Source organism: Amycolatopsis sp. NPDC004378 (genome assembly GCF_053602455.1).
Map to the genome: position 1 here is coordinate 217,642 of NZ_JBSGDR010000011.1, position 55,877 is coordinate 273,518.

Sequence of the window (55,877 nt, forward strand, 5' to 3'; positions counted from 1 at the left end):
GGACAAGCTGCCGGGCTCGGCCTACGACCGCGACGGCGCGGGCGGCGGCTATGGCGGCCGCGAGCGGGCGGTCCCGGCCGCCGGCTCGGACGGCGTCCCGGTGCTGCCGTTCGTGCTCGGCGGCGCGCTCGTGCTGGTCGCGGGGGCGGTCGTGGCGCCACGGCTGCGCCGGCAGTAGGACGGCGGGGGCCGCCGGCGCGTCCGGCGGCCCCTTGGCAGGTGATCATGATCGGGGCACAATGCGCCATGCCCGAACCTTGCCCCGCGCAGCCGGAACCGGCGCGGCTGAGCGGCTCGGACCTCGCGCTGGTCGAGGCACTGCAGCGCGATCCCCGGGCGCCGTGGACGCGGATCGCCGCCGCCGTCGGCACCGACGCGACCACGGCCGCCCGCCGCTGGGACCGGCTGCAGGCCGCCGGGCTGGCCTGGCTCACCGCGTACGCCACGGCCCCGACGACCACGGTCGGCTACGTCGACCTCGCGTGCCGCCCGGACGCGCTGGCCGACCTGACGCGGGAGCTGTGCGGCTGGCCGTCGGTGTTCAGCGTCGAGCGCACGACCAGCCGGTTCTCGCTGTTCCTGAGCCTGGCCGCCCGTGACCTCGACGCCCTGGACGGGCTGGTCACCGGCCGGCTCGGCGCCCTGCCGGGGGTGCGCGAGGTCCGGTTCGCCGTCGCGACGCGGGTCTACCGCGAGGGCAGTGGCTGGCTGGTGAACGCGCTGGCCCCCGAGCAGCGCGCGGTGCTGGACGAGACGGCCGTGCAGGCCCGGCTGGTCGTCCCGCAGCAGTGGAACGACCGGGACCTGCGCGCGCTGGTCGAGTCCCTCGGCGAGGACGGGCGGCGCAGCTACGCCGAACTGGCCCGAGACTGCCGGATGAGCGAGTCGGCGGTGCGGCGCACGCTCGCGCGGATGCTGCGCAACCACGAGCTGGACTTCCGCTGCGACCTCGCGCACGTCCCGGCGGGCTGGCCGGTGATCGCGGGCTACCGCCTCGACGTCGCCGCCGGGGACCTGGACCGCGCGGGCACGGCGATCGCGCACCTGCCCGAGACCCGCCTTGCGGCCGCGGTCGTGGGGGAGGGCAACCTCGTGGTGTCGGCGTGGCTGCGGGAACCGGCCGGCTGCACGGGCTACGAGACGCGGCTGGCGGCCGTCGCGCCCGGCGCGCGGGTGCTCGACCGCGCGATCACGGTGCGGATGCCGAAGCGGATGGGCCGGCTGCTCAGCCCGCACGGCCTCGGCGGCACCCACCAGGCGATCATCCCCGCGCGCTGAGCCGGTCCCGATCGGCGGCTGGGTAGGGTCGTGGGGTGAGCGAGTCGAACTGGGCGGGCAACCACACCTACGCGGCGGACGCGGTGATCACCCCGCGGACCCTCGACGAGGTGCGCGCCGCCGTGGTCGCCGCCCCGCACGTCAAGGCGCTGGGCAGCCGGCACTGCTTCACCGACATCGCGGACGCGCCCGGCGGCGTCCTGCTGGACCTGAGCGCCCTGGACGTCCCGGTCGAGATCGGCGACGGCACCGTGACGGTGAGCGGGTCCGCGCGCTACGGCGACTTCGCCGCCCAGCTGCACGAAGCCGGGTTCGCGCTGCCGAACCTGGCTTCGCTGCCGCACATCACGGTGGCCGGCAGCGTCGCGACCGGCACCCACGGTTCCGGCCGGCGGCAGCCCGGGCTCGCCTCGGCCGTCTCGGCGGTGGAGCTGGTCACCGCGAACGGCGAGCTGCGGACGTTCACGCGCGCGCACGACGAATTCCCGGGGCTGGTCGTCGGTCTCGGCGCCTTCGGCGTCGTCACGCGCTTGACGCTCGACCTCGTGCCCACCTTCGACGTCCGCCAAGACGTCTTCGACGGCCTGCCGTGGGAGGCCGCGTTCGAGCACTTCGACGAGATCGAAAACGCCGGCTACAGCGTCAGCATGTTCACGAACTGGGTCAACGCCACGATCGACCAGGTCTGGATCAAGAGCCGGGTCTACGCCTTCACCGAACGGAGCGAGGTGTTCGGCGCGGTGCCGGCCGACGGGCCGCGGCACCCGGCCCACGCCGCCGGGATCGCGGCCGGCAACTGCACACCGCAGCAGGGCGTTCCGGGTCCGTGGCACGAGCGGCTGCCGCACTTCGCGCTCGCCTTCACCCCGAGCGTCGGCGACGAGCTGCAGTCGGAGTACTTCGTGCCGTACCGGGACGCGGTCGCCGCGCTGAAGGCGGTCCGGGAGATCGGCGACGTCCTCGCGCCGGTGCTGCTGGTGTCGGAGATCCGCGCGATCGCGGGCGACCGGTTGTGGCTGAGCCCGTGCCACGGTGGCGACCGCGTCGCGCTGCACTTCACCTGGCAGCCGCGGCAGGCCGAGGTCGAAGCCGTGCTGCCCGTTCTCGAGGAACGGCTGGCCCCGTTCGGCGCCCGCCCGCACTGGGGCAAGCTCTTCCACACGGCGGCGGGGCACTACCCGCGACAGGACGATTTCGGTGCGCTGGCGGGGAAACTCGACCCGGCGGGCAAGTTCCGGAACCCGTTCCTCACGCGCCACGTCTTCAGCGCGCGCTGAAGGTCCGGGCCTCCTCGGCCGCCGCCTCGCGCTCGCGGTGCGCGGCCACCGCGTCCCCGCTGTCGCCGCGGCGGTCCAGTGCTTCGGCGTGGCGACGGCGGGAGAACACCACGGCCGGCCAGTGGGCCAGGGCCAGGTTGTGCTGCACCGCCGCTCGCAGGTGGGCCACCGCCCGGTCGAGGTCGCCCGTGGTCAGGGCCGCCGTGCCCAGCGGGTAGTGGACCGAGCCGAAGCAGGCGATCGCGAGGCTCGCCATCGCCGGCAGGTGGCCGAACGGGCGCAGCAGCTCCGAGACCCGCGCCGCCGTCTCCGTGTCGTCCAGCAGGTAAGCGGTTTCCGCGGCGCCGCACAGGGAAATCAGCCACGTGCTCGACCGCGGCAGCGCGCCCAGGTCGCCGCCGCACAGGCGGGCCAGCGCGCCCGCCGCGGTCCGGCGGTCGCCGGCGGAGGCCGCCGCCACGGCCAGCGCCGCGTAGTACGAGTTGTCGATCGCGCTGAGCGTGGGGGAGTGCATCAGCCCGTCCAGCACCGGCACCAGGTCGCCGAGCCGGCCCTGGAACCAGCGGATCGCCACCAGCTGCGCGCCGTACCAGCCGAGCGCGTCCAGGTCGCCCGCCGCCTGCCCGAGCTCCGCGCACGCCTGCGCGCCCTCCTCGGCCTCGCGGAAGCGGCCCGCGCGGATCGCGAGCATGACCTTCACCGCGTCGGCGACGAACCCGGCCGCGAGGTGTTTTCGTTCCGCCAGCAGGTCTTCGAGTTCGCCGAGCCGCCGTTCCGCGTGCGGGTCGCCGGCCAGGAAGAGGTCGACGGTTTCCCACACCACGCCCATCACGAGGTCCGTCCGCCGCCCGGACCTGCCGCTGACCCCGACCAGTTCGGTCGCGAGCGAGTGCCGCAGCGCCGTGTGGTCCGGGCCGAGCAGGCAGTGGTGGGCCAGGCTCAGCGCTTCGGCGTGCGCGACCGGGTCGTCTTCGGCGCGGGTCCGGGCGACCACGGCGAGGATCCGGCCGGACTTCCCGTCCTGGTAGTCCTCTTCGCCCGCGAGCCGGGCCTGGAGGCGGCGGGCGAGCGGGGCCGCCGGATCCAGCCGGTCCAGGGCGAGCCGCAGCCGGGTGAGCAGCGACGCCGACGCGGCGGCCGTCCGGTGTTCGTGCACCCACACCCCGCCGAGACCGAGTGCCGCGCGGGCCATCGCGTCGACGTCCCCGGCCTGCTCGGCGCGGCGGTAGGCGGTTTCGAAGTGCTCCCGGCTGGTCCGCAGGTCGCCGTCCTCGAGCAGGGCGTGCTCCCCGGCGGCGAGGGCGTCGTCCGGGACGGTCGCCACGATCCCGGGCCGGACCGCGAGCAGCCCCGGGTCGTGGGCGAGGACCTGCCGGTGCACCTGGGTCAGCACGGGTGACGGTTCCACCCCGGACGCGGTGATCAGCCCGTGCCGGGCCCGGCGGAACGCCTCCAGCGCGTCACCCTGGCGCCCGGCGCGGTAGAGCGCCGTCATCAGCTGCGCCCACAGGCGTTCGTGCCCGGGGAACGCCGCGGTCAGCGACTCCAGCTCCGCGATCAGCCCGATGTCCTCGCCGGTCGCGAGATCGGCGTCGATCCGGTCCTGGACGGCGTTGTGGCGCAACCGTTCCAGCCGCATCCCTTCGGCACGCAGGGCTTCGACGCCGTCGAACTCCTCGTACGCGCTGCCGCGCCACAACGCCAGCGCGGCGGACAGGTGCCGGCGCGCGGCACCGGGCTCACCCGCCGCGAGCGCCCGCCGCCCCTCGACGGCGAGCTGCTCGAACCGCGCCGCGTCGAGTGCTTCCGGGGCCAGGTGCAGCACGTACCCCGGCGAGCGGGTCAGGATCAGCCGCGGGTCCACGGTGCCGCGCAGCCGCGAGAGGTACGTCCGCACGGTCCGGTCCGCGTGCTCGGGCGGCTGCTCGCCCCACAGCGCGCGGCCGAGCGCGCGAACGCTCACGACGCGGCCGGCTTCCGCGGCGAGCACCGCGAGGAGGGCGCGCAGGCGGGGCCCGCCGACGTCCCGCGGTGCTCCGCCGATCCGGACCTCGAACGGTCCCAGCACTCCGAGGTCCACTCCGTCGGTGGTGTTCCCGGCCATCCCCGCCCCTTCGCCGCGGACGCGTCCGCGCTCTGGCGTACAAGAGCCGGCCGGGGGCCGCGAGATACGTCGACAGGACGGAAAAGTGGCGTCGACGAAGTGTCGACGGTCTGTCGACGGGAGCTGCCAGGCTCGGCAGCCGCGGACCGGAGGAGTCCGCAGCCATCGGTTGTTCGGGAGGACATCCATGAAACGCACGATTCGGGGCCTGGCCGGGGTTTTCGCCGTCGCGGGGGCGGGTGCCGCGGTGCTCGCGGCCGCACCGGCGGCGGACGCCGCGGCACCGGCCGCGGTGTCGGTGAAAAGTGCTACTTGGGGCCAGCTGCACAAGGGCGACTGCGAGCAGGACAACGGCACCATGGTGATCCGGTCGGACGGCACGGGGGACTGGAGCGCGACGACGCTGACGTTCCAGACGCACTCCGGTGACGTCTGGCACGCGGACTTCGACTTCAAGACCACTGCCGGCACGAAGCTGTTCCACGAGGGCACGTTCGACAGCCCGGTGATGAACGACGGGAACCCGCCGCCGCGGTACTTCTGGACCCGGCACTTCACCTACGACCCGTCGCTGTTCGGCGCGGTCGACATCTTCAAGACGATCCAGACGTACAACTGCTGACCGGAGGGCGCCGCCCCGGGCTCACGCTTCGGCGGGGCCCAGGGCGGTGCCCGCGGCCGTCGTGCCGGGTTCCTTCAGTTCGACGAAGAACGAGTGCGTCGGCGTGGTCCCGACGTTCTCGCCCGAGTGTTCCTGCGCCGCCACCCAGCGCACCGCGCCGGCGGGCAGGTCGACGCGGACCTCATCTCCGCTGGCGGAGATGCGGCGGCTGAACGCGCTCAGCGTGACCATGACAGTGTCGGGGTGCCGGTGCGGCGCGGTCCGGTCGCCGGGGCCGTCCCGGTACTCGAGGACCCGCACCCGCTCGTTCTCCAGGACCACCCGGTACAGCTCGGGGTTGGTTTCGGCCGGATCTCCGGTCATGGCCGCCCACGACCTGCTCACGCGGGGGTGAGTCGCCGACGGTCGAGGACGCCGCGGCGGCGGCCGTGCTGGCGGGGTCGGCGCAGGCGATCCTGCGCGCGGCGGTGGAGCCGGCTAGCTGATCGGCACCGTCGCGACGCAGGACGCCGTGCCGTTGTCGAACTTCATGGACGCCGTTCCGCGGGCGGTGGCCGGGATCGCCAGGCCGTCGGGCAGGGTCTGGCTGTGCTCACCGTTCGTCGCCGGGCTGACGCGGCTGTAGATCGTGTGCGTCGTGATGCCGTCGAAGTAGGAGATCCGCAGCAGCTGGGTGCCGACGTCGCCGATGTACGGGCCCGCCGTCGTGATCGCGCTCAGCGGCCGGTGGTAGCCGCCGGAGGTTTCGTACCGCAGCGTGAACGTCCCGGCGAAGCCGCCGGAGTGGCAGGTGCTCGTCACCTGCTTGACCGTCGCCGCCTGGGCCGGGGCCGCCAGGACCGTGGCCAGCATCGCGACGAGCCCCGCCCGCACCGCAGTCTTCATCCGTTCCTCCGTCTCGGTTCCCGCCATCCTGCCGGGTCCCGCTTCCGTTCCGCTTCCCTCAGCCGGCGGTCCGCACGAGCAGGACCGGGCACGCCGCTTGGTGCAGGAGGGCCTGGCCGGTCGAGCCCAGCAGCAGCCCGGGGAAACCGCCGCGGCCGCGGTCGCCGAGGACGACCAGCTGGGCCGCGCCGCTGCGCTCGATGAGCTCGCGCCGCGGGTGGGCGTGGACGACGACCTGCTCGAGCGCGACGTCGCCGGTCTCCTGGTCGAGCAGCCGCTCGCCGAGCAGCCGCTGCCCGGCTTCGGTGACGCAGCGCGGGTCCTGCCGCGGCGGCGGGGTGTCGGCCCAGGCGTGCAGCACGACGAGCGAAGCGTGGCGCGCGCGGGCTTCGGCGAGCGCGGCGGCGAGGACCCGGGCGCCGGCTTCGCTGCCGTCGATGCCGGTGACGACCGGGCGCTCGGCGGCCCCGGGCTCGTCCCAGCTGTCCCCGCGCACGACGGCGGTGTCGCAGTGCGCGTGCGTCCCGACGGCGGCGGCCACGGACCCGGCCAGCAGGCTGGTGAGCCTGCCGTGCCCGGCCGACCCGACGACCAGCAGCGCGGCCGACCGGGACGCCTCGATCAGCGTCTGCGCGGCCCGGTCGGGGTCGAGCCGGGTCGACGCCCCGGGAACCCCTTGCGCGGCCGCGAGTTCCGCGGCCGTGCGCAGGGCTCGCCGGCCCCGCGCGCGGAGGGCGTCGACCATCTCGTCGGGTGGCGGCACGACGCCGCCGGCGAGCAGCGCCGGGATGTCGAGCGCGTGCACGATTTCGAGCGGTGCGCCCCGCAGCCCGGCGGTGCGCGCGGCCCAGCGGACGGCGTCGAGCGACTCGGCCGACCCGTCCACCCCGGTGACGATCGGCGCGGCGGTCATGCGACGACTCTAGGCCCGCCCGAGGGTCCGGCGCGCCGACCAGCCGAGCAGGGCCAGCTCCAGGACGGCGAACCCGGCCAGGACCACCGAACCGGACGCCACGAGCATCGCGAGACCGATCAGCAGCACGGGCACCACCAGACCCGCGTAGGCGGCCAGGAACAAGGCGGCCAGGACCTCGCCGCGGGTGAGGTCGTCCGCGAGGGCGGCCACCGTGCCGACCGCGGCGCGGAAACCGAGCCCGAAGCCGGCTCCGGCCAGCACGCTCGCGCCGAAGAACAGCGGCAGCGAACCCGTGAACGCCGACACCGCCAGCAGCACCAGGCCCGTGCCCATCAGCGTGTACCCGGACCGCAGCTGGGGGCGGGTGCCGAGTCGCGCGAACGCCACCTGGGCGAGCGCGGCGCTGCCGAGCATGGTGAACGGTGCGAGCCCGGCGAGCAGCCGCGACGGCTCGTGCAGCTCGTGCGCCAGCAGCGTCGGGGCGAGCGCCATGAACAGGCCGCTGAGCGCGAACGCGGCGAACACGCCGATCGCGGCGCCGGTGAACTCGGACCGGGCGGCCGCCGGCAGGGACAGCCGCTGCGGCCGGTACGCGGGCCGCTCTTCGCGGCGTTCGACGGTCTCCGGCACCAGGCTCACGGCGATCGCCTCGAGCAGCAGCACCACCAGGAACACCGCGAACGGAGTGCTCAGCGGGCGCCCGGCGAACTGCGCGAACACCGCACCCACGAGCGGGCCCAGCGCGAGACCGCCCGCGTTGACGACCGTCGCGACGAGGCCCGGGCGCGGCTGCGGGCGCAGCTCGGACAGGTGCGCGGTGGCCGTCGCGGTGATCGCGCCGATCCCGGCGCCGCTGACCAGCCGCGCGACGATCAGGCCGGGAACCTCCGGCCAGAGCAGGAACACCGCGGCGGACAACGCCTCGGCCAGCAGCCCCGCGACGAGCACGCGGCGGCGGCCCAGCCAGTCGCTGACGTGCCCCGCGAGGTACAGGCTCAGCATCACCCCGACCGCGTACGCGGCGAAGACGACCGTGACGAGGAACGCCGGAAACCCGTCCCGCTGCTGGTAAAGCGCGTAGAGCGGGGTCGGGACGGTGGAGAACGCGAGCGCTGTCGCGAACGCGACCGCGACGACGCGGAACCCGAGGCCGTGGCTCACGCGGAGCCGGGCCGGGGACAGGGTGACGGACATCGGGACCTTCCGGGGTTTCCAGGGATCTTCCGCACTCCACGATGTCCCCGCCGACTCAGCAAGTCCAACGAAAAGTCCTGGTCCTAGTTATCGCTAAGATCGATGAATGGAGACGCGCCGGCTCGAGTACTTCGTCGCCGTGGCCGAGGAGCTCAGCTTCACCCGGGCCGCCCAGCGGCTGTTCGCGGTGCAGTCGACGGTGTCCGCCGCCGTCCGGGCGCTGGAGACCGAGCTGGGGACCCGGCTGTTCGACCGGTCCACCCGCCGGGTCGCGCTTTCGGCGGCCGGCGAGGCGTTCCTGCCCGAGGCGAAGAGCGCGATCGAGGCACTGGAACGCGCCCGGGCGACCGTCCAGGAGGCGGCCGAGGGCCTGCGCGGCAGCCTGCGGATCGGCACGCTGACGTCGATCGGCGGCATCGACCTGCCCGAGCTGCTCGGGGCGTTCCACCGCCGCCACCCCCGCGTGGACATCCACGTCACGGTGTCGATCACCGGCTCGACCGGGCTCGCCGAAGAGGTCCGGCAAGGCCGCCTCGACCTCGCCGTGGTGGGCCTGCCCGAGACCGATCTCGCCGGGCTGGCCGTCCTGCGGGTCGAGACGAGGCCGTTCGTCGTGCTGCTGCCGCGGACCCATCCGCTGGCGGCGCGGAAGGCCGTGCGGCTCGCGGACCTCGCCGGCGAGTCGTTCATCGACACGCCGCGCGGGTTCGGCAACCGCGTCGCGATGGACCGCGCCTACGACGCGCTCGGGTCGCCCCGCCGGGTCACCGTCGAGGTCGCGGACCTGCGCACGGTGCCGGGCTACGTGCGCGCCGGGCTGGGCGTCGCGGTCGTCCCGGACACGCCGTCGCCGGACGAGCCGGACGTCGTCGTGCTGCCGCTCGCGGGATCCGGGCTGGACTGGCCGCTCAACGTCGTCACGTCGGGGGCGAAGCCGCCGAGCCGGGCCCTGCGGACACTGCTCGACCTCGTCGGCGCGTCCCGCCATATTTGAACGTGTTCAACTCCTTCGGTACGGTGGCCTGGGGCGGACCGTGAAGGGGGACTTCATGAAGGTCGTCATCCCCGGGGGCACCGGGCACCTCGGGCGGGTGCTGAGCCGCCGGCTGGCCGGACGCGGCGACGAGGTCGTCGTGCTCACCCGGCGGGACGTCGCACCGGAGCCGGGCGTCCGGCACGTCCGCTGGGACGGGCGCGCGGCCGGGCCGTGGACGGGCGAACTCGACGGCTGCGACGTCGTGCTCAACCTGGCCGGCCGGTCGGTGAACTGCCGCTACACCCGCGCGAACCTGCGTGAGATGTGGAACTCGCGGGTGGACTCGGCGCGCGTCGTCGGCGGCGCGATCGAGCGGGCCGCGCGGCCGCCGCGCGTCTGGCTGCAGATGAGCACGGCCACGATCTACGCGCACCGCCACGACGCGGCGAACGACGAGACCACCGGCGTCCTCGGCGGCGGCGAACCGGGCGTGCCCGGGTACTGGGCCTTCAGCGTCGACCTTGCCCGGGCGTGGGAGCGCGAGCAGGAGAAGGCGGACACCCCGCGCACCCGCAAGGTCGCGCTGCGGACGGCGATGGTGATGAGCCGGGAGCCCGGCGGCGCGTTCGAGATGCTGCTGCGGCTGACCCGGCTGGGCCTCGGCGGCCCGGTCGCGGGCGGCGGCCAGTACCTGTCGTGGATCCACGAAGCCGACCTGGTCCGCGCGCTCGACTTCCTCGTCGCGCGCGACGACCTGAGCGGGCCGGTGAACCTGGCGGCCCCGGAACCGGTGCCGTACCGGGACTTCCTGCGTGCGCTGCGGGCGGCCGCGGGGGTCCCGTTCGGGCTCCCGGCGACGAAGTGGATGGCGCGGATCGGGGCGTTCGCGCTGCGCAGCGACACCGAGCTGCTGCTGAAGAGCCGTCGCGTGGTCCCGGGACGGCTGCTGGAGGCGGGGTTCGTCTTCGCGCACCCCGAATGGCCGGCGGCGGCGCGGGACCTGCTGGGCAGTCCACAGAGGACGGTCAGCTGAGGCCGGCGTTGTCCCGCAGCCGCCGTAGCATCAGCGCGAGGTGCAGCCGGAACCGGCCCGCGGGGGAGTCGACCTCGAACCCGAGGACGGCTTCGGCGCGGGCCAGGCGGGCCGGCATCGTGCTGTGGTGGCGGTGCAGGACCGCCGCGGCCTTGCGGGCCGAGCCGGTCGCGCACAACGCGTCGAGCGCGGAAAGCGTGTCGTCGCCGTGGACTTCGGCCGCCAGCCGGTCGAGGGCCCGGACGTCGGCCAGCTCGGCGAAGTCCGCTTCGGCGAGCTTGCCGGCGAGCGGGGCGAGGCTCCCGAGCCGGTCCCACCAGACGACCGGCTCGGCCGCCGAGGTGAAGCGCAACGCCGTCCGGGCCGCGGCCCACGAGCGGGCGACGTCGAGGGCGGGCACCTCCGGGCCGATGCCCGCCCGGCCGCCGTCCGGCAGCGGCCCGGGTGCCGCGCCGGTCAGCACGGCGCGCACGCCGCCCAGCTGGGCCGACCGCCCGGCGAGCCCGTCGACACCGGTGCCCGCGAGCACGCGCAGCCGGGCCGCCGGGCCGATGCCGAGCAGGTGCAACGCCCGCGACCGCTCGGCCGTGCCGACGTCTTCGGAGAGCACCAGCTCGATCAGCGCGGGGTCGCCGAGCTCCGGCCGGGGCACGCCGGTGTGCTCCAGCAGGATCGCGGCGGCGATCGCGAACCGCTCCAGCAGCATGTCGTCGAGCGGGATCGGCGCGCCGTCCCGCGCCACCCACACCTCGACGCCGCCTTCGAGCGCACGCGTGGCGGCTCCGGGCGGCGGCGTCCCCGGCGTCGTGACGTCTCCGCTCGCGTCCGCGCGCAGCGACAGGCCCTGACCGGGGGCGTGCACGCCGACCGGGCAGCCGGCGAGCTCGGCCGTGCTGCGCACCAGCGCGTCCAGGCCGGCGCGGCCGGTGATCAGGCGGTCGAAGAACCCGATCACCCGCACGGCGTTTTCGGCGTCGGCGTCGAGCCCGGACAGCCGCAGCAGCAGCCCCTTCATGCCGTCACGATAGGCGCGCTCGCCGCCGGATGGCGAGGTCCGGCGCGGGAACACCCGCCGCGTGGCGGTGGCCCGGGCCGGGTCGAGCGGCCGAAGATCGGGGCATGACCTACGCGATCGATCCCGAGCTGCTGCCCTGGCTGGACATGCTGCCGTCCGTGACGCTGACCGACTACGACGCCCTGCTCGCCGCGCGCTCCTCGATGGGGGAGCTGGGCGACCTCTTGCCGGCGTACGAGCCGGTGAACCCGGTCGACGTCCGGGACACCGCGGTGCCCGGCCCGTCCGACGCCCCGGACGTCCCGGTGCGCGTGTACGGCCCCGCGAACCGCACCGGCGCGGTGCCCGGCCTGCTCTACATCCACGGCGGCGGGTTCGTCCTCGGCGACCTGGCCATGTTCCACGCCCAGCTGTTGCGCCTGGTCGACGAGCTCGGGATCGTGATCGTGTCGGTGGACTACCGGCTGGCGCCCGAGCACCCGTTCCCGGCGCCGGTCGAGGACTGCTACGCGGCCCTCAAGTGGGTCGAGGCCAAGGCGCCGGAGCTGGGCATCGACCCGGCCCGGCTGGCCGTCGGCGGCGAAAGCGCGGGCGGCGGGCTCTCGGCGGCGGTGGCGCTGCTGGCCCGCGACTGCGGCGGCCCGGCGCTCTGCTTCCAGTACCTCGGCATCCCGGAGCTGGACGACCGCCTGGACACCGCGTCCATGCGCGCGTACACGGACACGCCGCTGTGGAACCGGCCCAACGCGATCTACAGCTGGACCAGCTACCTCGGCGCCGAGCCGGGCGGCGAGGACGTTTCGCCCTACGCGGCCCCGGCCCGGGCCGCCGACCTGGCCGGGCTGCCGCCCGCGTTCGTGACGACGTGCCAGTTCGACCCGTTGCGGGACGAGGGAATCCGGTACGCGCAGCGCCTGGCCCACGCCGGCGTCGCGACCGAGCTGCGGCACTACCCGGGCACGTTCCACGGCTCGGGGATGGTGGAGACGGCGGCGATCTCCCGGCGGATGCTGGCCGACGAGATCGAGGCGCTGCGCCGCGGGCTGCGGATCACCGCGGCCGGCTAGTTCCCCGGCGGGACGGCGAGCACCGCCCACACCACCTTGCCGCCCGACTGCGTGTGCGTGCAGCCGCACTTCCGCGCCAGCCGGACGACGACGTCGAGGCCGTTCGCCGGGCTGTCGGGCCGCCGCGGGCGGGGCAGCCGGACGGGCCGGGGGTCGTCGTCGGCGACCGCGACCGTGAGGTTGCCGTCCCACAGCTCCAGCCGCAGCCGGGCCGGCGAGGTGGTGCGCTCGGCGGCGCTCGCGACGAGCTTCCCGGCCACGGCGACCGCGTCTGCGCCGAGCTCGCCGATCCGCCAGTTGTCGCAGGTGTCGGCGACGAACCGCTCGGCCGCGAGAACGCTCAGGCCGGACGGCGGCAGCCACAGCTCGGTGCGGTGCCGGGGCGCCGGGGTGCCGAGGTTGTCGAGTGCTTCGGCCACGCTCGGGTACAGCCGGAGGAACGGCCGGGCCGGCGTGGTCCGGAACAGGGCTTCGTGCGCCGGCCCGGGGACCACGGCCAGGGGCACCGTCGACCACTGCGAGATGCGCATCCAGGCGGCGACGAAGACGCTGACGAGGTAGTCGTCCGTGATCTCCAGGGCGTCGAGGTCGACGACGACCGCCGGTGGCTGGTCCGCCGCGCACTTCAGGAGGAAGTCCCGCAGCTGCGGGTAGGTGCGGGTGGTCAGCTTCCCGGACGGGTGGACGACCGACGCCCGGGGCAGTGCGGACAGTTCGCAAGTCAGCAGGTTGTCCGTGGTCACGGATCCGCTCGACCTCTCGTGGTGGGTTCAGGCAGGCAGGCCGACCGTAAACCGCCGGTGTCTTGATCGCCATCGGGGTTGGCGACGGTTCACTCGATTCGGCTATTCAGTCGATCTGTTCGCGGGGAAAGGTAAACGTTTGGTGAGCAGAAGTCCCTCGATAGGCGGAGAAAATGACCGTCAAGATTTCCCGGATTTTCTCTCGGAAACGCGGGGTTGGGTAATTTCCCACGACGGGGGTGCTCGGCCGCGGAGACGCTCTGCGCGATCATGGCGGTCCCCGTGAAAGGAGCCACCGTGGCCACCACTACCGGACTGCTGCACCCCGGGGCGATGGGCGCCGCGGTCGGCGCCGTCCTCACCGCCGCCGGCACCCCGACCTCCTGGGTCTGCGCCGGTCGCGGGCCCGCGACGCGACGCCGGGCGGAAGCCGCCGGGCTCGCCGAGGTCCCCGACGTCGCCGGGCTGGCCGGGTGCGACGTGATCCTGAGCGTCTGCCCGCCGGCGGCCGCGCTCGACGTCGCCCGGAGCGTCGCCGCGACCGGGTTCGCCGGCGTCTACCTCGACGCGAACGCCATCAGCCCCCGGCACGCCGGGGAGGTCGAGCGGATCCTGGCCGCGGCGACCGTCGTCGACGGCGGGATCGTCGGGCCGCCGCCGCGCTCGGCCGGGACCACCCGGCTGTACCTGTCCGGGCCCACGGCCGCCGTCGCGCATGTCGAGAGTCTCTTCGCGGCCGGCAACCTGACGCCGGTCGTGCTGGACGGTCCCGTCGGCCAGGCGTCGGCGCTCAAGCTCGCCTTCGCTTCCTACAACAAGCTGACCTTCGCGCTCGCCGCGCAGTCCCACGCGCTCGCGGAACGCCACGGCGTCGGCGGCGAGCTGCGGGAGCTCGCCGCCGACGTGCTGCCGGGCACGCCGTTCGGCGCACCCGGCGGGATCGTCTCCGCCGGGCAGCGCGCGTGGCGGTGGGAAGGCGAGATGGCGGAGATCGCCGAAGCCTGCGCCGACGCCGGGCTGTCCCCGGCCCTGCTCGTCGCCGTGCGAGAGCTGTTCGGGCGCTGGCGCGCGTACCGCGACGACGACGGCGTCGGGCTCGGCGAACTCCTTCAGGCGCTGGTCACCCCGCCGGAGTGACGTCGATCAGCACCTTCCCGGTCACGCTTTCTTCCGACGCGATGTGGGCCTTCGCGGTGTCTTCGAGGGCGAAGCGGTGGACCGGCACCCCGCGGTCTTCGCCCAGCCGCAGCGCGCCGTCGGCCATCGCCGCGGTGATGTCCTCCGCACCGGCGCGGAGCTTGTCGTCCCCGACGGTGTAGAGGACGAGGAACTGGTACCGCGCGTTGAGCCACAGGTTCGCGCCGAAGTCGAGGTTGACGGTCCCGGTGCCGCGGTCGTCGCCGTAGAGCGCGACCGTGCCGCGCGGGCGCAGGACCTCGGGGTGCAGTGCGGCGTTGACCCCGGCCGCGACCTCGACGATCACGTCGACGCCGTCCGGGGCGACCTCGCGGATCCGGGTGGCGAGCTCCGGGTCGGGATAGCGCAGCACGTGCTGGGCGCCGGCCGCCCGGGCGAGGGCCGCCTTTTCGTCGCTGCTGACGGTCGCGATCACCGTGGCACCGGCCCAGCGGCCCAGCTGGATGGTGGCGTTGCCGACCGCGCCCGCGCCGCCGCTGACCAGCACGGTCTTGCCCGCCAGCGCGCCGGCGGCGAGCCGGCCGGGCCCGTCTTCGGCGACGGTGAGGGCCCGGTGCGCGGTCAGGCCCGGGACGCCGAACCCGGCGCCGTCGTCGAACCCGACGGCGCCGGGCAGGCGGACCAGCTTCCCGGCCGGCAGCACGGTGAACTCCTGCGCGGTGCCGGCCGCGGGCGCGTGGGTGCCGGCGAGGACCAGCCACACGCGGTCGCCGGGGGAGAAGCCGGTGACGTCCGGGCCCACGGCGTCGACGACACCCGCGCCGTCCTGGTTGGGCACGGTGTCGGGCGCCTCGGTGCCGGCCGCGACGCCGCGGCCGCGCCGCGCTTTCCAGTCGGTGGGGTTGACCGCGGACACGACGACGCGGACGCGGACTTCGCCGGGTCCGGGGTCCGCGGCGGCCCGCTCGGACAGGGTCAGCACCTCGGGGCCGCCGTGGCGGCGGTAGACGACTGCTTTCATGTCCGGTGCAATCCCGCGTCACCCCCGGGTTATTCCCGCCACCGGAAATGAGCAGAGGGTAAATCCGCAGCGTGTGCGGGTCGCATATTCGGATGTGGGGGAAACGGCGGAAAACGCGCGCCGCGCGGGTGATCCCCCGGCCGGGCGATTTTCCGTGTTGCCCGAGCGAAAACGGCCGCCGTCGCAGAAACTGGGCGCGTGGGAGAGGAAAAGCGCGGCCAGGGGGACGAGCCGAGGCGCGACGACGGGGAACCGACACCGATCTTCGACGCGGTGTTCAGTGCGGCGCGCGCCCGGTCGAATACGCAGAATCCGCCGAAGGAGCCGGACAAATCAGGGCGGTGAATCGTTTTGGGCGCCCCGGGCGGGCGTGGCGCGGCCTGGCCGTGACGTATGCGCTGGTCTCGGTGGTCCAGGCGTACCTCGCGGCCACGATGGACGTGCTGTGGGCGGCGGCTCTGGCGGTGGTGTTCCTGGCGGCGGCGGTCGCGTGCGGGTTCGCGGCCTGGGGCCTGCACCGCTGACGTGTGGCACTTTGTTCGACGTTCGCGTGGAACCTGTAGCATCTCGGGTGCACGTGCATCTGCGGGTGAGGAGTGGAACGTGGCCGGGGTCGTGAACAGCATGATCGCCGCCGAGTACGCGGCGGGAGCCACGATCTCGGAGCTGGCCGAGCGCTGGGGCATCGACCCGCGCCAGGTCGTCGAGCGCATCTCCGCCGCCACCCGCTCCTGACACCCGCCACCGCTGTGGTGAGCGGGCCGGTCAGATCGCGCGTTCGCCCTTGCCGAGCACCACGATCCCGCCCTCGCTGACGTGGTAGTGCCCGCGGTCGCGGGCCAGGTCGACGCCGATGTGCGCCCCCGGCGGCACGACGACGTTCTTGTCCAGGATGGCCCGCCGCACGACCGCGCCGCGGCCGACCCGGGCGCCGTCCAGCAGCACCGAGCCCTGGACCACCGCGCCCTGCTCGACGAGCACGTCCGGCGACAGCACCGAGTCGACCACCTGCGCGCCCGAGATGATGCAGCCGTTGCTGACGATCGACTGGTTCGCCGAGCCGCCCTCGACGAACTTCGCCGCCGCGCGCTGGCCCGGGTGGGCCAGGATCGGCCACTTGCGGTTGTAGAGGTTGAAGATCGGGTGCGTCGAGATGAGGTCGGTGTGCGCGTCGTAGTAGCTGTCGATCGTCCCGACGTCGCGCCAGTAGCCGTGGTCGCGTTCGGTCTCGCCGGGCACGACGTTGCCGTTGAAGTCGTAGACCGCGGCCTTGCCCGACTTGACGAGGGCCGGGATGATGTCCCGGCCCATGTCGTGGTGGGACGCGGCGTTCTCGGCGTCGGCGTGCAGCGCCTCCAGCATCACCTTGGTGGTGAAGATGTAGTTGCCCATCGACACGTACGACTCTTCGGGGGAGTCCGGCAGGCCCGGCGGGTCGTCGGGCTTCTCCATGAACGCGTCGATCATCAGGCCGTCGGTGGTCCGGATGACGCCGAACGAGCTCGCCTCGGCCCGCGGCACCCGGATCCCCGCGACCGTGACGCCGGCGCCGGAGGCGACGTGCGCCTCCAGCATCTGGCGCGGGTCCATCCGGTAGATGTTGTCGGCGCCGAACACCGCGATGTACTCGGGGTCCTCGTCGTAGACCAGGTTGAGGCTCTGGTGGATCGCGTCGGCGCTGCCCTGGTACCAGCGCGGGCCCAGCCGCTGCTGCGCCGGCACCGGCGTGACGTACTCGCCGGTCAGCGACGACAGCCGCCAGGTGGTCGAGATGTGCCGGTCGAGCGAGTGCGACTTGTACTGCGTCAGCACGCACAGCCGCCGGAACCCGCCGTGCACCATGTTCGACAGCACGAAGTCGACCAGCCGGTGCACGCCGCCGAACGGCACCGCGGGCTTGGCCCGGTCGGCGGTGAGCGGCATCAGGCGCTTGCCCTCGCCGCCCGCGAGCACGATGCCCAGGACGTCGGCTCCACTGTTCACGAAGACCTCCCGCACGCTTCGTAGAGGGCGACCGTCCGCTCGGCGATCGCCTTCCAGCCGAACTCGCCGACCGCGCGCTCGCGGCCGGCCCTACCCATCGCGGCGGCCCGGTCCGGGTCGCCCACCAGCTCGTTCAGCGCCGCGCCCAGTGCCGCTTCGTACCCCGCGGGATCCGCTTCGTCGTAGTGCACCAGCAGGCCGGTCCGGCCGTCGTCGACGACTTCGGGGATCCCGCCGACGTCGCTGGCGACCACGGCCGTGCCGCACGCCGCGGCCTCCAGGTTGACGATCCCGAGCGGCTCGTAGACCGACGGGCAGGCGAACACCGCGGCGTGGGTGAGCAGCTGGACGACCTCGCCGCGCGGCAGCATCTCCGGGATCCAGCGGACGCCGGTGCGCGTCTTCTCGAGGTCGGCGACCAGCCCGCGGAACTCCGCGTCGAGCTCGGGGGTGTCGGCGCCGCCCGCGCACAGCACCAGCTGGGTGCCGGGGTCGAGCGCCGCGCCGGCCCGCACCAGGTGCGGCACGCCCTTCTGGCGCGTGATCCGGCCGACGAACAGCACGTACGGCCGGTCGGGGTCGATGCCGTGCTTCGCCAGCGCTTCGGTGCCGGGGTCGGGGCGGTAGAGCGTGGTGTCGATGCCGTTGTGGATCACGTGAACGCGCTCGGGCGGCACGGCCGGGTAGGCGTCGAGCACGTCCCGGCGCATGCCGCCGCTGACGGCGACGATCGCGTCCGCACTTTCGTAGGCCTCGCGTTCGATCCACGACGAGACGCGGTAGCCGCCGCCGAGCTGTTCGGCCTTCCACGGCCGCAGCGGTTCCAGCGAGTGCGCGGTGACGACGTGCGGGATGCCGTGCGTCATCTTCGCCAGGTGCCCGGCCAGGTTCGCGTACCAGGTGTGGCTGTGCGCGAGGTCGTGGCCTTCGAGCGCGTTCGCCATGGACACGGCGATGTCCATGGTCGTGAACGCGGGCTGCCGGTAACCGTGCGGATCGGTGTGCCCGGTGGCGCCGGGGCGGTCCGCGCCCCAGCAGTGCACGTCGAGATCGACCAGCGGCCGCAACTCCCGGGCGAGGAACTCCACGTGAACCCCGGCCCCGCCGTAGACCTCCGGCGGGTACTCCCGGGTGAGCAGGCCGACCTTCATGACCGAACCCTATGGCCTTTCCGGCCCGTGGCGCAGTCTGGCGTCCAGGGGAACTTCGGCGAGTTTCCGGGTGATTGCTCACATGAGCGCGAAGATCAGGCCCCGTTGCCCCGGACGAGGTAGAGCCGCTGGGTTCCCGCCCACGGGGACGTCAGCGTCCAGTGGGCGAGAGCTCCGGGCGGCGGGTCGCCGTGGACCAGTGCGAAGTCGGTGACGATCGGGCGTTCGCCGTAGTCGAAGAACCGGAAGTTCTCGTCGACGAGCTTGCGCCCGAGCAGCCCCAGCTGCTCCTTCCGCGCGGCGATCGCCGGGCCGACCGCGCCGCGGTCGTCGAAGAGGTCGACGATCGCGCAGCCGCAGCGGTAGGCCAGCACACCGATCTCGCCGCCGCTGCGCACGGTGCCGCCACCGACCAGCGCACCCAGCTGCTGGCCCATGCGTTCGTAGGCCGCGGTCGCGTCGTGGTTGGACATCAGCGGCGCGAACCGCCGCGGCAGGCCGTCCGAAACGTAGGTGACGACGCTGAGCGCGAGCACCCCGGCGACCGCCGCCGTGGCCCCGACGCGCACCGGCACCCGCACCACGGCCGCCGTCGCGGCGGCGAGGAAGACGGTCAGCACGACCAGGCTCGGGCCGTAGTACCAGTGGTACGGCGGGACGTGCAGCCGCGTGTAGGCCAGGTAGTGGGCGATCCCGGCGGGCACGAGCGGGGCGAACGGCCGCACCCGCGCCCACAGCGGGCCTCGCCGGAGGGCGTCCGCCGCGCAGAGCGCGAACGCGAGCAGGGCGAGCCCGGCCGGGAGGAAGGCCGCGAGGGTCGCCCACGGGAAGTTCTTCGCGTACAGCCCCGGCCCGTTTCCGAAGTCCCATTCGCCCCACGACTTCTGGAGCGTTTTGATGATCACCGTGTCCGGCACCGCCGAGCCGAGCACCACCCAGCTGAAGGCGAACCAGGGGAGCGCGACGGCCGCGGCCGCCAGGACCGACTGCCAGGCCTTCTCCCAGAACCGGGCCCGCAGCACGAAGATCACCAGGGCGATCACGACCAGGTCGAGCCGGACGAGGGCGAGCAGGCCGGTCAGGACGCCGACGGCGACCGGCCGCCGTTCCCCGGCGTACACCAGCAGCCAGGCGACGCCGGCCGCGCCGAGCTCGACCTCGAGCCCGATCGACGACAACAGCAGCGGGTTCACCGTGAGCAGCGCGACGGCGGCCGGCGCGAACCACGCCGGGAGCCCCGCCCGGTCGCCGGCCCGGCGCAGCGCGAGCACCAGCGCGACCTGGCAGAGGACGAACAGCGCCCCGGCGGCCAGTACCGCGTCGCGCAGGACCAGCGTCAGAGCCGCGAGCAGCAGCACGTTCAGCGGCGAGGTCGCGGTGTTCGACGTCTCCTCCGGGATGAGGCCCCAGTGCGCGTGGAAGGCGAGGTTGCGGGCGTAGGACAGCGTGATGAAGGTGTCGTCGACCAGGTGCGGGCGGACCAGCGCGAAGACGAGGGCGGACAGCGCGGCCACGACGCCGGGCAGCACCCAGAGCCGTGCCGGGGCGGTGAGTTCCCGCTGTTCGGTGGCCGTCACGGTTCGCGGACCAGGGTGAAGTGGCCGACGCCTTTCGCCGCCGAGTACACCTCCCAGCTGTCCGGGCCGGTCGCCGGGCCCGCGCCGTAGAGCAGCCGGTAGTCGGGCTTGCGCGGGGTGATCGAGCGGTCCAGCCAGTGGTAGTTCACCCGCAACGCGAGGCTCGTCAGCGGGCCCGCCGCCGCGATCCGCTGCCGGACCAGCTCCTTCGCGTGGCCGCGGTCGGAGAACTCGTCGATGATGGCGCACTCGCAGTAGTACGCGAGGGTGCCGATCTCACCCGGGCTGGCGACGCTCGCGCCGTCGAGCCGCGCGCCGAGCGCCTTGCCCACGCGCGCGTAGTCCTGCGCACTGGCCCAGTTCCCGAAGATCACCGGCGACGGCCACGGCACGCCCTGCGCGACGTCGATCGCCGCCGCGCCCAGCACCAGCAGCCCGGTGAGGCCGAGGGACAGCAGCGGCGGACCGGGGCGCAGGGCCGGCCGCCGGCGCGTCTGGGCGTACCAGGTGCCGAAGGCGGCGACGGCGAACGTGCCCGTCGCGGTCACCGGAGCCACGTAGTACCAGTGGAACGGGCCGACGTCGAGGAACGAGTACACGACGAAGTAGAGGACGCCGCCGGCGCCCAGGGCCGCGACCGGGCCGAGCGCGGGGAACTCCGGCCACCGCACGGCGAACCGCGCCGCGGCCCACGCGCCGAGCGCGACCACGCCCAGGACCGCCGGAACGAACGTGACCAGCACGGTGACCGGCTGCCCGAGGTAGTACATGACCGGCCCGGTGGTGTAGGTCCACGGCGCGAACACCCCCACCTGCGTCTGCTTGATCGCGAGCGTGTCCGGCACGAACGAGCCGAAGACGACCCAGCTCACGACGAACCACGGCGCGGCGGTCAGCACGGCGACGCCGGCGGCGGGCAACAGCCGGCGCCGGATCGCGGGCGCCATCACCACGACGAACACGACGAGGTCGAGCCGGGTGAGAACGGCCAGCCCGGCGGCGACGCCGAACGGGAGGGGCCGTCCTTCGAGCGCGAAGACCGTGAGCACCAGCAGGACGGCCGGGATCAGGAGGACTTCGAGACCGATGGCGGACAGCACGAACGGGTTGAGCAGCACGAGCGCTACGCCGAGCACCCCGGCCGCGGGCGGCAGCGCGAGCTTCCGGCCGATGCGCTGCCACGCCCAGCCGAGCACGCCGCCGCAGAGGACGGTCAGGATCCCGAGCGCGACGACGGGGTGCGGGCCGCCCGCCACCCGCGTGCAGAAGGTCAGCGCGCCGAGGAGCAGGACGTTCAGCGGCGACGTGGCGGAGTTCGCGGGCGCGCCGGGGATGAGGCCCCATTCGCCGTGCACCGCGAGGTTCTTCGCGTAGGCGAGGGTGATGTAGGCGTCGTCGGTGAGGCTTTCGCGTACCAGCAGGAAAGCGGCGGCGCCGAGCACGGCCCCGAGCACCGGCAGCGCCGTTGCCCTGGTTTTCGATTCCGCCGGCACCTGATCACCTCGCGGGAGCGCCCGCTGCACAGCCACCATAGCCCGGGAAGGTAACGACGGTTCATTACCGCGGTGCTACGGCGCGGTTATGTCCGTTCGTAACCCGCCGTGTGCGTCCACTATGGACGACATCAGGTCCGCCGGCGCCGCACGAGGAGCAGGAGGGCCGTGCCGCCGGTCAGCAGGAGCGCGCCGAGGCCGAGGACCGGGCCGACGTCGGTGCCGGTGTCCGGCAGGCCGCCGGTGCCGCCCGGGGTGGTCGGCGCGGGGCCGGGAGCCGGTGTCGACGTGGTCGTGGAGGACGCCGTCGAGGTCGACGTGGTCGTGCTCGCCGGAGTGGTCGTGGCGCCGGTGGTGGTTCCGGTGGTCGAGGTGGGGCTGGTCGGCGCGGTCGTGGAGGTGGTCGGGGTCGTGGTGGCGGTCGGGCCGGTGCTCGTGGTCGGCGTAGTGCTCGTGGTCGGCGTGGTGGTCGTCGTGGTCGGGGTGGTCGTGGGCGGCTCGGGCCTCTCCCGGCACGAGGGCAGCTCGCCGACGAACGGGTACGCGTGGAATTCCTGGCCGCTGCCCTGGCCGGCGCTCGAGCCGTGGACCAGGCTGCCCGCGGTGAAGAAGCGGCCGTTGGTGCCCGGCAGCGTCACGGTCGTCGTGCCGGCCGCGTTGCCCGCGAGCACGCTGCCCTGGAACATGCCGCTGCCGATGAGGTGGACCGCCGTCGCGTCGGGGAAGTTCCACAGCAGCCGGGGGCGCAGGCGGTTGAGCGGGTCGCGGTCGTCGAGGGTGCCGCTGTAGGTGTTGATCGTCCGGGTCGCGCCGGTGAGGTTGACCAGCACCGTCGCGCCGTCGGGGATGCCGGTGAACGCGATGCCCTGCGTGCTGCCGCCGGGTCCGGCGATGTCCTGGTCGAGGGTGAAGACCTGCAGGGCCGACTTGCCGTCGCCGGTGAAGAGCGTCTGGTAGCCCTGGTTGCGCACGGTCCCGGTCGCCGGTCGCGGCGCGCCGTCGGTCCGGGCGTAGCACTGGCTCGCGGCGGTGAGCTGCGCGCGCAGGTCCGCGTACGGCCGCATCGCCGCCGGGTCGTGGACGAGCTTGCCGATGACGGTGCCGGTGACCGTCCCGACGTGGCGGACCACGCCGCCGGCCGAGTCGCCGACGGCGTCGAGGCGCTGGCCGTCGGCGACCGCCAGGTCCCCGCCGACGGTCAGGAAGTCGGCGCCGTCCGGGGGCGGCACGCGGGAGCCGACCCCGGCGACGCCGACGTTGTAGATCGAGGACCCGGACGTCTTCCGCAGCGTGAAGTCCCCGCCGACGACCACCCGGCCCTCGGCTTCGGCGGCGCTGCCGGTGACGCGCATGCCGCCGCCGACGAAGACGTTGATGCCGTTGTCGCGCCCGGCGAACGAGCCGTTGCCGACCGGTGGGTAGGGGTCCGGGCACGTCCCGGGCACGCACGGCCCCAGGCCGCCGGGCAGCGGATCGGCGTGCGCGGACCGCACGACGGGCACCGAAAGGACCACGAGCCCGCAGGCCGCCAGCGCCGCCAGCGCGGCATGGGTCACGCGCACGGGACCTCCCCTGTCCACTGTGGACTCTCCGGGCGGGACGATAGCGGCAGGTCAGGCCCGGCGCTCGGTGATCCACTCGATCGTGCGGGGCACCTGCGGGGGACCGACCTGGGCCGATGAAATCCGGGTGAACGTCATCTTCCTCCCCGGGCGGGATGCGCCCGCGCGGCGCGCTTCCTAGGCTGGACGTCGTGAGGGGGAGGGTGGTGAGCGCGGTCCGGGCCCGCCTGGAGGCGAGCCTCGGGCAGGCCGGGATCGCGCTCCCGTGGTGGGTTCCGGTGGGCGTCACCGCCTTCGGCACGATCCTGTCCGTGGCCGCCGTCGCGCAGCGCGGTGCCCTGGTGCCACCCCAGCCGATCGCGCTCGCCGGGCTCCTCGCGGTCGTGACGGCGGTCGTCTGGGCGGTCACCGGCGCCATCGTGCCGCCGTGGCTCAAGGCCCTCACCGTGCTCGCGGCCGTCGCGATCCTGCTGTCCGACCCGGCCGTCCCCGACTTCGCGCCGGTCGTGCTCGTCGTCCTCGCGGCCGAGACGGCGTCGATCGCCCGGCCGGTGGTCGCGTTCTCGGTCGCCGCGGCGAGCGTCGCCACGCTGGCCGTGGCCGCCGCGTGGGTCGGGCTGGTCGGGTTCCCCGTCTACGTCGCGGCGGTGCTGCTGGGCACCGGCGGCGGGTTCATGATGCGCTGGTACGTGCGGGCGCTGGACGCCGAGCGCGCCGCGCGGGACGCCGTCCGCGACCAGGCCGTCCTCGCCGAACGCCAGCGCATCGCCCGCGAGGTGCACGACGTCGTCGCCCATTCGCTGAGCATCACGCTGCTGCACCTGACCGGCACCCGGCACGCCCTGCAGCAGGACCGCGACGTCGAGGAGGCCCTCGAAGGGCTCGCGGAGGCCGAACGCGTCGGACGGACCGCGATGGCCGACATCCGCCGGACCGTCGGGCTGCTCGCCGAATCGCCGTCCGGCACCCGCCCGCTGCCGGACGTCCGCGACATCGCCGCGCTGGTCGACCGCACGCGCGCCGCCGGGCTTGAGGTCCACTACGAACAGGCCGGCGACCTCGCCGCGGTGCCGGACCTGGCCGGGCTCGGCCTCTACCGCATCGCCCAGGAGTCGCTGGCCAACATCGCCAAGCACGGCGCCGGCGCGCCGGCCCGGATGCGGCTCGACGTCGGCCTGGCCGGGGCCCGCCTGGTCGTCCGCAACCGGCTCCCCGCCGGCGGGCCGGCCGGCCCGGGCGGCTCGGGCCTCAAGGGGATGTCCGCGCGGGCGGGCCAGCTGGGGGCCGAGCTGAGCGCGGGTCCGGACGGGACGGACTGGGTGGTGGCCGTCAGCCTGCCCGCGGGGGCCGCGCCGTGACGGCCGGCGAAGTCAAGGACCTGCTCGTCGACGACCAGGAGCTGGTGCGGTCCGGGCTGCGGCGGATCCTGCGCCCGCGCGACGGGTTCGTCATCGCGGGGGAGTGCGGCGACGGCTCGGAAGTCCCCGCCGCACTGGCCGCCGCCGACGTCGACGTCGTCGTGATGGACCTGCGGATGAAGCACGTCGACGGGATCGAGGCGACCCGGCGGATCGGCGGCCGGACGCCCGTGCTGGCCCTGACCACCTTCGACGACGACGAGCTGCTCGCCGGCGTCCTGCGCGCGGGCGCGGTCGGCTACATCCTCAAGGACTCGCCCGCCGAGGACCTCATCCGCGCCGTGCGCGCGGTCGCCGCGGGCGACGCCTGGCTCGACGCGGCGGTGACCGCGCGCGTCCTCACGACCTTCCGCCGCGCGCCCGCCGACGAACCCGCCGGCCCGCCGCCGGGCCTGCTGACCCCGCGCGAGCTGGACGTCCTGCGGGCGGCCGGGCGCGGGGCTGACGAACGCCGAGATCGCCGCGTCCCTGATCGTCTCCGAGCTGACCGTGAAGAGCCACCTGAGCCGGATCTTCGCCAAGCTGGGCCTGCGCGACCGGGCCGCGGCCGTCGTGTACGCGTTCGACCACGGCATCGTCACCCCGCGGACGTCCATTGTGGACGACGCGCCGGTGCCGCCGGTCGTCGTGGAGCCGGCTCGGGGGCCGGGGCTGCGGTTCTCGGTGCTGGGCCCGTTGCGGGCGTGGCGCGGCGGCACGCCGCTGGACCTCGGCCCGGTGCGCCAGCAGGCACTGCTGGCGGCGCTGGTGCTGCGCTGCGGCGTCACGGTGAGCCAGACCGAGCTGCTCGACGGCGTCTGGGGGCTGGAGCCGCCGGGCACCGGCGGCCGGGTGCTGCCGGTGTACGTGCACCGGCTGCGGAAGTGCCTGCGCGGGCCCGGCGAACGGACCCCGGACTCGGTGATCGGCCACGCGCGCGGCGGTTACCGGTTCGACGGCGACGGCGTCCGGCTCGACACGGCCCGGCTGACGGAACTGGACGCGGACGCCGGTGCCGCCGAGGCGGCCGGAGACCTCGCGGCGGCCGTCACGTCGTGTTCCGCGGCGCTCGGGCTGTTCCACGGCGAGCCGCTGTCCGGGCTGCCGGGGCCGTTCGCGGAGGGCCAGCGGCTGCGGCTGACCGAGCGCCGGGGCGCGTTGTGGACCCGCAAAGCGCGGTTGCAGCTGCGGCTGGGCCGGTACGCCGAAACGGCGGACGAGCTGTCGGCCGTCCTCGCCCTGGAACCGCTGCGTGAGCCCTGGGCGGCGCTGCTGATGCGGGCGTTGCAGGCGACCGGCCGCCGCGCGGAGGCGATCGCCGTCTACGGCCGGACCCGCGACCGGCTGGCGGCGGAGCTGGGTGTCGAGCCGGGAGAAGAACTGCGGCGCACGCATCGGGCCGTGCTGGACGACGAGCTCCCGCCGGGCTAGGACGCGATGCGGGTCCCGGCGACGGCCGCCCGGGCGGCGGCGAGGTCGGTGTGCAGCGGCAGCACGGTGGCCAGCCCGAGCAGCGTCAGTGGCCGGAGCACGGCCACCTCGGCCGCCGCGATGGCGTACGGAATTTCCTGGTCCAGGGCGTCGCGGTGAGCCTCGACGAGGACGCTGAAGACCGTCGAGTCGCAGAACGTCGTCGCGGTGAGGTCGGCGACGACCGCCTTCGCGCCGACGCGGAACGGCGTCAGCAGCGCGTCGCGGAGCCGAGGCGTCGTGGCCAGGTCGAGGTCGCCGGTGCAGCGGACGGTCACGAGCCCGTCGTCGGTCGTCGTGGCGAAGCTCGGCGGGGTGCGGTGCTCGGTCATCGGAATGCCTCCAGATCAGTCCTCGACACCAGTGGTACCCACGACGCCCCGGGCTGACTCCTTCGGCCGGGTGGTTGTGTGCGGCATCCGGGGGACAACGATGCACAACCGTTGCGATCGGGGTTAGGTTAGCCGGGAACGTCGCCGGCCGTGGCGGGACGCCACACCCCGCGGCCGTCCGGATCCGGCTGACGCGGGCCGGATCCCGGCGCCGGGCGGCGCCGAGGGGACGCGGCAGGCCGACGCCCCGCCGCCGCGTCCCCCGTGCCGCCCGGCGCTTCCCTCTCACCCGGTGATCACCGGGTGGACGCGCGATCATCGTGTCGTGGCCCGTCGGGCGGCGTGGCCGTCGCTAGGCTGCGACCAGTCCGCGACGCGAAAGGAAGCGGTGGAACCGACGAACCCCGACGTGCCGCCCGGGGCGGGTGCCTGGGCGCCGGGCAAGGTCGCCGAGCTGCTCGGCGTCTCGCCGGTGACCCTGCGCAGCTGGAGCGCGCGGTACGGGATCGGGCCGTCGGGCGGGGGTGCCGGGCGCCACCGCCGCTACTCCGACGCCGACGTCCGGCGCCTGCAGAACATGCAACGGCTCGTCGCCCGCGGGATGCCCGTGCGGGAAGCCGCCGCCGCGGCGTTCGAGGGTGCGCCGTCCGGAGCGCCCGCGGTGCCCGCCGCCCGCCGCGTCCGCGAGCTCGCCGACGCCGCCGAGGAGCTGCGGTCCGCGTCGGTCGCCGGGCTGCTCGACGAAACCCTCGCCACGCTCGGCCCGGCCGCCACCTGGACCGACGTCCTGGCCCCGGTCCTGCGCGGCCTGGGCGACCGGTGGCAGAGCGGCGATTTCTGCTTCGCCTCGGAATGGACGTTGTCGACCGAGATCTCGCTGGCGTTCGAGCGGTTCAGCCGCCGCTTCCCGGCGGCGGTGCCGGGCCGCCCGGTGCTGCTGGCGTGCTGTCCCGCCGAGCGGCACTCGCTGCCGATGGAGGCGTTGCGCGCGACGCTCGCCGAAGCCGGCGTCCCGGTGGTCTACCTCGGCCAGCTCGTCCCGGCCGAGACGGTCGCGGACCTGGCGGCCCGCCTCGACCCGGTGCTGGTGCTGCTGTGGTCCCTCGCCGCGCCGACGGCCGACGACCTGCTCGCAACCCGAGTCCGCGACCTCGGCCGCGCGGTCGGCACGGCGGGACCGGGCTGGGCCCACCTGGGCGACCGCGGCTTCCCGCGCGCGAACGACCTGGCCACGGCGGTCGAGCTGGCGGTCGGGCACGCGGAGGGGTGAGCCCGGGCGTTGCGGCCGCCCGCAGGCTTTCGGGCGCGCGGTGGTTTGGGCCGGGTGGTCGCCTGTTGGTGGTGGGGCGCGCGGCGGGTTCGAGGGCGGGCGTTCCGGTCTCCCGCTGGCGTTCGGGCGCGCGGAAGGTCGCGGCCGGGCACTTCGGTCGCGCCCGCGGACGGTCAGTCCAGGTTCTCGAGCGCCCGGGTCAGCTCCGGCACCAGCGCGTCCCCCAGCCGCTCGAACTCGCCCCTGAACAGCAGGCCCGCCGGCTTCGCCCAGCCGTGGAACACGATCGTCGCGCGGTAGCGGACCGTCGTTCCGTCCGGGCCCGCCGTCAGGCCGAAGTCGTCCGTCGAGGTCGCCGTCTTGTTCTCGCCGACGAAGGTCACGCGGCTCGCCGCGCGCCGGGTCAGGCGGTAGTCCAGTTCCGTGCGGCGGCCGCGGAACTCCGAGACGTTGTGCCACTCCGCACCGACGACGATCGGGCCGTCGCCGGTGCGGGTGCACGAGACCGTGCCCGGGTCCCACTCCTCCGTGTGCGCGAAGTCCGCGAGGTACGCCGCGACGCGCTCGACGGGCGTGCGCACGGTGATGGTGCGTTCGACCTGGACCATCGGACCTCCCGGACCGGTTCGCTGCAGAGTCGATGCAAACTTAACCAGCACCGGTGAGTGGTGCACGCCGGAACCGGCGGCAGACATCGATGTCATTATTCCGAATTCTTGTCCTCCTTGTCTTCTTGACGCTCCCGGCGCGCACGGCGGAAGCTTCCTGGCAACGTTGTCATCCCTCCAGCGGCGCCCCTCGGCCGTCGCGTCGAGAACGGAGTCCGCATGGCGGAGGAGTACGGCATCACCGCGGATGTCGAGCCCGCGGAGGTGGCCGCCGTTTCGCGCCGGCACGTCCTGGCCGCCGGGAGCGGGCTGCTGGCCGGGTTCGGCCTCGCCGCCCTCCTGCCCGGCGTCGCCTCCGCGGCTCCCGCCGCCGCCGACGCGCAGGCGCCGAAGACCGACCTCGCCCTGTTCCGGCCCGTGCAGGTGTCCTCGACCGACTACGCCGCGACCCCGGCCGAGTTCGCCGTCGACGGCCTCGCCCAGGTCGGCGTCAAGGGCTCCGGCTGGCGCGCGGCGCCGGGCGACGGCCAGTGGATCGTGGTCGACCTGCAGGGGCAGTGCCGGATCGACTCGGTCGTGCTGACCTTCGAGGCCCAGCCCGGCGATCCCGCGTTCGACGCCACCGCGTCGCGCAGTCACACCAGCGGCGCCGAAATCCTGTCCAGCTACGCGACGGCGTTCGACCTCGACGTCTCGGGCGACGGCAAGGCCTGGCGCACCGTGCACCACACCGACACGGGCACCGGCGGCGTCGTGACGATCCCGCTGCCGGCCGTCACGGCACGCTGGGTCCGTTTCACCGCATCGCGCCGTTCCACGACCAACCCGCTGGGCCTCAACGGGTTCCAGGTCTTCGGCACCGGCCCGCAGAACCGGCCGGCGGTGCACGGCTGGACCAGCTTCCCGGTGCGCCCGCACGACGACCCGCCCGCGCTCGCCGTCGCACCCGACGGCACGGTGCCGCTCGAGTCCGGCTGGGTCCTCACCATGGACGACTGGGCGCCGTCCGGGGACGGCCAGGCGCTGTCGGCATCCACTGTGGACACCCGCGGCTGGCTGCCGGCGACCGTCCCGGGCACGGTCCTGGCGTCGCTGGTCGAGCAGGGGCAGCTGCCGGACCCGGTGTCCGGCATGAACCAGCTCCACGTCCCGGAAGCGCTGTCGCGCCACGCCTGGTGGTACCGCCGCCGCTTCTCGCTCCCGCGCGGCCTCGACACCTCGGCGGGCCGGCACGTCTGGCTCGAGTTCGACGGCGTCAACCACGAAGCGCAGATCTGGCTCAACGGCGCGGAGATCGGCACGCAGAGCCACCCGTTCGGCCGCGGCGCCTACGACGTCACGGCCGCCCTGCGCCGCACCGGCGACCAGGCGCTCGCCGTGAAGATCTCGCCGATGCCGCGGCCCGGCAGCCCCGGCGACAAGGGCTCGAACGGCAGCTCGTGGGTCGACGCGGGCAGCACGATGTTCGACAACTCGCCGACCTACCTCGCGGTGTCGGGCTGGGACTGGATGCCCGCGGTCCGCGACCGCGCGTCGGGCATCTGGGACCACGTGCGCCTGCGCTCGACCGGCGCCGCCGTGCTCGGCGACGTCCGGGTCGACACGACGGTCCCCGACGCGAACACGGCTGTGGTGACGCTGACCGTCCCGGTCCGCAACGCCGCCGCGACGGCCCAGCGCGTCAAGGTCACCGCCGCGTTCGGGCCGGTCACCGTCACCAGCACGGTCACCGTCCCGGCCGGCCAGAGCACCGACGTCGTGTTCCCGGCGCAGCAGGTGAAGAACCCGAAGCTGTGGTGGCCCAACGGCTACGGCGACCCGAACCTGTACGACCTGACCCTCACCGCGGCGATCGGTGCCGCGACGAGCGACCGCCGGACCGTCAAGATCGGCCTGCGCCAGGTCACCTACCAGTACGACCAGCCGATCGTCATCTCCGACGGCCGCGCCACCCAGACCGTGGACCTCGCGCCGCAGACCGCCCGGTACGTCCGGATGCAGGGGCTGAAGCGCGCCACCGGCTGGGGTTTCTCGCTCTGGACGATGTCCGTGGTGGACAGCAGGAACGCCGGCACCGACCTCGCGCAGGGAAAGCCGGGGACCTCGTCGTCGGTGGCCGACGGCAACCCGCCGGAGCGCGCGTTCGACGGCGACCCGAACACGCGCTGGACGTCGAGCTACGACGACAACCAGTGGCTGCAGGTCGACCTCGGTGCCGCGACGGCGTTCGACCGCGTGGTCCTGACCTGGGAGACCGCCTACGCGGCGACGTTCAAGATCCAGGTCTCGGCCGACGGCGGCACCTGGACCGACGCCGCTTCGGTCGACAACAGCGCGAAGCCGCTGACGTTCCTCGTCAACGGCGTCAAGATCTTCGCCCGCGGCGGCAGCTGGGGCTGGGACGAGCTGCTGCGCCGGATGCCGGCCGAGCGGGCCGACGCCGTCGTCGCGATGCACCGCGACATGAACTTCACGCTGATCCGCAACTGGGTCGGCTCGTCCTACCGGCCGGAGCTGTTCGACGCCTGCGACAAGTACGGCATCCTGCTGTGGAACGAGTTCTGGGACGGCTGGTCGACCGACCCGGCCAACCACGACATCTTCCTCGCGCAGGCGAAGGACACCGTGCTGCGCTACCGCCACCACGCGTGCGCGACGGTCTGGTTCGGCTGCAACGAGGGCACCCCGCCGGCGGTGATCGACACCGCGCTGCGCGACCTCGTCCACACGAACACCGACCTGCTCTACCAGGGCAACTCGGCGGGCGGCGTGATCACCGGCGACGGGCCCTACTACTGGCAGGACCCGAAACGGTACTTCACCGGCGAAGCGACCGGCGGGAAGTACGGGTTCTGGAGCGAGATCGGCCTGCCGACGGTGTCGGTCGTCGAGAGCATGCGCACCCTCGTCGGTCCCGGCGACGAGGGCTGGCCGATCGGCGCGCCCTGGTTCCTGCACGACTGGTCGACCGCCGGCAACCAGTCGCCGCAGAGCTACCTCGCGGCGATCGACGCGCGGCTCGCGCCGTCGACGAGCCTGGCGGAGTTCTGCCGCAAGGCCCAGTTCGTCAACTACGAAAGCATGCGCGCGATCTTCGAGGCGTGGAACACGAAGCTGTGGGCCGACGCCACCGGCGTGCTGCTGTGGATGTCGCACCCGGCCTGGCACAGCACGGTCTGGCAGACCTACGACTACGACCTCGACGTCAACGGCAGCTACTACGGCGCGCGGAAGGGCTGCGAGGCCCGGCACGTCCAGGCCGACCTGACGACGTGGGAAGTCCGGGTCGTCAACCACACGCCGGCGGCGTTGAGCGGCGTGACGGTCACCGCGCGCCTGTTCTCCCTGGACGGCACCGGCCTCGGTACGCCTCGGCAGCAGAAGCTCGACGTCGCCGCGAACGTGGGCGCTCCGGCGTTCACCGTGCCGTTCGACGCGGGGCACCCGGACCTGCACCTGCTGCGGCTGACCCTGACCGACGCCCGCGGCGCGGTGCTGTCGGAGAACACGTACTGGCGCTACCGGAGCGACACGGCGATGCGCGCGCTCAACCAGCTCCCGGGCGCGCGGCTGACGTCGTCGGTGAAGGCCGACGGCGACGCGTACACGGCGGCGGTCCGCAACGACGGCAAGACGGTCGCGGCGATGATCCGGCTGTCGCTGCGCGAGCGCAACGGCACCGACCGCGTCCTGCCGACCCGCTACGAAGACAACTACTTCTGGCTGCTGCCGGGGGAGAGCCGCACGGTCCGCGTCGAGCCGCGACGGCGGGTGCCGGGCGCGCGGCTGCAGGTGGAGGCCTACAACGTGGCCGCGAAACTGATCTAGTCACGGGGTTGTGGCGGGAGGAGTTCGTCGCGAACGACAAATCCCGATGCTGAATTCGTGGCCTCCGACGAACTAGGCTGGCGGCGTCCGGCCTAGCTTCGGGAGGTGCTCGTTTCGGTGAACCTGCGCCCGCACGCCGGCCTCGGCCGCGTCCTCGACGACCTGGGCGGCACGCTCCTGGACCTCGTGCTCGGGGACGCCGACCGCCCCGGCGGCATCGGCGGCGTCGCCATCCACGACCCGCTGGACGAGCCCGCCCTCCCGCAGCACGCCCTCGTGCTGGGCGTCGGCCTCGCCGAACCGGACGAGATCGTGCGGCAGCTGCGGACCCTGGCCCGCCACGACGCGGCCGGGCTCGTGCTGCGCGCGCCGGTCACCGTGACCGCGTCGATCACCGCCGCCGTCGAGGAATCCGGCGTCGCGCTGCTGAGCCTCGCCCGCGGCGCGTCGTGGGCGCAGCTCGCCGCGATGCTGCGGTCGCTGCTGGCCGAGGGCGACGTCGGCGACGCCGAACCGCAGACCCTCGCCGGGCTGCCGTCGGGTGACCTGTTCGCCGTGGCCAACGCGATCGCGGCGCTCATCGACGCGCCGGTGACCATCGAGGACCGCCGCTCGCGGGTGCTGGCCTTCTCGGGACGGCAGGACGAAGCCGACCCGTCACGCGTCGAGACCGTTCTCGGGCGGCAGGTGCCGGAGCGGTTCTCGCGCAGCCTGGCCGAGCGGGGGATTTTCCGCGAGCTCTACCGCAGCGACGACCCGGTCTTCGTCTCGGTGCCGGACGAGGGCATGGAGGGGATGACGCTGCCCCGTGTCGCCGTCGCGGTCCGCGCGGGCGACGAGCTGCTCGGCTCGATCTGGGCCGCCGTGCGCGAGCCGCTGAACGAGGACCGGACGCGGGCCCTGCGCGACGCCGCGCGGCTGGCGGCGTTGCACCTGCTGCGCGTCCGGGCGGGCGCGGACGTCGAACGGCGGCTGCGTGCCGACCTGCTCGGCACGGCCCTCGAAGGCGGCGCGGCCGCGCGGGAGGCGCTGAGCCGCCTGGGCCTGGCCGACCAGCCCGTGATGGTGCTGGCCCTGGCCGTGCTCGACCACGGCGCGACGAGTCTGGCCGACGCCGAGCTGGCCACCGAGCGGCAACGGCTGGCCGACGGCTTGGCGATGCACCTGAGCGCGGTCCACCCGCGGTGCGCGGCGGCGCTCGTCGGCGACACGGCGTACGGGCTGGTGCCGGTGAGCCGCGACGCCGACGGCGAGCGTCGTGCCCTGCGGATCGCGAAGGACTTCCTGGACCGGGTGGGCGACCGCGTCCGGGCCGTCGTCGGCATCGGGCCGGTGGCGCGCAGCGCGGCCGAGCTGCCCGAAGCCCGCGACAGCGCGGACCGCGCGGTGCGGGTGCTGCGGTCGGGCACCGGCGCGGGCCGCCGCGTCGCGCTGCTCGCCGACGTCCACGTCGAGGCCCTGCTGCTGGAGCTGCAGGACCTGGTCGCCGCGCGCGGCGACCAGCCGACGGGCCCGGTCGCGCGCCTGCTCGACTACGACGAGCAGCACCACGCTCACCTCGTCGAGACGCTCCGGGCCTGGCTCGACGCCTTCGGCGACGTCATCGCCGCCTCGGCCGCGGTCCACGTGCACCCCAACACCTTCCGCTACCGCCTCCGCCGGCTCGCCGAGGTCGGCGGCTTCGACATGACCGACCCGGAAGCGCGGTTCGCCGCGATGCTCCAGCTCCGCGTGGTGGCCCCACCCGCCACCTGACCCGTGCGCCAAGAGGCATCACGCGTGATTCACGGGGCATCACCCGTGATTCACGGGGCATCACCGCGATGCCCGTCCGATCACGCGTGATGCCTCTTCGGACACGGGTGATGCCCGTCCGATCACGGCTGCGTCCGAAATGTCGGTGATTAACTACCGACGTCGGGACTGCATGTGGTCAGTTACCTACTTTCAGCCGGTGTGCGACACCTTCGGGGCATGTGAACCTGCACGGACTTCACGTCAGGTAGTCAACCTTCCACGGAGGTGTACCGGGTGTCACGCAAACGGGTCATCGTTGGGGTCTCGACGGTGAGCGCTGCTGTCGTCGCGGTCTCGCTGGTAACGATCAGTTCGCCCGCCGAGGCGACGATCTCGCAGCCGTCGATGCGCGCGCTGAACTCCCTCGCGATGCCGTTCGGCAGCGTGCAGCGGTCGCAGCAGGAGATCGGCGGGGTGCCGGTGTTCGGCGGCCAGCTGATCCAGCTCCGCGACAAGGCGGGCGCGGTGCTCGCGACGCACGGCCGCACCGCGAAGAAGACCGCCGGCGCGTTCCCGGCGAGCGACGCGGGGGCGGCGGACGTCGCCGTCGCGGACGTCGCGAAGCGCACCGGCCTGGCCGCGAACACGCTGAGGGCCGACGCGCCCCGCGCGTACTGGTACGACGCCGCCCTCGGCGGCGGGAAGAGCGACGGCACCGCCGTGCCGACCTACCAGGTCACCGTGCACGGCAAGAAGCTCGACGACAAGTGGACCGAGGTCGTCCAGGCCGGCACGCAGGACGTCCTGACGTCCTGGTCGGAGGTCCGCGAGGCCAACCGCGACGTCTGCGACGCCAACCACAAGGTGGTCAGCGGCAGCACCGAGTCGGTCCGCTGCGGCACCGCCTTCGACATCACCCGCAAGGAGGGCGGCGCCGAGTCGAGCGTCGCCGACGTCAACAACGTCTACACCTTCTTCGGCCAGGCTTCGGACTTCTACAAGAAGTACGTCAACGTCGACCTGACGAGCCTGATCGGCGCGGACTTCTCCGACGGCACCGGCAAGGCGCTGCGCGGCACGGTCCGGATCTGCGTCGACGGCGAGTGCCCGTTCGCCAACGCCTTCTGGGACGGCGAGCAGATGGCCTTCGGCGAGGGCGTCACCACCGACGACATCACCGGTCACGAGCTCACCCACGGCGTCACCCAGCACACCTCCGGGCTGAGCGGCGGCCAGGCCGACTCGATCAACGAAGGCCTCTCGGACGTCTTCGGCAAGTTCATCGGCATCACGTCGAACGACCCCAACGACACCGGGGACAACCGCTGGCTGCTCGGCGCGGGCTCCTCGCTCGGCGCGATCCGCAACATGAAGGACCCGCGTTCGTCGCTGACCCCGCAGCCCGACATGGTCAACGGCCCCGGCTGGCAGACGAACAACCCGGACGTCCACATCAACGACGGCGTCGTCAACAAGGCCGACTACCTGATCACCGACGGCGACACGTTCAACAACCAGACGGTGCGCGGGATCGGCCTCGACAAGGCCGTCCAGGTCTGGTGGGGCGTGGAGAACACGCTCACCCAGAGCGCGACGTTCAAGGACGTCGGCGACGCCCTGAACTCCTCCTGCGCGGCGCTCGCCAAGGCGGGCACCGCGGGCATCACCGCCGACGACTGCACCCAGGTCGGCAACGCGGTGAAGGCCACCCAGCTCGACCAGGACCCCAGCTGAGCGAATCCCGACGTCGAAGGCCGCTCCGGGCAACCGGGGCGGCCTTCGGCGTAAATCCGGTTGGCGGCCCGGAAAGCCGCCGTTACGCTCTTCCGGAGTCCAAGACCGAAGGGAGCCGGCCGTGCGCGTCGCCGTCGTCTCCCGTCCGCGGTCCGAGGTGATCCTCGTGTCTTCGCGCCCCGGGTGTCCGCCGCGCGGCTGACACCGTCTCCGTGACGTGGTCCGTCGCGGCGAATCGCGCTGCCCCGACCGGATCGTCCACAAAGGACCGCGCCATGCGCACGCACGACCTGACCACCGTCCGCAACCTCGGCATCCTCGCCCACGTCGACGCGGGCAAGACCACCGTCACCGAACGGGTCCTCCACCGCACCGGAGCCACCCACAAGACGGGCGAAGTCGACGACGGCACCACCGTCACCGACTTCGACCCGCAGGAACGCGACCGCGGCATCACCATCTTCTCCGCGGCCGTCACCTGCACGTGGGCCGGCCACCGGCTCACCCTCATCGACACGCCCGGCCACGTCGACTTCACCGCCGAGGTCGAGCGGGCGCTGCGCGTCCTCGACGGCGCGGTCGCGGTGTTCGACGCCGTCGCCGGGGTCGAACCGCAGAGCGAAACCGTGTGGCGCCAGGCCGACCGGCACGGCGTCCCGCGGATCGCGTTCGTCAACAAGATGGACCGGGCGGGTGCCGACCTCGACGCGGCCGTCGCGTCGATCCGGGCGCGGCTGCACCCGGCGCCGCTGGTCGTGCAGCTGCCGGTCGGGCGCGAGGGCGGCTTCACCGGCGTCGTCGACCTGGTGCGCCTGCCGGCGGACGCGCCGGCCGAGGCGCGACAGCGCCGCCGCGTGCTGGAGGAGGCCGTCGCCGAGCTGCATCCCCTGGCGCTGGAGGAGTTCTGCGCCGCCGGGACGGTCTCGGCGGAGACGCTGGAGAAGGCCTTGCGGGAGCTGACGCTCTGCGGTGCCGGGCTCGTCGTGCTGTGCGGCGCGGCCTACCGGGACCGCGGGATCGAGCCGCTGCTCGACGCCGTGGTCGCGTACCTGCCGTCGCCGTCGGACGTCCCGGCGGTGCGGGCCGACCGGCCCGCCGACCCGGCGGCGCCGCCGGCCGCCCTGGTGTTCAAGGTCGTCGCCACGGCTACGGGGCGGCTGACGTACTTGCGGGTCTACTCGGGAACGCTGCGGAAGGGGGACCAGGTGCGCGACGGCGGGCGCGTCGAACGGATCGCGCGGGTGCTACGGGTGCAGGCCGACCGGCTGTCCGAAGTGGACTGCGCAGTGGCCGGCGACATCGTCGCGGTGGCCGGGCCCAAGGCCGCTCGCGTCGGGGCGACCTTCAGCGCGCCGGGTGACGTGCTGCAGCTCGAGCCGCCGGTGACGGCGGAGCCGGTGGTCTCGGTGGCGGTCGAGGCCCGCCGGGCGGGCGAGGGCGAACGGCTGACGGCGGCGTTGGCCCGGCTGGCCGAGGAGGACCCGTCGCTGGTCGTGCGGACCGACCCGGAGACCGGCCAGACCGTGCTGTCCGGGCTGGGTGAGCTGCACCTGGAGGTGGCGGTGACGAAGCTGCGTCGCGAGCGCGGTCTCGACGTCGCGGTCGGCCGTCCGTCGGTGGCGCATCGGGAGAAGGTCGTGCGCGGCGTGTCCGGGCTGGTCTGCCGGCACGTCAAGCAGGACGGCGGGGCGGGGCAGTTCGCCCACGTCGTCCTGGACGTCTCCCCGGCTCCGGAGGGCTTCGAGTTCGCCTCCGCGGTGGTCGGCGGCCGGGTGCCGCGCGAGTACGTCCGCGCGGTCGAGGCCGGCTGCCGGGACGCGCTGGCCGAGGGGCCGCTGGGCGGGCACCCGGTGACGGGCCTGCGGGTGGTGCTGACCGACGGCGCGACGCACCCGAAGGACTCGTCGGACCTGGCGTTCCGCACGGCGGGCCGGCTCGGCCTGCGGGAGGCGCTGCGCGCGTGCGTCCTGCAGCTGCTCGAACCGGTGGCCGAGGTCGTGGTGACGGTCCCGGCCGACGCGGTCGGCGGTGTCCTCGGCGACCTCGCCGCCCGGCGCGGCCGGGTCGCCGGCTCGACGGTCCGCGCGACCACGGCGGTCGTCACGGCGACGGTCCCGGTGGCGGAGCTGTTCGGTTATGCGACCCGGCTGCGGAGCCGGTCGCAGGGCCGCGGCACCTTCACCGCCCGGCCGTCGGGCTTCGCGCCGGTGCCGTAAGCGGTCGTGCGTGGTCAGGGCGGTGAGAACCCGCCCTGACCACGCACGACTCAGCCGCGGGGGACCGACTCGACGCCGGCCAGCAGGCGGTCGACGTCGGCCTCCGTGGTGTACGGCGCGATGCCCGCGCGCACCGCGCCCGTGTCGCCGAGCCCGAGGTGCCGCGAGCACTCGATCGCGTAGAAGCTCCCGGCCGGCGCGTTGACCCCGTACGCCCCGAGATGCTCGTATACCGCCTGCGACGCGACGCCGTCGACCGAGAACAGGACCGTCGGGGTGCGGTGGCGGGCGGGCCGGCCGTAGCGCGTCACCCCGGGCAGGGCGGCGAGACCAGCGTCGAGGCGCGCGAGCAGGGCGTCCTCGTGCCCGGAAAGCGCGGTCAACGACTCGACGAGCCGGGCGCGGCGGGATCCCGAGCCGGGCACGAGACCCGCGAGGAAGTCGATCGCCGCGGTCGTCCCGGCCAGCAGCTCGTACGGCAGCGTGCCCAGCTCGAAGCGTTCCGGGACGGCGTCGGTCGAAGGCAGCAGCTTGTCCGGGCGCAAGGTCTCCAGCAACGCAGGCGCGGCGACGACCAGCCCGTGGTGCGGGCCGAGGAACTTGTACGGCGAGCACGCGTAGAAGTCCGCACCCAGCGCCGTGACGTCGACCGGCGCGTGCGGCGTGAGGTGCACGCCGTCCACGTACAGCAGTGCGCCGGCATCGTGGACGGCGGCGGCGATCGCCGGGATGTCCGGCCGGGTGCCGAGCAGGTTGGACGCCGCCGTCACCGCGACCAGCCGCGTCCGCGGGGACAACAGCCCGGTGACCGCGGAGGGCGCCAGCTCGCCCGTCGCCGGGTCGAACGGGGCCCAGCGCACGGTGGCCCCGGCCGCCTCCGCCGCGTGGACCCACGGCCGGATGTTCGCGTCGTGGTCGAGCCGGGTGACGACGACTTCGTCACCCGGGCGCCAGTCCTTGGCCAGCGTGCGCGAGAAGTCGTAGGTCAGCTGCGTCATGCTGCGCCCGAAGACGACGCCGGCCGGGTCGGCGGCCAGCAGGTCGGCGACCGCCTGCCGGGCCTCGGCGACCACGGCGCCGGCCTTGCGCTCGGCCGCGGTGACGACACCGCGGTTCGAGATCCCGCCGCAGAGCGTCCCGGCCACGGCTTCGCCGACGACGCCAGGAACCTGCGAGCCGCCGGGTCCGTCGAAGTGGGCGGCTCCCTCGGCGAGGGCGGGGAAGTGCTTGCGGACCGTCTGCACGTCGTAGGTCATGGCGCCAGGGTGCCAGTCATCGGCCGCGGTTGCGCGCGTGGTCGCGGGCTTGCCGCTCGTTGCCGTGCTTGTAGTTCCCGGTGGCCCGGGCCATCAGCAGCTGCGGGTCGTCGCCCCGGTCGGCCGCGGCGAGGAAGCGGGCGGCGGCGGCCGAGCGCAGTGTCCCGGCGGGACGGCCGTGGTGGGTGATCGTCACGGTGCCGTGGTCGTCGACGCGGTAGGCGAAGCCGGAAGGTGTCCCCATCCGCCCAGGCTGGCATGGTGGGCAACCGGTTTTCCCGGGGACGAACCGGGGATTTCCCGGATGGCGGCCCCGCGAGGACCCGACAGAATGCGTGAGATGACCGGAGGGGGACGAAGGGTGCGGGCGAAGCTCACGGCCAAGTACGCGCTGGCGGGTGCCCACCTGCTCGTGCTGGTGGCGTTGCTCGTGTCCTACACCGGCGGGCACCTGCGCTTCCCGGCGTACCGCGTGGACCTGGACGTCTACCGGCTGGGTTCGGCGGCGCTGCTGCGCGGCGACGCGCTGTACGGCACGCTCCCGCCCACCGGCGACGGCCAGCTCCTGCTCTTCACCTACCCGCCGTTCGCCGCGATCGTGCTGGCGCCGCTGGCCGTGCTGCCGTACTGGATGGCGTGCCTGCTGCTCACCCTGGCCACGCTCGGCGTGCTGGCCCTGGTGATCGCGACGGTGCTCCGCGTTCTCGGCAAGCGGTGCGACTGGCAGCGCGTGGCGATGGTGCTGCTGGCGGCCGAGGTCCTCGAGCCCGTGCTGCGGACGGTCTACGCGGGCCAGCTCGACCTGCTGCTGCTCGCGCTCGTCGTGCTCGACGTCCTGGTCGACACGCCGAAGTGGCCACGCGGCCTGCTCGTCGGTGTCGCCGCCGCGATCAAGCTGACCCCGGCGGTGTTCCTGCTGTACTTCCTGCTCCGCCGCGACACCCGGGCGGCGCTCACGACCGCCGTGACGTTCCTGGCCGCGACGGCACTGGGCTTCCTGCTCACCGGCGCGGATTCGGTGCGGTACTGGACGGGTGCGCTCTGGGACACCGGCCGCGTCGGCGAGCCGACCTACGCCGGCAACCAGTCACTCCTCGGGCTCCTGGCGAAGCTCGGCGTGGCCGACCGGACCGCGTGGTGGCTGCCACTGGTGGCCGTCGTCCTCGTGCTGACCGCGCTCGGCGTGCGGCGCGCGCTGGCCGCGGGGGAGAAGACCGTGGCGCTCGGCCTGAACGCCGTCGGCGGGCTGCTGATCTCGCCGATCTCCTGGACGCACCACTGGGTCTGGGCCGTGGTGGTCCTGCTGGGCTGGGCCGAGCTGGCGCGCCGCACGCGGCACCGCGGGTTCGCGGCCCTGGCCGCGGTCGGCGCGGTCCTGTTCGTCGGCGGGCCGCAGTGGTGGTGGCCGCGCGGCGGCGAGGTGGAGCGGAACTGGACGTTCTTCCAGCAGCTCACCGGCAACGGCTATGTCCTCTTCGGACTCGCGGTACTGCTCACGGGAGCGCTGGTGCGGTTGCCGAAACCGGCCGACGTCCTCAGCGGCGCTGTTCCGGCCCACGCCGGAGCCAGCCCGCGCCGAGGATGAGCATGGCGGTGCCGAGCGCGAGGGCCAGGCAGGTCCCGGCGGTGTTCATCGGCAGCAGGTCGTCGAACGCCTGCGGCAGCGGCAGCAGCCCGGCGATGCCCAGAACGGCGTAACCGGCACCGGCCACGAGGAGGAACCGGCTCGCCAGCCCGGGCGAGCGGGTGCAGAACACCGCGGCGGCGCCGGTGATCAGGTGCACGAGCGTCCACGCGCCGGACACCGCGAACACGCCGAACAGGGCGCGTGCGGGACCGTCGCCCACCGTGACCCCGGGGATCAGCTCGAACGCGCCCAGCACCAGGAACAACAGGCCGATCAGCATGCCCATGCCCTGCACGGGGGCGGGCCCCCGCGTCGGCACCCGGGCCCCGGGTTCGGTGGTCGTCATGCTTTCCGGATTCCCCGCGCGCGGCCTTTTAATGCACCCCTTGCGGGGTAACCGGGACGCGACATGCCCGTGGACGAGGAGTGAGACGATGACCCAGTACCACCACACCGCGACCGCCGACATCCCCGCCGACGAGCTGTTCGCGTTCCTGAGCCACCCGGAGAACCTGCCGCGCTACTTCCCGGAGATGAAGGTCGCCCAGCCGCGGGGCGGCGAGAGCGTGCACGTCGAGGCCGAGGTCCACGGCGAGCGCGTCGCGGGGGAGGCGTGGCTGCACACGGACGCGGCGAACCGCACGCTGTCCTGGGGTGCGGAAGGTCCCGACGACTACCACGGCGAGCTGCGGATCGCGGACAAGGGCCCGGCGACTTCGGAGATCACGGTGGCCCTGCACAGCGTCCGCGAAGCCGACGGCGACGAGGTGCAGCAGGGCCTGGAGCGCACGGTCGCCGCGATGACCCACGCCGCGACGGCCGACGCCGACGTCGAGGCCGCCGAAGGCCAGGGCGGCTGGAGCTCCTACGACGACAAGAGCGCTTCGTCGAGCTGAGGCGGGAACGGGCCGTAGGCGTTGCTGCGCGCTCCGCGGGTCCGCAGCGCGGGAATCGCGAAGAGCAGCTTGAGGAACCCCGGTGGTGCCGTGCCGCGGCCGCGCGCCCGCGCCGCGGCGGCCCGTCGTTCGACGCGCACCTGGTCGGCTTGGACGCGTTCGATGGCGCGGATCCGGTCGGCCTGCACGGCGGCGAGGTCGCCGGCCGTCGCCCCGCCGTCGCGCAGCGCGGGAACCAGCCGGTTCGCGGCCGCGACGGCGTCCTGGACCGCCATCAGGATCCCGTTGCCGCCGACGGGGGAGATGACGTGCGCGGCGTCGCCGAGCAGCAGCAGGCCCGGCCGGTGCCAGCGTTCGACGCGCGAGATGTCCACGGACAGCAGGGTGGTCTGCGCGAAGTCCGTGAGCAGGTGCGCGCGGTCGGCGAGCCACGGCACGCGCTCGCGGAGGAACGCGCGGATCGGTTCGACGCCGCGCTCGCGCAGGTCCGGGTAGGCGCCCTTCTCGATGCTGTAGCCGACCTGCCAGTCGCGCACGCCGCCGAGGACGCCCACGTAGGCGTCGCGGCCGAAGTACAGGTCGAGGTCGGCGTCCTGCGGGTCGCCGGGGGAGCGGGGGAGCCGGAACCAGAGCAGGTCGGTCGTCGCGCCGAGCGGCCGCGCGTCGAGACCGGCGAGCCGGCGCACGGTGGAGAAGCGCCCGTCCGCGCCGATGACCAGGGACGCTGTCAGTTCGCCGCCGCGATGGCGGACGCCGGTGACGACGCCGTCCTCCTCCAGGAGCCCGGTGACCTTGGCGTTCATCCGCAGCGTGAACGTCGGGAGGGCGCTCGCGCGCTCGGCGAGGAAGTCGAGGAACCGCACCTGGGGCATCAGGGCCACGTAGCCGAACGGCGTGTCGAGGCGGTCGTAGTCGGCGCAGCTGTAGGCGCCGGACGGGGTGTGGAAGCGGAACGACTTCGCCTTGAAGTGGTCCAGCTCCAGGAGGTCTCCGGCCAGGCCGAGCCGGTCGAGCAGCTCCAGGGTGTAGGGGTGCAGCGAATCGCCGCGGAAGTCGCGGTCGAAGTCCGAGCGCGACTCGAGCACGGTGACGTCGATCCCGGCGCGGGCGAGCAGGTAGCCGAGCAGCAGCCCGCCGGGCCCGCCACCCGCGATCGCGACGGTCACTTCGGGTCCACGGTGGACAGGCGGAACACCGCCATCCCCGGCAGCTCGGCCCGGATCTGCCCGGCAGTGGCGTCCTGCGGGACCGGGAACGCCTTCACCGCCCACGGCACCGACATCGCGGCCAGGTACGCGGCCACGACCGCGACCGCCTCGCCGCCGCCGATCTCCTCGGCGCGGCAGTCCTCGCGCAGGTTTTGGCCGAGCAGCGCGCACTCCGGCGCGGCCAGGAGGTTCGCCACCCAGTCGCGGTCGCGGACGGGCGAGACGAGGTAGCGGCCGCCGTCGACCGCGACGACGGCCAGCGGCACCTTCCGCGGCTCGCCGGTGCTGCGGCCGCGGGTTTCGACCACGCGCAGCGCGTAGCCGCCGTCGGGCGGGGGTGCGGCCGGGGTGTCAAGGAGCTTCGCGGTCATTTCGGCGTTGACGGCTCGGATGTCCACCCGGCCCACCGTAGCAAAACTAGCTAGATTGTCTAGCTACCTTAGAATGGCCGGGTGGAACACGGTCCGGTGGCGCTCCGGGTGAACTTCGCGCTGCGCGAGCTGCTCGCGCTCGCCCGCGACGTCGAGCTCGCGCTCGCCCGCCGGCTCGGCCTCGGGCCGACCGACGTGCAGGCCCTCCAGCACCTGGCGTTCGGCGAGCCGATGGGCACGGTCGGCCTCGCGGACGCGCTGAAGATCCGCTCCGCCTCGGCGACCGTGCTGGTCGACCGCCTGGAGGCGGCGGGCCACGTCCGCCGCGGCCCGCACCCCAGCGACGGGCGGCGGGTCACGCTCGTCGTCAGTGACGCGGCCCGCGCCGAGGTCCGGGCCGCGCTGGCGCCACTGGTGGACGCGATCACCCGGCTGACCGACGGCCTCGACCCCGGGCGCGCGGAGACGGTCGCGCGCTTCCTCGGCGACACCACGGCGATCCTGCGGGCATACGCTGCGGAGCCGCCGGATCCGGGTTAGCGTTCGCCCCATGGCACACGAGCCCGCGCTCTGGCTGTTCGCCGACCAGCTCGGGCCCCACTTCCACGGCACACCCGAGCACCGCCGCCGCGACGTCCTGGTGGTCCGGTCGGCCGCCGCGTTCGCCGCCAAGCCGTTCCACCGGCAGAAGCTGCACCTCGTGCAGGCCGCGCTGTACCGGCTGGCCGAGGACCTCGGTGACCGCGTCACGCTGATCGACGCCCCGGACTACCGCACCGGGCTGAAGCGCTTCGGGCGGAAGGTCGTCGTCCACGAACCGACTTCGCACGCGGCCGACGCCTTCGTGCGCCGGCTGCGCGACGAAGGCCTCGTCGAGGAGATCCTGGAGACGCCGGGGTTCGTGCTGTCCAAAAAGGACTTCGCCGGGTGGGTGGCCGGGCGCACGAGGTTCGTGATGGAGGACTTCTACCGCGACCAGCGCCGGAAGTTCGGCGTGCTGCTGGAGCCCGACGGCGAGCCCGTCGGTGGCAAGTGGAACTTCGACCACGACAACCGCGAACCGCCGCCGAAGACCACCCGGCTCGACGTCCCCGCGCCGTGGCACCCGCGGGAGAACGAGATCGACGACCGCGTCCGCGCGGAGCTCGACGAAGCCGAGCGCGCCGGGAAGATCCAGCCGGTCGGCGCCGACGGGCCGCGGCAGTTCGCCGTCGGGCACGACGAGGCCGGCCGTGCCCTGCGGCGGTTCCTCGAGCACCGGCTGGCGGAGTTCGGCCCGCACCAGGACGCCATGCTGACCCACGACTGGGCGATGGCGCACGCGCTGCTGTCCGTGCCGCTCAACCTCGGGCTGCTCGACCCCCGCGACGTCGTCCGGCGGGCCGAGGAGCGGTACCGGGCCGGCGACGCGCCGCTGAGCAGCGTCGAAGGCTTCGTCCGCCAAGTGCTCGGCTGGCGCGAGTGGGTGTGGCACCTGTACTGGCACCAGGGACCGGAGTACGTGCGCAGCAACGCTTTGCAGGCGCGGCGGAAGCTGCCGGAGTGGTGGCGGACGCTGGACGCCGACGCCGTCGAAGCGGCCTGCCTGCGCACCGCGCTCGCCGGCGTCCGCGACCGCGGCTACGCCCACCACATCGAGCGGCTGATGGTGCTCGGCAACCACGGGCTGCAGCGCGGGTACGACCCGGCCGAACTGACCCGCTGGTTCGCCACGGCGTTCGTCGACGGCTTCCCGTGGGTGATGCCGGCGAACGTGATCGGCATGAGCCAGTACGCCGACGGCGGTGTCGTCGCGACGAAGCCGTACGCGGCCGGGGGCGCCTACATCAACCGGATGAGTGACCACTGCGGTGGCTGCGTCTACGACCCGAAGAAGCGGACCGGGCCGGACGCGTGCCCGTTCACCGCCGGGTACTGGGCGTTCCTCGATCGCAATGCCGACCGGTTGCGCGGCAACCACCGGATGCGGCAACCGTTGAGCGGCCTGGCCAGGCTCGCGGACCGTGACGAGGTCGTCGCCCGGGAGGCGGACCGCCGCCACTTCTGAGTTCACCGCATCGTGTGGCTAGCCGGGGCGCGGGAGCTCTCTTACGGTTGTTGTCTCCCTTTCCCCGGCGAAGGCGACCTTCCATGCCCGACGCAGACCAGCGCGCTGGCGTGCTGTCCAAGCGCGCCCTGGTGACCGCGTCCCACGCGGTGGAGCGCGCGGCCCTCGCCGACGGCGCCGGTGCCGACACCGTCGTGTTCGCGCTGTTCCAGCGGCTGCCGTACTTCGAGCGCGAGCGCGAGGTCTACGCCCGCATCGCGCGCAAGGCCGCGGCGACGGTCGTCGGCATGGTCGACTCGGGCCGGCCCGACCTGCCGCACGGCGTCACCCCGGTGCTGCTGCGCCCCGACGAGCCGATGGCGCGCGAGTGGTCGGTCGCGGTATTGTCGCCGACCTTCGGCGCGTCGGTGGTCGCGCAGGACCTCGACGAGGTCGACCCGCAGGCGTCCACGGTGGAGCGCGCGCGGCTGTTCCGCGGCCGCTGGGGCATGCGCCGCGACGAGGCGTACGCCGAGGTCGTCCGCCTCCGCGACGCGATGGGCGACCGGCTGCCCCCGGCGGTGCGGCGGACGGTCGGCGAGGTGCTGGCGTCGGTCGAGACGCCCGCGGAGCTCGACATCGAAAGCCGCGCCGAGGCGGCGTTGCGGCACGTCGCGGGCAAGCTCGACGAGGCCCGCGCGAAGGTGGACCCGCCGCCGGCCACCGGCCCGGCCGTCGACCCGGAAACCGGCCTCGACACCTTGGCGGGCCTGGCTCCCTGGCTCGGCGACGCGACGGACACGGTGCCGCTCGGCCTGGTCCTGGTCGCGATCGACGACCTCGGCGCGGTCGAACGCCGCCACGGCGTCCGCGTCCGGATGCACACCGAGCAGAACGTCGCCGACCTCCTGCGCGGCGGGCTGCGGCCACTCGACCGCGCGGTCCGCCTCGGACCGGGCGAGTTCCTGGTGGTCCAGCCGGCGGTCCAGGCGGCCGAGCTGACGGCGCGCAGCCGCCACCTCGAGCACCGCCTGGCGGCGCTGCACGCGACTTACCCGTTCGTGGACCTCCACCCCCGCACGACGACGATGCTGACCCGCCGCCGCCCGCTGCCCCTGCACCAGCTGCGCGCCCAGCTACGCCAGGTCCCGGCGGTGACGCTGTGGCCGCCGAGCCAGGGATCCCTGCCGCTGACACCGGGAACACCGCCGGTGGCGATGCGCTCGGGCGCGGGCGGCTGGTTCCGCTGAGCCAGGTGTATAACGACCTATTCGGCGGGCCGTGAGCCGGATTTGTTTCGCCGTCGTCCAGTCGACAGCGCCGTCTCGATGGCACCGGCCATGACGCGCGCGTGCTCGGGACTCGTGGCGAGCGCACGAGCGAGGCAGCGAAGGACGACGATGCGGTAGATCAGCCAACAAGCCGCGGGTACGACGACGGTCACCCAGTCTGGCAACGAAACGTTCATGCTCTGGCACACCTCCGGTCGGGTTACCCGGAGGTCTCTTCCGTCGTGAAAAGGGCCTTGATGACCGAGCCGCGAAATCCCGGCGCGATCGGCCAGCGTCCCATCAGGGCCCTGACCTGGGAGCTTGGCAACCTCGCCGAGATGAGATTTGCTCCGAACTCGTAGAAGAGTCGCACGAACTACACCGCCGTGTCTGCGATCATGACGGCGTGAAACCGCGCCGCTGGAACCCCGACACCGTCGCCACGCCGCGAGGGCGGTACAGCCACCTCGCCGACGTGCCCGCGGGGCATCGCCTGGTCTTCATCGCCGGGCAGCTCGGTGTCCACCGGGACGGCAGCCTCGCCGGTGCGGACGCCGAGGCGCAGGCGCGGCAGATCTTCGCCAACCTCGAGGCGCTCCTCGCCGCCGAAGGGGCGCGTCCGGAGCACCTCGTCAAGCTGCTCGCCCTGATCTCGGGCACCGAGCACCTCGCCGGTTACCGGGCCGCGCAAGGGGAGGCGTTCGCACGGTGGTTCCCGGACGGGGACTTCCCGGCTCAGTCGCTCGCCGTCGTGGCCGGGCTCGCGGCGCCCGAGTACGTCGCCGAAGTCGAGGCCGTGGCCGCCGTGCCCGGGAGCTGAGTCGTCACCAGCACACCCGCCGCCGCGATCAGCACGCACGCCGCGATCGTCGTGCGCCGGTAGTGCAGGACCAGTGCGGCGAACTCGCGCAGCAGCGCGCTCGGCAGGAAGTAGCCGGCCGTCGGGGAACCCGTCGCGTGGTAGGGCAGGTGCAGGCGGCGGCACTGCACCGCGGTGCGGAACACGTGGTAGTCGCTGGTCACCGCCACCACCCGCCGGGCGTCGGCGGGCAGCAGCGCCGCCGAGAACCGGAGGTTCTCTTCCGTGGTGCCGGCGCGGGTTTCGCGGCGGACGCGGTCCTCGGGGATGCCCCGCTCCACCAGGTAGGCGTGCATCGCCTCGGCTTCGGTGACCGTCTCGTCCGGGCCGCACCCGCCGGAGACCACGACCAGCGGCGCCGCCTTTTGCCGCGTGTACAGCCGGATCGCGCGGTCGAGGCGCCCGGCGAGCAGCGGCGGCACCCGGTCGCCGGCCAGGCCGCAGCCGAGCACGATGATCGCGTCGACCCCGCCGCGGCGGCCGATCCGGCTGTACAGCACCGAATAGACCAGCAGCGACAGGAACAGGAACCCGAAGTAGCCCGCGAGCAGCGCGGCGGTCGTCACCAGCGCCGAGCCCCACCGGCCCAGCGGCACGAAGAACAGCGCCTCGAGGACGACCAGCCCCACCCCGACGGCGAGCGACAGCAGGTTCCCGGGACTGCGCCCCTCGCGGCGCCACATCCCGACCCCGTTGACGATCAGCGCGACCGGCACGACCAAGGCGGCCAGCAGGCCCGCGCCGCCGAGCAACGCCGCCAAGAACGGCGTCGCCCCTTCGAGGTGCAGCAGCGACAACACCGTCAGCAGCACGGCCAAGCCCAGCCACACGGCGTTCCCGAGCCGCCGCGGTTCGTGCGAGACCCGCACGGCGAAAACGACCAGCGCCACCGCGGCCGCGATCGGCAGCGCGCCGTCGGCGACGTCCACCCGGCCTCCTAGGTTGCCCGTGAAGAGGCCAACCTAGCCGAGTGGACGCGCCACGACGGAGTCAGGCCTTGCGCTGCATGCTCGACCGCGCCGGGTTGCCCTGGTCGGCGGCCTTCGGGTCCTTCTCGTCCTGCTTGGCCCGGACGCCGGCTTCGATCCGGTCGCCGATGTCCTTGTCGACGTTGCGCCAGTAGTCGAACGCGCGCGCCAGCACCGGCTCGGACACGCCGTTGAGCAGGTGCCCGACGACGTTGTCGACGAACCGCGCGCGGGCGTCGTCGTCGAACACCTCGCGGACCATGGTGCCGGCCTGGCCCCAGTCGTCGTCCTCTTCGCGCAGCGTGTACGCGGTGCGGACCATGTCACCGTCGGCCTGCCAGCCGGCCGGGGTGCCGTAGCGCTCGACGTCGGCGTGCGGCCCGCCCTTCGAGTTCGGCGCGTACACCGGGTCCGAGACCTTCTGGTACCGCATCGCGCCGTCCTTGCTGTAGCTGTGGACGGGTGCGACCGGCGCGTTGACCGGCAGCTGCTTGTAGTTCGCGCCGATCCGGTACCGGTGCGCGTCGGGGTAGGAGAACAGCCGCCCGAGCAGCATCTTGTCCGGGCTGACGCCGATGCCCGGGACCAGGTTGCTCGGCTCGAACGCGGCCTGCTCGATCTCGGTGTGGTGGTCGGTGGGGTTGCGGTCGAGGGTCATCCGGCCGACCTCGATCAGCGGGTAGTCGCCGTGCGGCCACACCTTCGTCAGGTCGAAGGGGTTGAAGCGGTACGTCTTCGCGTCCTCGAACGGCATGACCTGGACCTTGAGCGTCCAGCTCGGGTGGTCGCCGCGCTCGATCGCCTCGTAGAGGTCCCGCGTGTGGTAGTCGGTGTCGGCCGACGCCATCTGGTCGCCCTCGTCCTGGGTGAAGCACTCGACGCCCTGGTCGGTCTTGAAGTGGTACTTCACCCAGAAGCGTTCGCCCGCCTGGTTGACCCACATGTAGGTGTGCGAGCTGTAGCCGTTCATGTGGCGCCAGGTCCGCGGCAGCCCGCGGTCGCCCATCAGCCACGTCACCTGGTGCGCCGACTCCGGCGACAGCGTCCAGAAGTCCCACTGCATGTCGTGGTCGCGGAGGTTGTTGTCCGCACGGCGTTTCTGCGACCGGATGAAGTGCTGGAACTTCAACGGGTCGCGGATGAAGAAGACCGGGGTGTTGTTCCCGACCATGTCGTAGTTGCCTTCGCTGGTGTAGAACTTCACCGCGAAGCCGCGCGGGTCGCGCCAGGTGTCCGGGCTGCCGCGCTCGCCGGCGACGGTGGAGAACCGCACCAGCAGGTCGGTCTTCACACCGGGCTGGAACACCGCGGCCTTGGTGTACGCGCTGACGTCGCCGGTCACCTCGAACCGGCCGAACGCGCCGCTGCCCTTCGCGTGCGGCTGGCGCTCGGGCACGCGCTCGCGGTTGAACTGCGCCATCTGCTCGATGAGGTAGTTGTCCTGCAACAGGATCGGGCCGTCCGGGCCGATCGTGAGGGAGTGCTCGTCGCTTTCGACGGGGATGCCGGCGTCGGTGGTGGTCGGTTCGGGTCGGGTCTGCGTCACAACGTTCCTCTTTCCGCGGGGCGGGAAGCGGTGCAGCCGGGGCACACGCCCCAGAACACCACTTCCGCCTCGTCGATGGTGAAACCGTGCGAAGTGCCGGGGGCCAGGCAGGGCGCGGCGCCGACCGCGCAGTCGACGTCCTCCGTCCGCCCGCACCGACGGCACACGACGTGGTGGTGGTTGTCCCCGGCCCGGCGCTCGAACCGCGCCGGGTGCCCCGGCAGCTCGATCCGCCGGACCAGGCCGGCCTCCGTGCACGCGCTGAGCACGTCGTAGATGGCCTGGGTGGACACGGACGCCAGCTCGGCGCGCACGCCGGCGCCGATCGCGTCCACAGTGGAATGAGGATGCCCCGCGAGCCACGTGAGCACCGCGCGCCGGGGCGCGGTGATCCGCAGGCCCGCCGCCCGCAACGTGGTTGCCGCATCGCTCATGACACCCCACCGTGCGCCACGATCTGGAACGGGTCAAGTCCTCGGATGGACGGTTTGGGCGGCGCGAAATCGGGTAGGAGCGCGGGATCTGGCAGGGTGGAGGGGTGACCGACCGACCGGCGTTCGTGCTGCACGAGCACTGGCGCCCGCGGCACCACTTCGACCTCCGGCTCGAGGAGGACGGCGTGCTGCGGTCGTGGGCAGTGCCGCGCGGTCTCCCGCCGGACTCCGCCGGGAACCGGCTCGCGGTGGCCGTGCCCGACCACGACCTCGACCACCTCGGCTACGAGGACGAGACCAAGAAGGTCGCCGACACCGGGTGGTGGGAAGAGCACGACCGGACGCCGAAGCGGATCCTGTTCACGCTGCACGGCCGGACGGGCTCGGTGCGCTACGCGCTGATCCGCACCGACCGCGACTGGCTCCTGCACCGCACCCGAGAGCAGCCGGGAGACGCCGATGCCGCGCGTTGAGGTCCTGTCCGCCACGCCGACGCTCTTCCGCGAGGACGGCGAACTCGACACCCACGGCAACGCCGCGTTGCTGACCTGGCTGCGCGACCGGGTCGACGGTGTCTTCGTCGCCGGGACGACCGGCGAGTTCCCCGCGCTGGAGCGGGGTGAACGCCGGACACTGGCCGAGCTCGCGCTGGCAGCGTTCGGTCCGGCCCGCACGATCGTGCACGTCGGCGCGGCGAGCACGCGCGAAGCCGTCGCGCTGACGGCCGACGCCCTCGCCGCCGGGGCCACGCGCCTGGCCGTGCTCACGCCCTACTACCTGCCCGCGGACGCCGAAGCGGTGCAACGCCACTTCGCCGCGGTGGCCGCCGCGGCCGGGGACGCCGACGTCTACGGCTACCTCTTCCCGGACCTCACCGGCGTCACGCTCACCCCGGAGGAGTTCGCCGCGACGGGCCTGCGCGGCGGGAAGCTGTCGGGTGCGGCGGCGGCCGGGCTCGCCGGTTTCCGGGCGGCGCTGCCGGACGCGCGGTTCTGGTCGGGCGCCGACACGCAGGTGGCCGCCGTGGCCCGGGCCGGCGGGGCGGGCGTGGTCTCGGGTCTGTCCTCGGCGTACCCGGACCCGTTCGTGGCCCTGGCGGCCGCGGTGGCGGCCGGGGACGAAGCCGCCGAGCGTGCCGCTCAGGCGCGCGCCGACGCGGTGCTCGCCGCGCTGGGCGGGACCGTCGCCGGGATCAAGGAAGCGCTGCGGCGGCGGGGGATCGGCACCGGCGTGCTGCGGATGCCCGCGGCCGCGCCGGACGTCGACCGGATCGCCGCCTACGCCGGGAGCTGAAGCCGGGCCGGGCGCATCGCCCGGTGCGCCCAGCGGCCGAGCACGACGAGCAGCGCGATCTCCAGCACCATCATCAGGCGCTCGACCAGGCCGGTCGCGATCGTCGGGAGGTGGCCGCCGAGGACGACGTTCACCGCGAACGGGACGATGAACGGCAGGTAGAACGGGATCGCGGCGAGCGCGAGGCGCCGCGACCAGGTCGCGAACCGCCGCCAGCGCGGGTCGTCGCGGTGCCGCCGGCCCAGCGCCCAGCCGACCACCGGCAGGCTGAGGCACGTGACGGCCGAGGCGTAGAGGTGGATCTTCCCGGTCGCGGTGATCGCGCCGCCCTGCGGGTCCTTCGCGAAGAGCGCGACCGCGAGCAGGCTGACGCACCACAGCACCTTCGCGCCCACCAGCGCCGGGTTGGCCAGCAGGCCCCGGCGGTAGAGCGCGACCAGCAGCAGGGCCGAGCCGGTGCTGGTGAGGACCAGCGCGACGTCCCACATCCACCGGCCGGGGCTCAGCGCGTAGTCGCTGAGCATCGAGCTGACCGGGTCCAGGGGCGCGAGCCGCCGGTCGAGGTGCAGGACGACGAGCAGGACCATCGCGGTGGCGAGGGTGGTCAGCGCGCCGGGCACGAGCAGCCGGGCGCGCAGGCGGGGACGGGCGGGCGACGACAACAGCATGTAGAGGGACACTCCCGGACGGGTCGGCTGGTTCAGGCGCAAGTCGCGGACGCTACCCGTGACCATTCCGTGATCATCGCGCGACACGCCCGCGATGTGACCCAGCCCACTCCGGCACGTTCCCGTGAGAGCGACCACCTGGGGCGTCGCTTTCCCGGGAAGGTGCCGGTCAGTGGTCGCCGTCCTGGGGGATCTCCGCCGAGTCGGTGAGCCGCAGCTTGCGCCGGGCCCGCTGGTAGAACGTCGTCATCCCCAGCCGGACGACCCGGGCCGCGCTCGGCCGGGCTTTCAGGTCGAGGCGGTCGCCGGGGCGGATGTACCCCTCGACCTGCCCGTCGACTTCCACGGCCAGCCGGCCGCTGGTGGGCAGCAGCTCGAGCGTCACCTCGTCGTGCACCGACAGCACCACGCCGCGGCTGTACGCGGAGTGCGGCGCCGCGGGCGTGACCAGCAACGCCTCCACCGACGGGCTGGTGATCGGCCCGCCGGCGGAGAAGCTGTACGCCGTCGAGCCGGTCGGGGTGGCGACGACCACCGCGTCGGCCGAGTAGCTCACGAACGGCTGGCCGCCGACGCGGACCGCGACGACCGCGCTGCCGTCGCCGGGCACCCGCACCACGGCGATGTCGTTGAACGCCGTGATCCGGCGGCCGTCGAGCAGCCCGTCCACGGCCAGCCGCGGCTCGACCGTGAACTGGTGGTCGTCGATCGCCGAGAGCGCGCCCGGCAGGTCGGGGACGTCGACCTCGGCGAGGAACCCGAGCTTGCCGAGATTGACCCCGAGCACCGGCGCGCGCTGCCCGTCGGCCAGCCGCATCGCGCGCAGCATCGTGCCGTCGCCGCCCAGGCTGACCACCAGGTCGGAGCGCCGGCCGAGCTCCTCGGCCGTCACCCCGACCGCCGCGCAGTTCAGGCGGACGATCTCGTCGGCGATGCCGAGGATCTCGATGTTCCGGTGGCCGGCCCAGCCGAGCACGGCCTCGACGGCGGCCGCGGAGTCGCGGCGGGGGTGCAGCACGAGTCCCGCGGAGTGCATGTCAGCGGACCCGGGCGGAAGGGAGCGTCATGCGCTCAGTCTGCCCGCTCCCGCCTCCCGTCGCGAGAACCGCAGGGCGCCGTCGTCGATCCGGCCGTGCCGGAGCTTGACGACGTCGTGCGCGTAGCTCATGCCGAGCGTCCACGGCGCCCGCGAACCCGCCTTGGGGAACTCGTCGATCGACCGCAGGACGTACCCGGCGTCGAAGTCGAGCAACGGCCGTTCGGTGACCGCCGGGTCGTCGTTGACCGGCACGGCCTGGTCGTACCCATACCGGTCGAGGTGGCGCAGCAGCCGCACGACGTACTCGCCGACGAGGTCGGCCTTGAGCGTCCACGACGCGTTCGTGTAGCCGATCGTGAACGCGAAGTTCGGCACGCCGCTGAGCATCATGCCCTTGTAGGCCATGGTTTCCGGCAGCTTGACCGGGTCGCCGTCGACGACGAGCTCGATGCCGCCGAAGGCCAGCAGCCGCAGCTCGGTCGCGGTGACGACGACGTCCGCCTCGAGCTCGTCGCCCGATTCGAGCCGGATGCCGGTCTCGGTGAAGGTGGCGATCCGGTCGGTGACCACCGAAGCGTGGCCGTGGCGGATCGAGCGGAACAGGTCGCCGTCCGGCACCAGGCAGAGCCGCTGGTCCCAGGGCTGGTAACGCGGCTTGAAGTGGGTGTCGACGGCATAGCCGGGCGGCAGCTGCTTCACCGCGGCCTTGCGGATCATCGCCTTGACCACGCCGGGACGACGCCGGCTGAGCTGGTAGATCAGCGTGCTCACCGCGACGTTCTTCCAGCGCGCGATCGGGTACGCCAGCCGCGCGCCGAGCAGCCCGCGCAGCCGGTTGGCCAGCGCGTCTTCCGACGGCAGCGACAGGATGTAGGTGGGGGAGCGCTGGAGCATCGTGACGTGCGCGGCGCGGTCGGCCATCGCCGGCACGAGCGTCACGGCCGTCGCGCCGCTGCCGATCACGACGACCTTCTTGCCCGTGTAGTCGAGGTCCTCGGGCCAGCGCTGCGGGTGCACGACCGTGCCGCCGAAGTTCTCGATGCCGGGGAACTCCGGCGTGTGGCCGCCGGCGTAGTCGTAGTAGCCGCTGCACAGGTAGAGGAACTTCGCGGTGAACCGGACGGGCTCGCCGTCGTGGGCCGCCTCGACCGTCCACAGTGCGTCCTCTGTGGACCATTCGGCGCGGAGGACCTTGTGCCCGAAGCGGATGTGCCGGTCGATCCCGGCGTCGGCCGCCGTTTCCCGGACGTAGTTCAGGATCGACGGCCCGTCCGCGATGGCCTTCTCGCTGGTCCACGGCCGGAACCGGTAGCCGAGGGTCTGCATGTCCGAATCGGACCGGACGCCCGGGTAGCGGAACAGGTCCCACGTGCCGCCGATGGCGTCGCGGGCTTCGAGGATCGCGTAGGTCTTGCGCGGGAACGCCGTCCGCAGGTGGTGCGCCGCGCCGACGCCGGACAACCCGGCGCCGACGATCAGCACGTCGACGTGCTCGGTCATCGCACGGCCTCCGTTCGCCGCGGGCGCCTCATCAGGCGCGTGAGCACGGCGTTGTAGTGGGTGGGGGTGACGCGGGCGAGCGCGTCGAACAGGTACGCGTCGGGTCCGACGAGGATACGGGCCTTGCCGCGGTCGACGCCGGTGTGGATGATCGCCGCCGCCTTGTCCGGCGAGGTCATCGTCATGGCCTCGAACTGCGCGGCCATCTCCTCGCGGCTGCGGCCCAGCCCGGTCGGGTCGCGGCGGACCCGGGCGTTGCGCGCGATGTTCGTCGTGATGCCGCCCGGGTGCACGGTGACCGCGCGGACCGCGCTGCCGGCCAGCTCCTGCCGCAATGACTCGGTGAAGCCGCGGACGGCGAACTTCGCGGCGCAGTACGCGCTCTGGTAGGGCATCCCGAGCAGGCCGAACACGCTGGACGTGTTCACGATCGCGCCTTCGCCCTGCTCGACGAGGATCGGCAGGAACGCCCGCGTCCCGTGCACGACGCCGCGGAAGTTGATGTCGTGCAGCCAGTCGTCGTCCTCGGGCACGGCGTCCAGGACGCTCGACGTCACGGCGACCCCGGCGTTGTTGAACACCGCGGCCAGCGGAGCGGGCAGCCAGTCCTTCACTTCGGCGGCGAACTTCAGCTGGTCTTCGGCGTCGCGGACGTCGAGCACACGCGTCAGCACCCGGCCGTGCAGGGCAGCGGCGGTGGCCTTCAGGCCGTCTTCGTCGACGTCGGCCAGCGCGACCGGCGAGCCGAGGCGGGAGAGCCGGGTGGCCAGCGCGCGGCCGATCCCGGAGGCCGCCCCGGTGATGACCACCGGGCGGCCGGTGATGCTACGGGGCCGTGACATCGCTGCTCCTCGTGTGCTTGCCGATGAGGTCGAGCAGGACCGGCCACGCGCCTTCGGGCAGGTCGTGGCCCATGCCGGGGACGGTTTCGAGGCGGGCGCCGGGGATCGCGCGCGCGGTGGCGCCGCCGCCGGTCGGGTGGACCATCCGGTCGCGGTCGCCGTGGACGACCAGCGTCGGCGCGGTGATCTTCCGCAGCCACGCCGTCCGGTTGCCGGACTTGAGGATCGCGCCGAGCTGACGGCCGACGCCGCCGGTCGACGGGTCGCGGTCCCAGCCCGTCCCGGCCGTCTCGCGCACCCAGGCCTCGTCGAACGGGAAGCCGTGCGAGCCGATGTGCCGGAACATCGCCACCGCGCTTTCGACGGCCTCTTCGCGGGACTTCGGCGGCTTCGCGCCCATCAGCCGCAACGTCGAGAACGCCGGCCGGCCGAGCAGGCGCGACCCGG

The 55,877-nt window shown here is 73.7% G+C and carries 53 protein-coding genes and 1 pseudogene (2 of these 54 only partly in view); 26 read left to right on the top strand and 28 right to left on the bottom strand.

The annotated features are described in order from the left end of the window. From ACWEN0_RS29495 to ACWEN0_RS29505, 3 genes are all read left to right on the top strand, one after another. Positions 1–178 carry the 3' portion of a hypothetical protein gene (locus ACWEN0_RS29495; protein ID WP_451980535.1) on the top strand. 590 nt of this gene lie to the left of the window's left edge, so only the last 178 of its 768 coding nucleotides appear in the window; its start codon lies beyond the left edge, outside the window; the stop codon is at positions 176–178. Between the two features lie 68 nt (positions 179–246). Further along, positions 247–1,278 carry an Lrp/AsnC family transcriptional regulator gene (locus ACWEN0_RS29500; RefSeq protein ID WP_451980538.1) on the top strand — a complete coding sequence of 344 codons (1,032 nt, stop codon included), beginning with the start codon at positions 247–249 and terminating at the stop codon, positions 1,276–1,278. A 35-nt stretch (positions 1,279–1,313) separates the two neighbouring features. Continuing rightward, positions 1,314–2,555: an FAD-binding protein gene (locus ACWEN0_RS29505; RefSeq protein ID WP_451980540.1), complete on the top strand. Its 1,242-nt coding sequence runs from the start codon at positions 1,314–1,316 to the stop codon at positions 2,553–2,555. Here the strand turns inward: ACWEN0_RS29505 and ACWEN0_RS29510 are convergent. Continuing rightward, entirely contained in the window at positions 2,542–4,659 is a 2,118-nt protein-coding gene (locus ACWEN0_RS29510) for a BTAD domain-containing putative transcriptional regulator (RefSeq protein ID WP_451980543.1), read from the bottom strand. The two genes, ACWEN0_RS29505 and ACWEN0_RS29510, sit on opposite strands and share 14 nt — an antisense overlap. 187 nt (positions 4,660–4,846) lie before the next feature. Between ACWEN0_RS29510 and ACWEN0_RS29515 the strand changes: the two genes are divergently transcribed. After that, positions 4,847–5,281: a DUF6294 family protein gene (locus tag ACWEN0_RS29515; RefSeq protein ID WP_451980546.1), complete on the top strand. Its 435-nt coding sequence runs from the start codon at positions 4,847–4,849 to the stop codon at positions 5,279–5,281. Positions 5,282–5,302: 21 nt separating this feature from the next. On the opposite strand, the gene ACWEN0_RS29520 is transcribed toward ACWEN0_RS29515, so the two are convergent. From ACWEN0_RS29520 to ACWEN0_RS29535, 4 genes are all read right to left on the bottom strand, one after another. Then, on the bottom strand, positions 5,303–5,644 hold the full coding sequence (locus tag ACWEN0_RS29520) for a cytoplasmic protein (protein ID WP_451980549.1): 342 nt from the start codon (positions 5,642–5,644) through the stop codon (positions 5,303–5,305). A gap of 114 nt (positions 5,645–5,758) precedes the next feature. Further along, positions 5,759–6,166: a hypothetical protein gene (locus tag ACWEN0_RS29525; protein ID WP_451980552.1), complete on the bottom strand. Its 408-nt coding sequence runs from the start codon at positions 6,164–6,166 to the stop codon at positions 5,759–5,761. A gap of 58 nt (positions 6,167–6,224) precedes the next feature. Beyond that, on the bottom strand, positions 6,225–7,079 hold the full coding sequence (locus ACWEN0_RS29530; protein ID WP_451980555.1) for a universal stress protein: 855 nt from the start codon (positions 7,077–7,079) through the stop codon (positions 6,225–6,227). 9 nt (positions 7,080–7,088) lie between these two features. Further along, complete coding sequence (locus ACWEN0_RS29535; RefSeq protein WP_451980558.1) at positions 7,089–8,276, bottom strand: MFS transporter; 1,188 nt, start codon at positions 8,274–8,276, stop codon at positions 7,089–7,091. A 106-nt stretch (positions 8,277–8,382) separates the two neighbouring features. Between ACWEN0_RS29535 and ACWEN0_RS29540 the strand changes: the two genes are divergently transcribed. Both ACWEN0_RS29540 and ACWEN0_RS29545 read left to right on the top strand, forming a co-directional pair. Further along, positions 8,383–9,270: a LysR family transcriptional regulator gene (locus ACWEN0_RS29540; protein ID WP_451980561.1), complete on the top strand. Its 888-nt coding sequence runs from the start codon at positions 8,383–8,385 to the stop codon at positions 9,268–9,270. Positions 9,271–9,325: 55 nt separating this feature from the next. Continuing rightward, a complete protein-coding gene (locus ACWEN0_RS29545) occupies positions 9,326–10,285 on the top strand; it encodes a TIGR01777 family oxidoreductase (RefSeq protein WP_451980564.1) in 960 nt (319 codons plus the stop codon). On the opposite strand, the gene ACWEN0_RS29550 is transcribed toward ACWEN0_RS29545, so the two are convergent. Then, positions 10,278–11,300: a helix-turn-helix domain-containing protein gene (locus ACWEN0_RS29550; RefSeq protein WP_451980567.1), complete on the bottom strand. Its 1,023-nt coding sequence runs from the start codon at positions 11,298–11,300 to the stop codon at positions 10,278–10,280. The genes ACWEN0_RS29545 and ACWEN0_RS29550 overlap by 8 nt on opposite strands. A gap of 104 nt (positions 11,301–11,404) precedes the next feature. Between ACWEN0_RS29550 and ACWEN0_RS29555 the strand changes: the two genes are divergently transcribed. Next, positions 11,405–12,367, top strand: a complete 963-nt coding sequence (locus ACWEN0_RS29555) for an alpha/beta hydrolase (protein WP_451980570.1) — start codon at positions 11,405–11,407, stop codon at positions 12,365–12,367. On the opposite strand, the gene ACWEN0_RS29560 is transcribed toward ACWEN0_RS29555, so the two are convergent. Further along, positions 12,364–13,110: an STAS domain-containing protein gene (locus tag ACWEN0_RS29560; protein ID WP_451980573.1), complete on the bottom strand. Its 747-nt coding sequence runs from the start codon at positions 13,108–13,110 to the stop codon at positions 12,364–12,366. The genes ACWEN0_RS29555 and ACWEN0_RS29560 overlap by 4 nt on opposite strands. Before the next feature lie 297 nt (positions 13,111–13,407). Between ACWEN0_RS29560 and ACWEN0_RS29565 the strand changes: the two genes are divergently transcribed. Then, on the top strand, positions 13,408–14,247 hold the full coding sequence (locus ACWEN0_RS29565; RefSeq protein WP_451980576.1) for a DUF1932 domain-containing protein: 840 nt from the start codon (positions 13,408–13,410) through the stop codon (positions 14,245–14,247). Here ACWEN0_RS29565 and ACWEN0_RS29570 read toward each other — a convergent pair. After that, positions 14,231–15,268 carry an NADPH:quinone reductase gene (locus ACWEN0_RS29570; protein WP_451980579.1) on the bottom strand — a complete coding sequence of 346 codons (1,038 nt, stop codon included), beginning with the start codon at positions 15,266–15,268 and terminating at the stop codon, positions 14,231–14,233. The two genes, ACWEN0_RS29565 and ACWEN0_RS29570, sit on opposite strands and share 17 nt — an antisense overlap. Before the next feature lie 386 nt (positions 15,269–15,654). Between ACWEN0_RS29570 and ACWEN0_RS29575 the strand changes: the two genes are divergently transcribed. After that, positions 15,655–15,792: a hypothetical protein gene (locus ACWEN0_RS29575; RefSeq protein ID WP_451980582.1), complete on the top strand. Its 138-nt coding sequence runs from the start codon at positions 15,655–15,657 to the stop codon at positions 15,790–15,792. A gap of 79 nt (positions 15,793–15,871) precedes the next feature. After that, positions 15,872–16,003 (top strand): hypothetical protein, encoded by a 132-nt coding sequence (locus ACWEN0_RS29580; protein ID WP_264086319.1) that lies wholly within the window; start codon positions 15,872–15,874, stop codon positions 16,001–16,003. A gap of 30 nt (positions 16,004–16,033) precedes the next feature. Here ACWEN0_RS29580 and glgC read toward each other — a convergent pair whose 3' ends face one another. From glgC to ACWEN0_RS29605, 5 genes are all read right to left on the bottom strand, one after another. Next, positions 16,034–17,251 (bottom strand): glucose-1-phosphate adenylyltransferase, encoded by a 1,218-nt coding sequence (gene glgC, locus ACWEN0_RS29585; protein WP_451980585.1) that lies wholly within the window; start codon positions 17,249–17,251, stop codon positions 16,034–16,036. Next, positions 17,248–18,402 (bottom strand): glycogen synthase, encoded by a 1,155-nt coding sequence (gene glgA, locus ACWEN0_RS29590; protein ID WP_451980588.1) that lies wholly within the window; start codon positions 18,400–18,402, stop codon positions 17,248–17,250. Before glgA ends, glgC begins: the two co-directional genes overlap by 4 nt. A gap of 95 nt (positions 18,403–18,497) precedes the next feature. Beyond that, entirely contained in the window at positions 18,498–19,979 is a 1,482-nt protein-coding gene (locus ACWEN0_RS29595) for a hypothetical protein (protein ID WP_451980591.1), read from the bottom strand. Continuing rightward, positions 19,976–21,472 (bottom strand): hypothetical protein, encoded by a 1,497-nt coding sequence (locus tag ACWEN0_RS29600; protein WP_451980594.1) that lies wholly within the window; start codon positions 21,470–21,472, stop codon positions 19,976–19,978. The genes ACWEN0_RS29595 and ACWEN0_RS29600 overlap by 4 nt, the downstream gene beginning before the upstream one ends. A 131-nt stretch (positions 21,473–21,603) precedes the next feature. Continuing rightward, on the bottom strand, positions 21,604–23,034 hold the full coding sequence (locus ACWEN0_RS29605; RefSeq protein ID WP_451980597.1) for a choice-of-anchor A family protein: 1,431 nt from the start codon (positions 23,032–23,034) through the stop codon (positions 21,604–21,606). Between the two features lie 191 nt (positions 23,035–23,225). On the opposite strand from ACWEN0_RS29605, the gene ACWEN0_RS29610 reads away from it, so the two are divergent. From ACWEN0_RS29610 to ACWEN0_RS29620, 3 genes and pseudogenes are all read left to right on the top strand, one after another. Beyond that, complete coding sequence (locus tag ACWEN0_RS29610; RefSeq protein ID WP_451980600.1) at positions 23,226–24,392, top strand: sensor histidine kinase; 1,167 nt, start codon at positions 23,226–23,228, stop codon at positions 24,390–24,392. Between the two features lie 44 nt (positions 24,393–24,436). Beyond that, positions 24,437–24,679, top strand: a pseudogene (locus ACWEN0_RS29615) (response regulator); the annotation flags it as partial. A 262-nt stretch (positions 24,680–24,941) separates the two neighbouring features. Further along, positions 24,942–25,862, top strand: coding sequence for a BTAD domain-containing putative transcriptional regulator (locus tag ACWEN0_RS29620; protein ID WP_451980603.1), 921 nt, complete (start codon positions 24,942–24,944; stop codon positions 25,860–25,862). Here the strand turns inward: ACWEN0_RS29620 and ACWEN0_RS29625 are convergent. Beyond that, the gene (locus tag ACWEN0_RS29625) at positions 25,859–26,233 is read right to left on the bottom strand and encodes an STAS domain-containing protein (protein ID WP_451980606.1); all 375 of its coding nucleotides are present in this window, start codon (positions 26,231–26,233) and stop codon (positions 25,859–25,861) included. The genes ACWEN0_RS29620 and ACWEN0_RS29625 overlap by 4 nt on opposite strands. Positions 26,234–26,621: 388 nt before the next feature. Between ACWEN0_RS29625 and ACWEN0_RS29630 the strand changes: the two genes are divergently transcribed. Next, positions 26,622–27,503, top strand: a complete 882-nt coding sequence (locus ACWEN0_RS29630) for a MerR family transcriptional regulator (protein WP_451980609.1) — start codon at positions 26,622–26,624, stop codon at positions 27,501–27,503. 173 nt (positions 27,504–27,676) lie between these two features. Here the strand turns inward: ACWEN0_RS29630 and ACWEN0_RS29635 are convergent, their stop codons facing one another. Further along, on the bottom strand, positions 27,677–28,111 hold the full coding sequence (locus ACWEN0_RS29635) for an SRPBCC family protein (protein WP_451980612.1): 435 nt from the start codon (positions 28,109–28,111) through the stop codon (positions 27,677–27,679). A gap of 219 nt (positions 28,112–28,330) precedes the next feature. On the opposite strand from ACWEN0_RS29635, the gene ACWEN0_RS29640 reads away from it, so the two are divergent. The 4 genes from ACWEN0_RS29640 to fusA all read left to right on the top strand — a co-directional run bounded on the left by ACWEN0_RS29640 (position 28,331) and on the right by fusA (position 37,626). Then, positions 28,331–31,939 carry a discoidin domain-containing protein gene (locus ACWEN0_RS29640; protein WP_451980615.1) on the top strand — a complete coding sequence of 1,203 codons (3,609 nt, stop codon included), beginning with the start codon at positions 28,331–28,333 and terminating at the stop codon, positions 31,937–31,939. A 105-nt stretch (positions 31,940–32,044) separates the two neighbouring features. Then, entirely contained in the window at positions 32,045–33,694 is a 1,650-nt protein-coding gene (locus tag ACWEN0_RS29645; RefSeq protein ID WP_451980618.1) for a PucR family transcriptional regulator, read from the top strand. Between the two features lie 312 nt (positions 33,695–34,006). Continuing rightward, positions 34,007–35,410, top strand: a complete 1,404-nt coding sequence (locus tag ACWEN0_RS29650) for a M4 family metallopeptidase (protein WP_451980621.1) — start codon at positions 34,007–34,009, stop codon at positions 35,408–35,410. 275 nt (positions 35,411–35,685) lie between these two features. Then, a complete protein-coding gene (gene fusA, locus ACWEN0_RS29655) occupies positions 35,686–37,626 on the top strand; it encodes an elongation factor G (RefSeq protein ID WP_451980623.1) in 1,941 nt (646 codons plus the stop codon). Between the two features lie 50 nt (positions 37,627–37,676). On the opposite strand, the gene ACWEN0_RS29660 is transcribed toward fusA, so the two are convergent. Together ACWEN0_RS29660 and ACWEN0_RS29665 are read right to left on the bottom strand one after the other, a co-directional pair. Beyond that, entirely contained in the window at positions 37,677–38,882 is a 1,206-nt protein-coding gene (locus tag ACWEN0_RS29660; protein WP_451980626.1) for a cysteine desulfurase-like protein, read from the bottom strand. 16 nt (positions 38,883–38,898) lie between these two features. Next, the gene (locus tag ACWEN0_RS29665) at positions 38,899–39,126 is read right to left on the bottom strand and encodes a hypothetical protein (RefSeq protein ID WP_451980629.1); all 228 of its coding nucleotides are present in this window, start codon (positions 39,124–39,126) and stop codon (positions 38,899–38,901) included. A gap of 96 nt (positions 39,127–39,222) precedes the next feature. Here ACWEN0_RS29665 and ACWEN0_RS29670 point away from each other — a divergent pair, with 96 nt between their 5' ends. After that, positions 39,223–40,467 (top strand): glycosyltransferase 87 family protein, encoded by a 1,245-nt coding sequence (locus ACWEN0_RS29670; RefSeq protein ID WP_451980632.1) that lies wholly within the window; start codon positions 39,223–39,225, stop codon positions 40,465–40,467. Here ACWEN0_RS29670 and ACWEN0_RS29675 read toward each other — a convergent pair. Next, positions 40,418–40,855, bottom strand: a complete 438-nt coding sequence (locus tag ACWEN0_RS29675) for a DUF4383 domain-containing protein (RefSeq protein WP_451980635.1) — start codon at positions 40,853–40,855, stop codon at positions 40,418–40,420. The genes ACWEN0_RS29670 and ACWEN0_RS29675 overlap by 50 nt on opposite strands. Positions 40,856–40,943: 88 nt before the next feature. Here ACWEN0_RS29675 and ACWEN0_RS29680 point away from each other — a divergent pair, with 88 nt between their 5' ends. Then, positions 40,944–41,405, top strand: coding sequence for an SRPBCC family protein (locus tag ACWEN0_RS29680; protein WP_451980638.1), 462 nt, complete (start codon positions 40,944–40,946; stop codon positions 41,403–41,405). On the opposite strand, the gene ACWEN0_RS29685 is transcribed toward ACWEN0_RS29680, so the two are convergent. Next, entirely contained in the window at positions 41,375–42,571 is a 1,197-nt protein-coding gene (locus ACWEN0_RS29685; protein WP_451980641.1) for an FAD-dependent oxidoreductase, read from the bottom strand. The two genes, ACWEN0_RS29680 and ACWEN0_RS29685, sit on opposite strands and share 31 nt — an antisense overlap. Further along, positions 42,568–43,011, bottom strand: a complete 444-nt coding sequence (locus ACWEN0_RS29690; RefSeq protein WP_451980644.1) for a nitroreductase/quinone reductase family protein — start codon at positions 43,009–43,011, stop codon at positions 42,568–42,570. The genes ACWEN0_RS29685 and ACWEN0_RS29690 overlap by 4 nt, the downstream gene beginning before the upstream one ends. A gap of 54 nt (positions 43,012–43,065) precedes the next feature. Here ACWEN0_RS29690 and ACWEN0_RS29695 point away from each other — a divergent pair, with 54 nt between their 5' ends. The 4 genes from ACWEN0_RS29695 to ACWEN0_RS29710 all read left to right on the top strand — a co-directional run bounded on the left by ACWEN0_RS29695 (position 43,066) and on the right by ACWEN0_RS29710 (position 47,101). After that, positions 43,066–43,524, top strand: a complete 459-nt coding sequence (locus tag ACWEN0_RS29695) for a MarR family winged helix-turn-helix transcriptional regulator (RefSeq protein ID WP_451980647.1) — start codon at positions 43,066–43,068, stop codon at positions 43,522–43,524. Between the two features lie 10 nt (positions 43,525–43,534). Next, entirely contained in the window at positions 43,535–45,031 is a 1,497-nt protein-coding gene (locus ACWEN0_RS29700; protein WP_451980650.1) for a cryptochrome/photolyase family protein, read from the top strand. An 83-nt stretch (positions 45,032–45,114) separates the two neighbouring features. Next, positions 45,115–46,260: a DICT sensory domain-containing protein gene (locus ACWEN0_RS29705; RefSeq protein WP_451980653.1), complete on the top strand. Its 1,146-nt coding sequence runs from the start codon at positions 45,115–45,117 to the stop codon at positions 46,258–46,260. Positions 46,261–46,687: 427 nt separating this feature from the next. Beyond that, entirely contained in the window at positions 46,688–47,101 is a 414-nt protein-coding gene (locus tag ACWEN0_RS29710) for a RidA family protein (RefSeq protein WP_451980656.1), read from the top strand. Here the strand turns inward: ACWEN0_RS29710 and ACWEN0_RS29715 are convergent. The 3 genes from ACWEN0_RS29715 to ACWEN0_RS29725 form a co-directional block, all read right to left on the bottom strand. Next, positions 47,017–48,069, bottom strand: coding sequence for a YdcF family protein (locus ACWEN0_RS29715; RefSeq protein WP_451980660.1), 1,053 nt, complete (start codon positions 48,067–48,069; stop codon positions 47,017–47,019). The two genes, ACWEN0_RS29710 and ACWEN0_RS29715, sit on opposite strands and share 85 nt — an antisense overlap. Positions 48,070–48,130: 61 nt before the next feature. Beyond that, positions 48,131–49,654 carry a catalase gene (locus ACWEN0_RS29720; RefSeq protein WP_451980663.1) on the bottom strand — a complete coding sequence of 508 codons (1,524 nt, stop codon included), beginning with the start codon at positions 49,652–49,654 and terminating at the stop codon, positions 48,131–48,133. Then, positions 49,651–50,088 (bottom strand): Fur family transcriptional regulator, encoded by a 438-nt coding sequence (locus ACWEN0_RS29725; protein WP_451980666.1) that lies wholly within the window; start codon positions 50,086–50,088, stop codon positions 49,651–49,653. The genes ACWEN0_RS29720 and ACWEN0_RS29725 overlap by 4 nt, the downstream gene beginning before the upstream one ends. 104 nt (positions 50,089–50,192) lie before the next feature. Between ACWEN0_RS29725 and ACWEN0_RS29730 the strand changes: the two genes are divergently transcribed. Continuing rightward, a complete protein-coding gene (locus ACWEN0_RS29730) occupies positions 50,193–50,561 on the top strand; it encodes a DNA polymerase ligase N-terminal domain-containing protein (RefSeq protein WP_451980669.1) in 369 nt (122 codons plus the stop codon). Further along, positions 50,548–51,381 carry a dihydrodipicolinate synthase family protein gene (locus tag ACWEN0_RS29735; RefSeq protein ID WP_451980672.1) on the top strand — a complete coding sequence of 278 codons (834 nt, stop codon included), beginning with the start codon at positions 50,548–50,550 and terminating at the stop codon, positions 51,379–51,381. The genes ACWEN0_RS29730 and ACWEN0_RS29735 overlap by 14 nt, the downstream gene beginning before the upstream one ends. Here ACWEN0_RS29735 and ACWEN0_RS29740 read toward each other — a convergent pair. The 5 genes from ACWEN0_RS29740 to ACWEN0_RS29760 form a co-directional block, all read right to left on the bottom strand. After that, positions 51,366–52,115, bottom strand: coding sequence for a DUF998 domain-containing protein (locus ACWEN0_RS29740; RefSeq protein ID WP_451980675.1), 750 nt, complete (start codon positions 52,113–52,115; stop codon positions 51,366–51,368). The genes ACWEN0_RS29735 and ACWEN0_RS29740 overlap by 16 nt on opposite strands. Positions 52,116–52,218: 103 nt before the next feature. Next, positions 52,219–53,085: an NAD(+)/NADH kinase gene (locus ACWEN0_RS29745; RefSeq protein ID WP_451980678.1), complete on the bottom strand. Its 867-nt coding sequence runs from the start codon at positions 53,083–53,085 to the stop codon at positions 52,219–52,221. A gap of 27 nt (positions 53,086–53,112) precedes the next feature. Beyond that, on the bottom strand, positions 53,113–54,588 hold the full coding sequence (locus ACWEN0_RS29750) for a flavin-containing monooxygenase (RefSeq protein ID WP_451980681.1): 1,476 nt from the start codon (positions 54,586–54,588) through the stop codon (positions 53,113–53,115). Further along, positions 54,585–55,430 carry an SDR family NAD(P)-dependent oxidoreductase gene (locus ACWEN0_RS29755; protein WP_451980684.1) on the bottom strand — a complete coding sequence of 282 codons (846 nt, stop codon included), beginning with the start codon at positions 55,428–55,430 and terminating at the stop codon, positions 54,585–54,587. Before ACWEN0_RS29755 ends, ACWEN0_RS29750 begins: the two co-directional genes overlap by 4 nt. Next, on the bottom strand, positions 55,414–55,877 hold the 3' portion of the coding sequence (locus ACWEN0_RS29760) for an alpha/beta fold hydrolase (RefSeq protein ID WP_451980687.1). 427 nt of this gene lie beyond the right edge of the window; the window shows 464 of its 891 coding nt (coding positions 428–891); the start codon falls outside the window, past its right edge — the gene reads right to left on this strand; the stop codon is at positions 55,414–55,416. The genes ACWEN0_RS29755 and ACWEN0_RS29760 overlap by 17 nt, the downstream gene beginning before the upstream one ends.

Coding starts and splice junctions, on each gene's coding strand:
- ACWEN0_RS29680 (WP_451980638.1), top strand. CDS start 40,944: ATGACCCAGTACCACCACACCGCGACCGCCGACATCCCCGCCGACGAG.
- glgA (WP_451980588.1), bottom strand. CDS start 18,402: ATGAAGGTCGGCCTGCTCACCCGGGAGTACCCGCCGGAGGTCTACGGC.
- ACWEN0_RS29660 (WP_451980626.1), bottom strand. CDS start 38,882: ATGACCTACGACGTGCAGACGGTCCGCAAGCACTTCCCCGCCCTCGCC.
- ACWEN0_RS29500 (WP_451980538.1), top strand. CDS start 247: ATGCCCGAACCTTGCCCCGCGCAGCCGGAACCGGCGCGGCTGAGCGGC.
- ACWEN0_RS29745 (WP_451980678.1), bottom strand. CDS start 53,085: ATGCACTCCGCGGGACTCGTGCTGCACCCCCGCCGCGACTCCGCGGCC.
- ACWEN0_RS29545 (WP_451980564.1), top strand. CDS start 9,326: ATGAAGGTCGTCATCCCCGGGGGCACCGGGCACCTCGGGCGGGTGCTG.
- ACWEN0_RS29555 (WP_451980570.1), top strand. CDS start 11,405: ATGACCTACGCGATCGATCCCGAGCTGCTGCCCTGGCTGGACATGCTG.
- ACWEN0_RS29750 (WP_451980681.1), bottom strand. CDS start 54,588: ATGACCGAGCACGTCGACGTGCTGATCGTCGGCGCCGGGTTGTCCGGC.
- ACWEN0_RS29570 (WP_451980579.1), bottom strand. CDS start 15,268: ATGAAAGCAGTCGTCTACCGCCGCCACGGCGGCCCCGAGGTGCTGACC.
- ACWEN0_RS29705 (WP_451980653.1), top strand. CDS start 45,115: ATGCCCGACGCAGACCAGCGCGCTGGCGTGCTGTCCAAGCGCGCCCTG.
- ACWEN0_RS29515 (WP_451980546.1), top strand. CDS start 4,847: ATGAAACGCACGATTCGGGGCCTGGCCGGGGTTTTCGCCGTCGCGGGG.
- ACWEN0_RS29550 (WP_451980567.1), bottom strand. CDS start 11,300: ATGAAGGGGCTGCTGCTGCGGCTGTCCGGGCTCGACGCCGACGCCGAA.
- ACWEN0_RS29520 (WP_451980549.1), bottom strand. CDS start 5,644: ATGACCGGAGATCCGGCCGAAACCAACCCCGAGCTGTACCGGGTGGTC.
- ACWEN0_RS29525 (WP_451980552.1), bottom strand. CDS start 6,166: ATGAAGACTGCGGTGCGGGCGGGGCTCGTCGCGATGCTGGCCACGGTC.
- ACWEN0_RS29510 (WP_451980543.1), bottom strand. CDS start 4,659: ATGGCCGGGAACACCACCGACGGAGTGGACCTCGGAGTGCTGGGACCG.
- ACWEN0_RS29640 (WP_451980615.1), top strand. CDS start 28,331: ATGGCGGAGGAGTACGGCATCACCGCGGATGTCGAGCCCGCGGAGGTG.
- fusA (WP_451980623.1), top strand. CDS start 35,686: ATGCGCACGCACGACCTGACCACCGTCCGCAACCTCGGCATCCTCGCC.
- ACWEN0_RS29670 (WP_451980632.1), top strand. CDS start 39,223: ATGACCGGAGGGGGACGAAGGGTGCGGGCGAAGCTCACGGCCAAGTAC.
- ACWEN0_RS29675 (WP_451980635.1), bottom strand. CDS start 40,855: ATGACGACCACCGAACCCGGGGCCCGGGTGCCGACGCGGGGGCCCGCC.
- ACWEN0_RS29535 (WP_451980558.1), bottom strand. CDS start 8,276: ATGTCCGTCACCCTGTCCCCGGCCCGGCTCCGCGTGAGCCACGGCCTC.
- ACWEN0_RS29635 (WP_451980612.1), bottom strand. CDS start 28,111: ATGGTCCAGGTCGAACGCACCATCACCGTGCGCACGCCCGTCGAGCGC.
- ACWEN0_RS29530 (WP_451980555.1), bottom strand. CDS start 7,079: ATGACCGCCGCGCCGATCGTCACCGGGGTGGACGGGTCGGCCGAGTCG.
- ACWEN0_RS29540 (WP_451980561.1), top strand. CDS start 8,383: ATGGAGACGCGCCGGCTCGAGTACTTCGTCGCCGTGGCCGAGGAGCTC.
- ACWEN0_RS29755 (WP_451980684.1), bottom strand. CDS start 55,430: ATGTCACGGCCCCGTAGCATCACCGGCCGCCCGGTGGTCATCACCGGG.
- ACWEN0_RS29665 (WP_451980629.1), bottom strand. CDS start 39,126: ATGGGGACACCTTCCGGCTTCGCCTACCGCGTCGACGACCACGGCACC.
- ACWEN0_RS29700 (WP_451980650.1), top strand. CDS start 43,535: ATGGCACACGAGCCCGCGCTCTGGCTGTTCGCCGACCAGCTCGGGCCC.
- ACWEN0_RS29740 (WP_451980675.1), bottom strand. CDS start 52,115: ATGGTCACGGGTAGCGTCCGCGACTTGCGCCTGAACCAGCCGACCCGT.
- ACWEN0_RS29735 (WP_451980672.1), top strand. CDS start 50,548: ATGCCGCGCGTTGAGGTCCTGTCCGCCACGCCGACGCTCTTCCGCGAG.
- ACWEN0_RS29625 (WP_451980606.1), bottom strand. CDS start 26,233: ATGACCGAGCACCGCACCCCGCCGAGCTTCGCCACGACGACCGACGAC.
- ACWEN0_RS29725 (WP_451980666.1), bottom strand. CDS start 50,088: ATGAGCGATGCGGCAACCACGTTGCGGGCGGCGGGCCTGCGGATCACC.